Origin of the sequence: Bacillus sp. CFBP9009 (genome assembly GCF_036541465.1) — a bacterium.
Lineage (GTDB): Bacteria > Bacillota > Bacilli > Bacillales > DSM-1321 > Peribacillus.
Genome location: NZ_JAZHFU010000018.1, coordinates 1 through 56,740, shown reverse-complemented (window position 1 = coordinate 56,740; position 56,740 = coordinate 1). Strand labels below are relative to the sequence as shown.

Here is a 56,740-nt window from a genome sequence, read left to right as displayed (position 1 = left end):
ATAAAAGGACATCCATGGTAAACGGATGTCCTTTGATATAACTTTTAAACTGTCCGAAATTCAATCGGTGATGCCTACACAAAGTTTTGAAATGGTTTCCCATTTTTTACTTTATATCTGTCCAGCTCTTTTCTTTAATCGTCCAGCAAGCGGCACTACAATTATACCGGCTATTACGACCTGCATTACGTTTCCAGGGATGGAGCCAAATGGCTGTATCCAGTTACCATAAAGAATAACTTCGACAAAATAGTAGCCGACGATTTTTATAATCAATGCAACGGCAACGGCGATAGTGTATACAAGTTCTCTTTTGCCTGGTACCTTTTCGGATATAAGGCCGGCTAGAAAGCCCATTGCTCCTACGATGACGAATGTAAACGGTGCCCATGCTGCCCAACCAGAGAATAGATCGAAGAAGGCCATTCCGAAGGCGCCTGCTATAGCCCCTGTTTTTTTGCCATATACCAAGGCTGCTATAAAAAGGGGAACGTTACCCAGATGGATCAGGCCTCCGTTACCCATTATTGGGAGCTTGATGTTGATGAACATTGTCGCTACAAGGGTTAATGCAATGAATAGCGCATTGATGACCAAGGCTTTTGTTTTAGTTGTTTCAATCGGTGAGTATGTTGAATTCATATGAAGTCCTCTTTCTTTTTTAAGTATTATCATACTCCTAAACAGGAACTAAATAAATATGGATTTTACAAAAAATTCTGTATTACATAAATAAACTCATGTGTAAACAAATGGAACATACCGTCACCAACGTCGCCGCGGCGTTTCATTTGGATCCCATGCTGAAAATGTGGTCAAATCTTTTTCCGGACATAAAAAAACACACCCAACATCATTGCACCCTGTACATTAAATAAATTTGATTGGCAATATAATCTGAACTAAAATGAAGCCCCTTTCTTAACCACCATATTATAATGCCTACCAATGAGGCTGTTTTAATGTCAATGTCAACATAATCAGCAAGTAGATCCTTTTTGGTATTCTTCCTTCTAATTTCTACTAATTGCTTTAACAATGAAAATAACTGGTCCTCAAACTGATTTGTTTTAAATAAAATAAGTAAATAATTCTGATGAATATATAAATAATCAAGCAATTGTGTTAGCTGTTGTTTTTCTGATAAATCTTTTGCATGTATTAAAGCAAAAATTTTATCGGAAAGCTCATTTAAAATCTCATCGGTGATTTGCGTTAGTAAATCTTGTATATCCTGATAATGTAGGTAAAATGTTGTCCGATTTAATCCTGCTTTGGCTGCGATTTTCTGAACCGTTAAATTTGAAATAGCAGGGTCCTCGCATAACAGAGCAATGACAGCGTTCTTAAACATTTCTCTTGACCGAATTGACGAGGATCTTCTTTTTTAGGTATAGACATTTTTAACTCCTTTATAGATTTTCTTTGACTTTCTCAACAGCATATATTTCTATGTCGATTAGTGAACAGTTTCAAGAAAACTGTACATGGTAAGCAACATATTTTTTTGTTGCCATCGATTTTATCGACACGGTGTTGAGAATGCAAGTCAAAAATGAAGGGGTTTACGAATGATCATAACGGAAAGAAATAAAAAAGTTTTATTAATTGTACTGATTGCCGGCTGTTTTTTATCAACATTAAATGAGTGGGACGTATTTCATGTAACGGCTGCAACTGTACAATGGTTATCAACAGGATTTATGCTAGTGAACGGTGTTTTAGTGCCGATTACTGCCTTTTTAATGAAACGGTTTACAACAAGGCAGCTATTTATTAGCTCGATGTTCTTTTTGTTCATCGGATCTTTACTTTGTGCATGTGCAGGGAATTTTGGTGTGCTGTTAACGGGAAGAATGATTCAAGCAATTGGTGCCGGGATTATTATGCCTCTAATGATGACAGTTATTTTATATTTATATCCTAGCGAAAAGCGTGGAAGCATTATGGGGACAATTGGCTTTGCGATGATTTTCGCTCCAGCCATAGCCCCTACATTATCTGGTTTTATCATTGAATATGTTTCATGGAGATGGCTATTTATTGGGTTAATCCCATTTATATTAATCGTCATAGCTCTAGCTTTCAAATATTTAATGAATGTTGCCGAGACAACAAAAGCAAAATTGGATATCATAAGTGTCATTTTATCGACGTTTGGTTTTGGCTGTATATTATTTGGATTTAGTAGCGCAGGAAGCAAGGGATGGGATGATCCCGTTGTCATTACTGCAATACTCGTCGGAATGATCGTGTCGACTCTATTCTGTTTACGACAAATGAAATCCAGCGATCCATTATTAAATTTATCTGTATTCAATTATAAAATGTTCACTCTCACATCTTTCATCAATGTACTAATTACGATGATCATGTATGCGGATTTAATTCTTTTACCCATTTACTTGCAAAATGGAAGGGGTTTTACAGCATTTGAAGCAGGTTTACTGTTATTACCTGGAGCTGTGATTAATGCCTTCTTATCCCCTGTCACAGGTAAAATGTATGATAAACATGGTGCTAAACCACTCTTTATTACAGGTTTGGTATTTATCATTGTTTCGATGTGGGGAGTCATAGATATAAACGAATCCACAACCTATAGCTATTTAATGGTTCGTACCATTATATTACGAATTGGCTTGAGCTTTATTACCATGCCATTAAATACAGCAGGGTTGAATGCTTTACCAAGAGAATTGGGTTCCCATGGTTCAGCTGTAAATAATACCATTCGCCAATTGTCAGGTGCTATTGGAACAGCAGTTGTCATCACAGTGTATACAATGCAGGCAACTTCACATGCTTCTGAGCTATCAATGAAAATGAAAATATATCAGCTATTCAACTAAAGGCATTAGCTTCCATCTTTGGCTCAAGTGATGCCTATGTTTTCATGTTAATCTTATCTTTTGTGGCGTTAATTTTTACATGCTTCATGCCGGGAAAAGCCGTAATCAAAAAAAGCCAAGGTGAATCTCATAACTAAAATTATTAAATGGAGTATTTAAATAAAAGCATATCCGGGAGATCCCAGATATGCTTTTTAATATTTCAGTTACACACATTTTTCGGGCATAAAAAAGACCCCCAACCGAAATGGTTGAGAGTCTTTGAAACGGTAATAGAATTAACGTTTTGAGAACTGAGGTGCACGACGTGCGCCTTTAAGACCGTATTTTTTACGCTCTTTCATACGTGGGTCACGAGTTAGTAAACCAGCAGTTTTAAGAGATGGACGGTATTCTGGATCAACTTGAAGCAATGCACGAGCGATACCGTGACGGATTGCTCCAGCTTGACCAGTGTATCCACCACCGCTAACGTTTACTAGAACGTCGTAATTTCCAGTAGTTTCTGTTGCAACTAGTGGTTGGTTTACAACTTCACGTAATGCTGCGAAAGGAATATATTCATTGATGTCACGACCGTTAATAACGATGCGACCTTCGCCTGGTACTAAACGTACACGAGCTACTGAGCTCTTACGGCGACCAGTACCATAATATTGAACTTGTGCCAAGATAGTAACCTCCTTAGTAATTATCCGCGTAATTCGTATACTTCTGGTTGTTGAGCAGCGTGTGGGTGCTCAGCTCCAGCGTATACGTGTAATTTTTTGTAGATTTGACGACCAAGAGAATTCTTTGGAAGCATACCTTTGATAGCAAGTTCAAGCATTCTCTCAGGGTAGTTTGTACGCATTTCAAGAGCAGTTCTAGTTTTAAGACCGCCTGGATGCATAGTGTGACGGTAATAAATTTTGTCAGTCAATTTTTTACCAGTCAAGTGGATTTTTTCAACATTGATTAGAATTACATGATCACCAGTGTCAATGTTCGGTGTAAAAGTTGGTTTATGTTTACCACGTAAGATGGATGCTACTTCAGTAGAAAGGCGACCCAAAGTTTTGCCTTCAGCGTCAATCACATACCATTTACGTTCTACTTCATTAGCTTTCGCCATAAATGTCGTACGCATGGTTAACCTCCTAAAAAACTTTTTAATTTTTTATATTTATTTTCAATCACAATAAACTTCCGGGGCTTATCGTGGGATTAAAATACATACCATATTATATTAACTTCTCCCAGATTCATTGTCAAGGGAATGTTACACTAGGATAAGTTGTCTATAAAACACTCTCTGCAACTCCATGAAAAGGTCAGTGTAGCGTCAAACCGCTCCATTACTGAGTTCATCTCGTTTCCCAGTTGTAAAAAAACTGGTATCACTTCGAAAATAATTTTATTTGTAAAATACTTTCCATAAATATAAGCCTTGGGCTGGTGCTGTTTTCCCTGCAAAACTGCGGTCCTTTTTGGCCAAAATCCCGCTCATATCACGGGGTGACATCTTGCCGCTGCCGACATCCAGAAGCGTCCCAACCAAGATACGCACCATGTTATACAAAAAACCTTCGCCAACGAAGCGGAAAACCATGAAACCATCGCTCTCTTCAAAATCCATCACTTGTATCTTTCGAACTTTATCGACCACTTCCGTTTTAGCCGAACAAAAACTTGTAAAGTCATGTGTCCCGATCAAGTAGGAGATTGCTTCCCTCATCGCCTCCCCATCTAATGGGTAGGGATAATGATAAGCGTAATTTCGCTGGAACGGATCCCGCAGTTTCGAGCGGGCTATGATATAACGGTACTCTTTCCCAGTCGTATGGAACCTTGCATGAAAATCGTCAGGCACGATGTCAACTTCCATAACGATGATATCGTTCGGAAGAAGGGCGCTGAACGCCTTTACCCAATTTTCCGTAGGGAATGTAAGGGGCGATTCAAAGTGAAGTACCTGCCCCTTTGCATGGACCCCTGAATCTGTCCTGCCTGAAGCAGTCACTTTTATAATTGTGCCTTTATGCATTTGGGCCAAGACTGCCTCGAATTCACTTTGTATGGTGCGCTTCTCAGGCTGCACCTGATAACCAGCAAAATCCGTGCCGTCATAAGCGATCACACATTTATATTTTGGCATAGTTCTCTTCCTTATTATGAACGTAATAAAAATAACATGACCGTTAGAACACCGATTGAGACCATCAAAAGACTATCACTCATCTTCCAGTTCAATTGGCGATATTTCGTACGGCCTTCCCCGCCTCGGTATCCTCTTGATTCCATGGCAGTTGCCAATTCCTCAGCCCGTTTGAACGAACTAACAAATAAAGGAACAAGCAGCGGTACAATCGATTTAACCCTGTCCTTTATCGGGCCAGATGAAAAGTCAACGCCCCTTGCAGTTTGTGCCTTCATGATTTTTTCCGTTTCCTCCATTAGCGTTGGAATGAAACGAAGGGCAATGGACATCATCAATGCCAGTTCATGTACAGGCATCTTCCACTTTTTCAAGGGTCCCAACAGCTCTTCCATCCCATCTGTGATGGATATCGGGGATGTCGTCAAAGTTAAAAGTGACGTAACAAGGATTAATAAAGTAAATCTTACTGATATGAAAAAACCTTGAATCAGACCGCCTTCATAGATTTCAAACCAACCGTATTCAAAAAGCAAATCCCCTTCTTTCGTAAAAAATATATGGAGAAGGAATGTAAATACGATCAAGAAAAAGATTGGTTTTAACCCATTATAAAGATAACGAAGCGGTATTTTGGAAAGAATGATCAAAAGGATGGTGAATACAGCAAGCAAACCGTAAGAAACGACATTATTCGCCAAAAAGACGACACAAACAAACAGGAACACGAGGAGCAATTTAGCCCTTGGATCCATCTTGTGCATCAGTGAATTTGCAGGGACATAACGCCCGATAATCATTTTATCCAGCATTAGCGGTTCCCCCGTTTCATGGCTTTATCTATTTCTATCGCTAAATCACCGATATTAAGACATGGATGATCAAATCGAACACCAAGTTCCTTCTGGAGCTTTAGCTGAAAACGGACCGTATCAGGAACATCCAGGCCAAGCTCCATTAATTGTTCCGGCTCTGAGAAAATTTCCTGGGGGGTTCCCTTTTTGAACACCGTACCCTTATGCATGATAATGATGTCATCCGCGTACTTGGCTGCATCCTCCATGCTATGAGTCACCAGAATCGTTGAAATTCCTCTTGCTTTATGCAGATCATAAAACATATCCATGATTTCTTTGCGTCCTCGCGGATCCAGACCCGCTGTAGGCTCATCAAGCACCAATACTTCCGGCTCCATGGCAAGCACCCCAGCGATGGCCACCCGTCGCATTTGTCCGCCGGATAAGTCGAATGGAGATTTTTCAAGAACTTCTTCATTCAAACCGACTTGCGCGATGGCTTTCCTGGCCAGTTTCTTCGCATCGATTTCAGAAACGCCAAAATTCATCGGACCGAAACATATATCCTTTTCAACCGTTTCATCAAATAACTGATGTTCCGGAAACTGAAAAACAATTCCGACCTTTTGTCTTATTGGCCGCAAAGCCTTTTCTTTTCTTCCGGCTTCAATCGTCCGATCCCCAATGAAAACCCGACCCTTCGTCGGTTTTAAAAGAGCATTTAAATGCTGCAGTAGCGTGGATTTCCCGGACCCTGTATGCCCGATGATTGCGGTATAGGTTCCCGGCTCCATTGAAATATTGACATCATGAAGGGCTAGATGTTCAAAAGGAGTATTCACCTGATAGCGGTATTCTACATCATCGAGTGTAATTCGCATAAATCCTTCACCAACTCTTCCTCTGTCAAATGCCCATCAACTACACGAACACCATTTTTTTGTAACTCCTTGGTTAGTTTCACTGAAAAGGGAATATCCAGACCAAGAGCAATCAATTCTTCCTCTAACTCAAAAATATCCTGAGGCGATCCTTCACGATATAGCCGACCTTGGTTCATGACTATCATTCGATCAGCTTTCGCAGCTTCCTCAAGATCATGGGTGATTGATATGACAGTAATATCGTTTTCCTGCTTTAATTCCCTAACTGTTTCAAGCACTTCTTCACGGCCTCTTGGGTCAAGCATGGAGGTTGCTTCATCTAAGATGATTATGTCTGGCTGCAGGGCTATTACACCTGCTATGGCCACTCTTTGCTTTTGACCGCCGGATAGATGGTGCGGCTCTTGATTAAGAAAGGCATTCATTTTAACCTTATTTAACGCACCATGAACACGCTCCACCATAACCTGCTGAGAAACACCGGCGTTTTCTAAACCAAAAGCCACATCATCCTGAACTGTAGTGCCTACAAATTGATTATCTGGGTTTTGAAAAACCATGCCAATTTTCTGGCGTACATCCCAAACGGATTCTTCTGTCAAAAGTTGATCATTAATCGTAATGGTACCTGAGTTAGCGAACTGTAGACCATTCAGTAACTTCGCTAATGTCGACTTGCCAGAGCCATTATGTCCGACAATCGCAAGCCACTCCCCCTGATGAATATCAAAAGAAACATCATCCAAGGCGTTTCGAGACTGACCCTCATATTTAAAAACAATATTATTTAAAGAAACCAGCTTCTTCACCATGTGGCCCTCCTCATTCTCGACTGCACTCGTCTAAACTAAACTCTGCTCACTCAATATAAATTTAGTAGTTTTTCCTTCTGAAAATATAAAAAAACGCTGCACCCCTTCCACCGAAAGAATTTTCGGTAAATTAAGAGCAGCTAACAGCGGGCCTGTTACGAAAAACAGGTTATCTTATAATCGCTTATCAAAAGCGGGAAGGGATGCTTGAGCTAGACGTGAAGGCTCCCTGCATGATACAGGTTCCGCCAGCCATCGTAACACTCAATGCGAATTTCTAAATGACAGAATTTCTATTTTAAAAAAAAGAAAAAGGGCATAGAACAAGTGAGTATATTCATTTGTCCCGCCCTTTTTCATCGTTGTTATTAAACTAATTCAATAACCACGACTGGTGCACCGTCACCGCGGCGTGGACCAACTTTCATGATACGAGTGTATCCACCTTGACGTTCTTCATAACGTGGAGCCACGTCACTGAATAGTTTTTGAAGGGCATCTGTGCCATTCTCAGCGTCAGCGATTTCGTTACGGATGAAAGATGCAGCTTGACGGCGTGCATGCAAGTCACCACGTTTACCAAGAGTGATCATTTTATCTACTACAGAACGTAATTCCTTTGCACGTGCTTCAGTAGTTTCAATGCGCTCATGGATAATAAGATCCGTAGCTAAATCACGAAGTAATGCTTTACGTTGTGCGCTAGTGCGTCCTAACTTTCTGTAACCCATTAGAGATTCCCTCCTTTGTTGAAGTTCTATATTGTGTGTCTATAACAAGGCTCACAACATAATGGATTGATTCCGCCATGTTATCAGTCGTCTTTACGAAGACCTAAGCCTAATTCTTCTAGTTTCGCTTTCACTTCTTCAAGTGATTTACGTCCTAGATTACGTACTTTCATCATATCTTCTTCCGTTTTATGAGCTAGCTCTTGAACGGTATTGATTCCAGCACGCTTCAAGCAGTTGTAAGAACGAACAGAAAGGTCTAATTCTTCGATCGTCATCTCAAGAACTTTTTCTTTTTGATCTTCTTCTTTTTCAACCATGATTTCAGCATTTTGAGCTTCATCGGTTAAACCAACAAAGATATTTAAATGCTCTGTTAAAATCTTAGCTCCAAGTGCTACCGCTTCTTGCGGACCAGTACTGCCATCAGTCCAAACATCGAACGTTAACTTGTCAAAGTTAGACAACTGTCCAACACGTGTATTTTCAACTTGGAAAGATACGCGTGAAACTGGAGTGTAAAGAGCATCGATTGGAATTACACCAATTGGCTGGTCTTCTCTCTTGTTTTGAACAGCAGGAGTGTAGCCGCGGCCGCGACGTGCAGATAAACGCATACGCATATGACCGTTTTTACCAATTGTAGCAATATATAAATCCGGATTAAGAATTTCTACATCACTATCATGAGTGATATCAGCAGCCGTGATGACTCCGTCACCTTGAACGTCAATTTCCAGCGTCTTCTCTTCATCAGAGTAAATCTTAAGAGCTAGTTTTTTCACATTAAGAATGATAGATGTTACATCTTCCACGACGCCTTCAATTGTTGAGAACTCATGTAGCACTCCATCAATTTGTATAGCTGTGACAGCAGCACCTGGGAGTGAGGATAAAAGGATACGACGTAAGGAGTTACCCAATGTAGTACCATACCCACGCTCTAGTGGCTCTACGACGAATTTACCGTATTTGGTATCGTCGTTGATTTCAACCGTTTCGATTTTTGGTTTTTCTATTTCGATCATCAATAAACCCTCCTTCAAAACGTCAAAACCCCGGCAAGTAAACGAAGTCACTTAACCGAAATTCCCCATGTATACGTTCCCGCTGTGCGCAACAACTGAAAATTAATCCTCTGTAAGAACGCAAACTCAGTATTATATCCCATTATTGACAGGAATACAAAATCTATACAGAAAAATTAAACACGGCGACGTTTTGGTGGACGGCATCCGTTATGTGGAACTGGAGTTACATCTTTAATTGCAGTTACTTCTAGGCCAGCAGCTTGAAGTGCACGAATAGCAGCCTCACGTCCAGCACCAGGTCCTTTAACTGTAACTTCAAGAGTTTTCATACCATGTTCAATTGATGTTTTAGCAGCTGTTTCTGCAGCCATTTGTGCAGCGAACGGAGTGGATTTACGAGATCCACGGAATCCTAGAGCTCCAGCACTTGACCAAGAAATAGCATTACCATGAGAGTCAGTGATCGTAACGATAGTGTTATTGAATGTTGAACGAATATGTGCAATACCAGTTTCTATATTCTTTTTCACACGACGTTTACGTGTATTAGTTTTACGTGCCATGAAAAGTAACCTCCTTTACTAATTATTTTTTCTTGTTAGCTACAGTACGACGAGGTCCTTTACGCGTACGAGCATTGTTTTTTGTATTTTGACCGCGAACAGGAAGACCACGACGGTGACGTAAACCACGGTAAGAACCGATTTCCATTAAACGTTTGATGTTTAGGGAGATTTCACGACGAAGGTCGCCTTCTACTTTAAGCTTGTCAATGATATCACGAATTTTGTTCAATTCGTCTTCCGTTAAGTCACGAACGCGAGTTTCTTCAGAAACGCCTGCTTCTGCAAGAATCTTGATCGCTGTTTGTTTTCCAATACCATATATATATGTTAATGAGATAACAATACGTTTGTCACGGGGAATATCTACTCCAGCAATACGTGCCATGCTTGAGTGCACCTCCTTCTATTTAGCCTTGTTTTTGTTTATGTTTAGGGTTTTCGCAAATAACCATAACTTTACCTTTTCTGCGGATAACTTTACACTTTTCGCAGATTGGTTTGACTGATGGTCTGACTTTCATTGCTATCTAACCTCCTTATACAGATCGGAGCGAAACCGGATTATTTGAACCGGTATGTGATTCTGCCGCGAGTTAGATCATACGGGGAAAGCTCAACCGTAACTTTATCTCCAGGCAAAATGCGAATAAAGTGCATACGAATTTTACCGGATACATGAGCTAAAACAGTATGACCATTTTCTAATTCTACCTTAAACATTGCATTTGGCAAAGTCTCTTGTACTGTGCCTTCTACTTCAATTACATCATCTTTCGCCATTAAAGTGATTCTCCCTTCTCTATGCGTGAACCTATTAAAGGTACACATCTTTCCGTCAACATTACTACAGTCCAATCATCCTCATAAGTCTTACAATTCTGCATCAAGTATTCACCATTTTGTAGAACCAGGCTTTAACTGAGGACCTTTATCAGTTGGACCGAAATGAGGATTTTATGGGCCCTCATGTAAGTCTTGACCGATTCCGTGACCGACATACTCTCGAAATAGAGAAGCAATTAGTCTCGACATAGGTTTGAATAGCATGGGAGATGTTTGAAAGGCGCACGCCTGACATAGCTTCTTTCAACCCTCTATATCACGACTCTTTAGGAATCCCAATAGAGTCACTGCATTTCTTCATCAATTTTGCCGACCGGATATGTCCATGAAGATCACTTAAAAAGTAATCGCCCAATTCAGGGAATACCAAGTACAAGAACCTGATTAATAAATGTGCGAATGCTCTCGCGAAATCCATTATACCCTTTGTATTATAGGAATGCACCAAGTTTAACTAGTAAGTTATAAAAATGGTATGAATTTCATAAATCAATACGAATGATTAATTTTGTAAAGCACCAAGCAACACATCGATATTTTCAAATACCTTATTAATATCTTGCTGTCCGTTAATGTTGACCAAGTATCCTTTATCTCCGTAGAAATCAAGAAGTGGCTTGGTTTGTTTCAAATTCACATCTAAGCGATTTTGAACCGTTTCTGCATTATCGTCGGCACGTTGATATAATTCTCCGCCGCAGCGGTCGCATACATCATCTTTAGCAGGAGGATTGAAAACAAGATGGTATGTCGCACCACATGATTTGCAAATACGACGTCCTGTCAATCTTTCCATTAAGATGCTTTTATCAACATCGATATTAATGACAAAATTCATTTTGCGATCTAAATCAGTAAGAATGCCTTCAAGTGCTTCCGCCTGTGCCACAGTACGTGGAAATCCATCAAGCAAAAATCCTTTGAGGCAGTCTTCCTTGCTTAACCGTTCACGTACGATGCCAATGGTAACTTCATCAGGTACCAATTCGCCTTTGTCCATGAATGATTTCGCCTTTAGACCTAATTCTGTTCCATCTTTGATAGCTGTTCGGAACATATCTCCAGTAGAGATATGAGGGATATTATATTTTTCTACGATTTGTTCAGCTTGAGTGCCCTTACCAGCACCCGGCAGACCCATTAACACTAGATTCAATTTTCTTCCCCCTCAAACTCTATAATGGGTAAAGGGAACAAGCCGTTCCCAAAACTCATTACTTTATAAAGCCTTTATAGTGTCTCTTCACAAGTTGTGATTCCAGCTGCTTCATCGTATCAAGGGCAACCCCCACTACGATCAGCAAACTGGTTCCACCAATCTGTGCAGATTGAGGCAGATCAGCAAGCTTAATGAAAAATACCGGTAAAACGGCAATGATGGCTAAAAATATAGAGCCTACAAACGTCAGACGGTATAAAACACGTGTTAAATATTCTTGTGTACTCTTACCTGGACGAATCCCCGGCACATAGCCACCTTGCTTTTTCAAATTCTCAGCCATTTGTTCAGGGTTAACCTGAATGAATGCATAAAAATACGCAAAAGCAATGATAAGAGCAACATATATGATCATACCAATTGGCTTGGTATAATCAAGATTTGTTGATATCCAACTAGTCACGCTGTTCTTTCCAAAGAAAGAAGCGATTGTAGTGGGAGTAATGATAAATGCCATTGCAAAGATTACCGGAATAACCCCCGCAGCATTTACTTTCAATGGTAAATGAGTAGACTGGCCACCCATTTGTGTACGACCTACCGCAGCACGTTTCGCATACTGAATAGGAATTTTACGTAATGCCTGCTGAATGAAGATAACAGCAACCACGATTGCTAATACTGCTAAAACAATGAGGATAATCGTTATGATTCGTAAGAATAATTGATCACCGGCATTTTCAAATTGTTGGGCGTAAATCTGATTTGCCGTAGTTGGCAAACTAGCTACGATACCAGCAAAGATAATGATGGAGATCCCATTACCCACACCCTTAGCAGTGATCAGCTCCCCTAACCACAAAAGAAAAGCTGTTCCTGCCGTTAAGACAGTCGCAATAAGCAAGTATGTTGCAATTCCAGGATTTTCAATCAACTGTCCACCTGACATATTATTGAACCCATAAGACATTCCAACAGCTTGGATAAATCCTAGGATAATAGTGAAGTAACGAGTGAATTGAGCTAATTTACGGCGCCCTGCTTCCCCTTGTTTAGACCATTCAGTGAACTTAGGAACAACATCCATCTGTAACAGCTGAACGATGATGGATGCCGTGATGTAAGGCATGATACCCATCGCTAATATCGAAAAGTTTTGCAGTGCTCCGCCGCCAAAGGTATTTAAAAGACCGATGACGCTCAGCTGGTCCTGTTCAGCGAGAAAATCGGCATTCACATGCGGTACAGGTATAAATGTACCGATGCGATAGACGATTAACATTAGAAGGGTAAAAATAATCTTATTCCTTATTTCACCCACGCGCATAAAATTGGAGATCGTGCGAAACATTAGATCACCTCTGTATTACCGCCAGCAGCTTCGATAGCTTCTTTAGCAGTAGACGAGAATTTGTGAGCTTTAACAGTAAGCTTTTTCTCAATGCTTCCTTTGGCAAGAATTTTGATTCCTGCTTTTTCTTTACTTACAACCCCAGTCTCAAGTAAAAGAGCTGGTGTTACTTCAGTACCGTCTTCGAAAAGATTTAACGTATCAAGATTCACGATAGCATAGTCTTTACGGTTGATGTTGGTAAATCCACGTTTAGGTAAACGTCTGAATAGAGGAGTTTGACCCCCTTCAAATCCAAGACGCACACCGCCGCCGGAGCGAGCGTTTTGTCCTTTGTGTCCTTTACCTGCTGTTTTACCGTTACCAGATCCAATACCGCGACCTTTACGTTTACGTTCTTTACGAGAACCTTCTGCAGCTTTTAACTCATGAAGTTTCATGTTGGCACCTCCTTGTTAAGTTAAAAATTATTTTATTGTTCTTTTACAGTAACAAGATGAGCAACTTTGGTAATCATACCGCGAATCGCAGGGTTATCTTCTTGAACAACCGTTTGATGCATTTTGCGTAAACCCAAAGTGTTAACTGTAACACGTTGATCTTCAGGACGACCAATCAAGCTGCGAGTGAGGGTGATTTCTAATTTATTAGCCATAATTCGATTTCCCTCCTTATCCTAACAGTTCTTGTACTGATTTTCCACGTAACTTAGCTACGTCTTCAGCACGTTTCAATTGCTTCAATCCTTCAATTGTTGCGCGAACCATATTAATAGGTGTATTAGTACCTAGTGATTTAGACAAGATATCACTAACTCCGCCTAATTCAAGTACCGCACGAACAGGACCACCAGCAATTACTCCTGTACCTTCAGAAGCTGGTTTCAATAGAATGTGACCTGCGCCATAGCGACCGTTCACAAGGTGAGGAATAGTAGTACCAACCATCGGTACAGTAATTAGATTTTTCTTAGCATCCTCAATAGCTTTACGGATAGCATCCGGAACTTCTTGAGCTTTACCAGTACCAAATCCAACATGACCATTTTTATCACCAACAACAACTAGTGCAGTGAAACGGAAACGACGTCCGCCTTTAACAACTTTAGCTACACGATTTACTGTAACTACGCGTTCTTCAAGTTCTAATTTATTAGGATCAATGCTACGCATCTGTTATGTCCCTCCTTATCCATTAAAATTCTAAGCCGTTTTCACGAGCAGCGTCAGCCAATGCTTTAACACGACCATGGAAGAGGTAACCACCGCGGTCAAATACCACAGCTTTGAAACCTTTTTCAACAGCACGTTTCGCAATAAGTTCGCCAACTTTTTGAGCTGCTTCAGCATTGCTACCTGCTTCGATACTGATCTCTTTATCAAGAGTTGAAGCACTTGCCAATGTTACGCCTTTTGCATCGTCAATTAATTGTGCGTAAATGTGTTTGTTTGAACGAAACACATTTAAACGAGGACGAGCTTCTGTTCCAGAAAGCTTAGCACGTACACGCGCATGTCTTTTCTGACGAGTAGCATTTTTATCAAGCTTCGTAATCATTTACGTCACTCCTTTCGTTTACTTATGCGGCATTACTTACCAGTTTTACCTTCTTTACGACGAACGAATTCGCCTTCGTAACGGATACCTTTACCTTTATACGGTTCAGGCGGGCGAACATCACGGATATTAGCTGCTAGAGCTCCTACACGTTCTTTGCTTGCACCTTTGACGATTACTTTTGTATTAGAAGGAACTTCGACTTCAACGCCAGCTTCTGGCTCTATTTCTACAGGGTGGGAATATCCTACGTTAAGGACAAGCTTGTTACCTTGCTTTTGTGCACGGTACCCAACCCCAATAAGTTCAAGTGATTTTACGAAACCTGTTGATACACCTTCAACCATGTTAGAGATAAGTGCGCGAGTAGTACCGTGTAAAGAACGGTGAGTCTTCTCGTCAGACGGACGTGTAACAGTTAACACGTTCTCTTCAACAACGATTGAAAGGTCAGGACTGAATGATCTAGTTAATTCACCTTTAGGTCCTTTAACAGTTACTTCACTTCCAGTAACAGTAACTGTTACGCCTGCAGGGATTTCAATAGGTTTTTTACCTATACGAGACATAATGTGCACCTCCATTCTTGTGAAAATGTATTACCAAACGTATGCTAAAACTTCTCCGCCAACTTGTTTAGAGCGAGCTTCCTTGTCTGTTAAAACTCCGTGAGAAGTAGAAACAATTGCGATACCTAAACCGTTAAGAACGCGTGGTACCTCTCCAGTTTTTGCATATACACGCAAACCAGGTTTGCTGATACGTTTTAGACCAGTGATAACACGTTCGTTGTTTGCACCGTATTTTAAGAAGATACGGATGATACCTTGTTTGTTGTCTTCGATTAATTCAAAGTCACGTACGAAGCCTTCACTTTTTAAGATCTCAGCAATTTCCTTTTTGATCTTTGAAGCAGGAACTTCCAGTTTTTCGTGACGAACCATATTCGCATTACGGATGCGAGTAAGCATATCTGCAATAGGATCTGTCATGACCATTATATTTTACCTCCTTCCCAAACTCGGGTTTTACCAGCTAGCTTTTTTAACGCCAGGAATTTGTCCTTTATATGCAAGTTCGCGGAAACAAATACGACAAAGTTTAAATTTACGTAATACTGAATGTGGACGTCCGCAACGTTCGCAACGTGTATATTCTTGTACTTTAAACTTCTGTTCGCGTTTTTGCTTTACGATCATAGACTTTTTAGCCACGATTTCGCCTCCCTTTATTTAGAGATTACTTTTGGAACGGCATTCCAACTTGAGTAAGTAGTTCACGAGCTTCTTCGTCAGTGTTGGCAGTCGTTACGATAACGATGTCCATACCACGAACTTTGCTCACTTTATCGTAATCAATCTCAGGGAAGATAAGTTGTTCTTTAACGCCTAATGTATAGTTCCCACGTCCGTCAAAGGATTTCTTTGAAACGCCGCGGAAATCACGTACACGCGGTAAAGATACAGATACTAGCTTATCAAGGAATTGATACATACGCTCTCCACGTAATGTAACTTTCGCTCCGATAGGCATACCTTCACGCAAACGGAAGCCTGCGATTGATTTTTTTGCTTTTGTTATAACTGGTTTTTGACCAGTGATCAATGTAAGTTCTTCAACAGCTGTATCTAAAGCTTTCGAGTTAGATACTGCGTCACCCACACCCATGTTAATAACGATTTTCTCAATGTTTGGTACTTGCATTACTGATTGATAGTTGAATTTACCCATCAATGACGGTGTAATTTCACTTTTGAATTTTTCTTTAAGGCGGCTCATTGCTTAGTGTACCTCCCTTCATTTATGACTTATTTATCTAAAGATTCACCTGAAATTTTAGCTACGCGTACTTTTTTACCATTTTCGATCTTATATCCAACACGAGTCGGTTTACCTGATTTAGGATCAAGTGGCATTACATTGGATACGTGAATAGCAGCTTCTTTGCTGATAATTCCACCTTGTGGATTAAGTTGAGATGGCTTGGAATGCTTTTTCACGATGTTAATTCCTTCAACAAGCACACGATTTTGTTTCGGATATGCAGAAAGAATTGTTCCTTGTTTGCCTTTGTCCTTACCAGAGATGACTACGACTTTGTCACCTTTTTTAACATGCATTAGCTTGGCACCTCCTTGAAAGGCTTTATACAAATTTTACATATTATAGAACTTCTGGAGCAAGAGAAACGATCTTCATGAAACTATTGTCACGTAATTCACGAGCAACAGGTCCAAAAATACGTGTTCCACGTGGGCTCTTATCGTCACGGATAATTACACATGCGTTTTCATCGAAACGAATGTAAGAACCGTCAGGACGACGCATACCACGTTTTGTACGGACAACAACAGCCTTAACGACTTCACCTTTTTTAACAACGCCTCCTGGTGTTGCTTGTTTGACTGTACAAACGATGATATCACCGATGTTTGCAGTTTTACGGCCAGAACCACCTAGGACTTTAATTGTTAGCACTTCACGAGCACCAGAATTGTCAGCGACTTTTAAACGAGATTCTTGTTGAATCATGTACGGTACCTCCCTTCGGAATTAGCTTAATCCGAACTATATTAAATGATTACTGCTTTTTCTACTACTTCTACAAGACGGAAGCGTTTTGTAGCTGAAAGTGGACGAGTTTCCATGATACGTACTACGTCGCCTGCTTTAGCTTCGTTTAGCTCGTCATGAGCTTTAAACTTTTTAGAGTATTTCACGCGTTTACCGTATAAAGAATGCTTTTTATAGGTTTCTACAACAACTGTAACTGTTTTATCCATTTTGTCGGATACTACGCGTCCAGTGTAGATTTTGCGTTGGTTGCGTTCGCTCATTCTGCAAACCTCCATTCATTATCGATTAGTGACACCGATCTCTCTTTGACGAACAACTGTTTTCATACGAGCAATCGATTTGCGAACTTCACGGATGCGAGCTGTATTTTCAAGTTGTCCAGTAGCTAACTGGAAACGAAGATTAAATAGTTCTTCTTTAAGAGATTTTAGTTTTTGTTCAATTTCAGCAGTGGTTAGATCTTTGATTTCATTAGCTTTCATTTGTTTCACCACCAATTTCCTCTCTTTTTACAAACTTGCATTTGATTGGAAGTTTGTGTGCTGCAAGGCGCAATGCTTCTCTTGCCACCTCTTCAGATACACCAGAGATTTCAAACATAACTTTGCCGGGTTTAACTACTGCTACCCAACCTTCAGGAGCACCTTTACCGGAACCCATCCGTACTTCAAGCGGCTTAGCTGTGTAAGGTTTGCTTGGGAAGATTTTGATCCAAACTTTCCCTCCACGTTTCATATAACGAGTCATCGCAATACGAGCTGCTTCGATTTGGCGGTTCGTGATCCAGGAAGCTTCTTGAGCTTGAAGTCCAAATTCTCCAAAATGAACTTCAGTGCCGCCTTTAGCCATCCCTCTCATCTTACCGCGGTGTTCACGACGGTATTTTACGCGTTTTGGCAATAACATATTATTTTCCTCCTTCCTCAGATTTCTTCTTAGTAGGAAGAACTTCTCCACGGTAGATCCAAACTTTCACGCCTAGCTTACCGTAAGTAGTATCTGCTTCAGCATGAGCATAGTCTATGTCTGCACGAAGTGTGTGAAGTGGAACTGTTCCTTCGCTGTAATGTTCAGCACGAGCAATATCAGCACCGCCAAGACGACCAGAAACTTGAGTTTTGATTCCTTTTGCTCCAGAACGCATAGTACGTTGGATAGCTTGCTTTTGAGCGCGACGGAATGAAACACGGTTTTCTAATTGACGAGCGATGTTTTCTGCAACCAATTTTGCATCAAGATCTGCTCTTTTAATTTCGATGATATTGATATGAACTCTTTTGCCAGTCAACTGGTTCAAAGCTTTACGAAGTGCTTCGACTTCAGTACCGCCTTTACCGATAACCATTCCTGGTTTAGCAGTGTGGACAGATACATTGATACGGTTAGCTGCACGTTCGATTTCAACTTTTGAAACAGAAGCATCATTTAGACGTTTCGCGATATATTCACGAACTTTGATGTCTTCATGCAAAAGAACTGCGTAGTCTTTATCAGCGTACCATTTGGATTCCCAGTCACGGATTATCCCGATACGCATACCGATTGGATTTACCTTTTGACCCACAGATTACCCCTCCTTCTTTTCTGATACAACGATTGTAATATGACTAGTACGTTTGTTAATTGCACTCGCACGACCTTGAGCGCGAGGACGGAAACGTTTTAATGTTGGTCCTTCGTTAACGTATGCCTCTGAAACGACTAGGTTATTAATATCCATTTCGTAGTTGTGTTCTGCATTTGCGATAGCAGATTTCAGAATTTTTTCTACGACTGGAGAAGCAGATTTTGGTGTTAAGCGAAGAATCGCTACTGCTTCACCTACTTGTTTTCCTCGAATTAAATCTGCGACTAAACGCACTTTACGAGGAGCAATACGAACTGTTTTAGCGACAGCTTTAGCTTGCATGAGATGCCCTCCTCTCATTAACGTCTTGTTTTCTTGTCATCACTTGCGTGACCTTTATAAGTGCGTGTAGGCGCGAATTCGCCTAGTTTGTGACCTACCATATCTTCTGTTACATAAACCGGCACATGCTTACGACCGTCATAAACGGCGATTGTGTGTCCGATGAATTGCGGGAAGATTGTTGAGCGACGAGACCAAGTTTTTACTACCTGTTTCTTGTCAGCTTCATTTAATTTTTCAACTTTTACCAATAAATGATCATCAACAAAAGGCCCTTTTTTTAAGCTACGACCCATGCGAGTACCTCCCTTCGTGACTGTTCTACGGTTCTATATATGAACCGTAGGTCAATCCCGTTATTTTTTACGACGACGTACGATAAATTTATCGGATTTATTTTTCTTCTTACGAGTTTTGAATCCAAGAGTAGGTTTACCCCATGGAGACATTGGTGATTTACGTCCGATTGGCGCTTTACCTTCACCACCACCGTGTGGGTGATCATTCGGGTTCATTACAGATCCACGAACTGTTGGGCGTTTACCTAACCAACGGTTACGGCCAGCTTTACCAATGTTGATAAGTTCATGTTGTTCATTACCAACTTGACCGATTGAAGCACGGCAAGTAGCAAGAATCATACGAACCTCACCTGAGTTTAAACGTACAAGTACATAACGACCTTCTTTACCAAGTACTTGAGCAGATGTTCCTGCTGAACGGACTAATTGTCCACCTTTTCCTGGTTTAAGTTCGATGTTATGAATTACTGTACCAACTGGGATGTTAATAAGAGGAAGTGCGTTACCCACTTTGATGTCAGCTTCTGGACCTGACATAACTTCCAAACCTACTTCTAGGTTTTTCGGAGCTAGGATATAACGTTTTTCTCCATCAACGTAATTAATTAATGCAATGTTTGCAGAACGATTTGGATCGTACTCAATAGTAGCAACGCGTCCTGGTATACCATCTTTATTCCGTTTGAAATCGATGATACGGTATTGACGCTTGTGGCCGCCACCTTGATGACGAACTGTTAACTTACCTTGGTTATTACGGCCGCCTTTGCTGTGTAAAGGAGCAAGTAATGATTTTTCCGGTTTGTCTGTAGTGATCTCAGCAAAATCGGAAGTTGTCATATTACGTCGACCGTTAGAGGTAGGTTTATACTTCTTAATCGCCATTTGTATTTCCCTCCTTCTCTAATGAATTAAGCCTCGAATAGCTCGATTTCTTTGCTGTCAGCAGTTAATTTAACAATAGCTTTACGGCGCTTGTTAGTATAGCCTGCATGTTTGCCCATGCGTTTGAATTTACCTTTGTAGTTCATGATGTTTACTTTCTCAACTTTAACGCCGAAAATTTCTTGAACAGCATCTTTAACTTGAGTTTTATTAGCTCTAACATCAACTTCAAAAGTATATTTCTTTTCAGCCATTATGTCTGAAGAGCGTTCAGTGATTACGGGGCGCTTAATGATATCGCGTGCATCCATTATGCAAGCACCTCCTCTACTTTTTCGACAGCTGATTTAGTCAAGATCAATTTGTTGTGTGAAACAACATCAAGAACATTAAGACCATCAGCTTCAACTACAGTAACACCAGGGATGTTACGTGCAGAAAGAGCAACTTTCTCATCTAAACCGTCAGTAACTACTAACGTTTTAGTATCAACAGAAAGGTTTTTAAGTACAGCTACAAACTCTTTTGTTTTTGGAGCTTCGAAAGACAAGCTTTCAAGTACCAAAATGTTCTCTTCCAATGCCTTTGCAGACAATGCAGATTTAATAGCTAAACGACGTACCTTTTTAGGTAGCTTGTAAGCGTAAGATCTTGGAGTTGGTCCAAAAACAACGCCACCGCCACGCCATTGTGGAGAACGGATAGAACCTTGACGCGCACGTCCAGTTCCTTTTTGTTTCCAAGGTTTACGTCCACCGCCTGCAACTTCAGAACGGTTTTTAACTTTATGAGTTCCTTGACGTAAGGAAGCTCGTTGCATGATGATTGCTTCAAATAATACGTGATTATTAGGTTCGATACCAAAGATGGATTCATTTAGTTCGATGTCGCCAACTTGTGAACCTGTTTGGTTGAACAATGTAACTTTTGGCATTCTATTGCTCCTCCTTTCTCAGAAATTACTTTGCTTTAACAGCAGTTTTAACTTTGATCAATGCTTTTCTAGCACCAGGTACATTACCTTTGATCAATAGTAGGTTACGTTCAACATCAACTTTAACGATAGCTAAGTTTTGAACAGTGATTTGCTCTCCACCCATACGTCCTGGTAAAAGTTTACCTTTGAATACGCGGTTTGGAGCTACAGGACCCATTGAACCTGGGCGACGGTGGTAACGAGAACCATGAGACATAGGTCCGCGAGATTGTCCATGACGCTTGATAGAGCCTTGGAATCCTTTACCTTTTGAAATTCCTGATACATCTACTAAATCGCCTTCAGCGAAAATACTTACATTGACTTCTTGACCGATCTCATATTCAGTAAGATCCGTTCCGCGGAATTCGCGAATGAAGCGCTTAGGAGTAGTATTTGCTTTTTCAACATGGCCCTTTTCAGGTTTGTTAGAAAGCTTTTCACGTTTGTTTTCAAAACCAACTTGAACTGCTTCATAGCCATCAGTTTCAACAGTTTTCTTTTGAAGAACCACGTTATTAGCAGCTTCGATAACTGTTACCGGAATAAGTTCACCGTTTTCAGCAAAAACTTGAGTCATACCGATTTTTCTTCCTAAGATTCCTTTGGTCATAAGTCACACCTCCTAGAGTAATTGTTCATATTTATATGAATTATAATTTGATTTCAATGTCAACGCCTGATGGTAAATCTAAACGCATCAATGAATCAACTGTTTGTGGAGTTGGATTAACGATGTCGATTAGACGTTTATGCGTACGCATTTCGAATTGTTCACGAGAATCTTTGTATTTATGAACCGCACGTAGGATCGTATATACCGATCTTTCAGTAGGTAATGGAATTGGACCAGATACAGCCGCACCAGAACGTTTTGCAGTTTCAACAATTTTCTCAGCAGATTGATCAAGAATTCTGTGATCATATGCTTTTAAACGGATACGAATTTTTTGTTTTGCCATAATTTTCCCTCCTTTTCGCCTATTTTGAAATAGACCTTCTCAATGGAAATTTCCCACACACTCGCCATGGCAAAGCGGCCGGGTGTGTCAGCAACCTTCCATATCATCGCAGTCAAAGACCAACATTGTCTATTATACATAAAACACAAGCAGAATGCAAGTTAAACTTGAATTTTTCTTGTGCAGCACACTTTTATTATTATACATACTATCACAAGTATTTACAAGTACATTCTATATGGTCTTTGATATCCATTTTCTTCAATTCGGAAATTCTCGTGATATCCATAAAATACACTTCATTATTTACAGGTATTATAGAAGAAAAAATTCTTTAAAAATAAAAAAGAAGCAGATGGCGTCCCATCTGCTTCTCCCGGAAGGCGTCCCTTCCAATATTGTTTTATGAATCAATTATTCTTGGATTGTAGCAACTACGCCAGCGCCCACAGTACGTCCACCCTCACGGATAGAGAATTTAGTACCTTCTTCGATAGCGATTGGAGCGATAAGTTCTACAGTCATTTCGATGTTGTCTCCAGGCATAACCATTTCTACGCCTTCAGGAAGGTTACAAATACCAGTTACGTCAGTTGTACGGAAGTAGAACTGAGGACGGTAGTTTGTAAAGAATGGAGTGTGACGTCCACCTTCTTCTTTAGAAAGAACATAAACTTCAGCTTTGAACTTTGTGTGTGGAGTGATTGTACCTGGTTTAGCAAGTACTTGTCCACGTTGGATATCTTCACGGGATACACCACGAAGTAGTGCACCGATGTTGTCACCAGCTTCAGCATAGTCAAGAAGTTTACGGAACATTTCAACACCAGTTACTGTTGTTGGTTTAGACTCTTCGTTGAAACCGATGATGTCAACAACGTCACCGACTTTAACTTGTCCACGCTCAACACGTCCAGTAGCAACAGTTCCACGACCAGTGATTGAGAATACATCCTCAACTGGCATCATGAATGGTTTTTCAGTGTCACGAGTAGGTTCTGGGATATACTCGTCAACAGCTGTCATTAATTCATGGATTTTCTCTTCCCATTCAGCGTCTCCTTGAAGAGCTTTTAGAGCAGATCCTTTGATAACTGGAATGTCATCGCCAGGGAATTCGTATTCAGATAGAAGATCACGGATTTCCATTTCTACTAATTCAAGAAGTTCTTCATCATCAACCATGTCGCATTTGTTCATGAATACTACTAGGTATGGTACACCTACTTGACGAGAAAGAAGGATGTGCTCACGAGTTTGTGGCATTGGGCCATCAGCAGCAGATACTACTAAGATACCGCCGTCCATTTGTGCAGCACCAGTGATCATGTTTTTAACATAGTCAGCATGTCCTGGGCAGTCAACGTGTGCATAGTGACGAGTAGCTGTTTCGTACTCAACGTGCGCAGTAGAGATTGTGATACCACGTTCTCTTTCTTCTGGAGCACCATCGATTTGGTCATAAGCGCGAGCTTCTGCGCCACCAGATTTAGCAAGTACAGTTGTGATTGCAGCAGTTAGAGTTGTTTTACCATGGTCAACGTGACCAATTGTTCCAACGTTAACGTGCGGTTTTGAACGATCAAATTTAGCTTTTCCCATTAGGAATTCCTCCTTAAAATTATAAATAAAAGATTAAGTATATAGGGCTGTGAAAGAAGACTAATTCTTCCATCACAGCTTACATAAGATAGTTATACTTTAATAAGAGATGAAAATCAATTATTCACCTTTATTTTTTTTGATGATTTCTTCAGAAATGCTCTTAGGTACTTCTTCATAATGATCGAAGTGCATAGAGAATGTTCCGCGTCCTTGAGTGTTAGAACGTAAAGATGTAGCATATCCGAACATTTCAGATAGAGGAACCATCGCTTTAACCATTTGCGTGTTACCGCGAGCTTCCATACCTTCTACACGACCACGACGAGATGTGATATCTCCCATGATGTCGCCTAGGTAATCTTCTGGAATAACTACTTCTACTTTCATGATTGGTTCAAGGATGACAGGACTACATTTAGATGCTGCATTTTTAAGTGCCATTGATGCAGCGATTTTAAATGCCATTTCGTTGGAGTCAACGTCATGGTAAGACCCGTCAAATAATTTTGCTTTAATGTCGACTAGCGGGTAACCAGCAAGTACACCACGGTCAAGTGAATCAACTAATCCAGCTTGTACAGCAGGGATATATTCACGTGGTACTACACCACCGACGATAGCATTTTCAAATTCGAATCCTTTACCTTCTTCGTTTGGACCAAATTCGATCCATACGTGTCCGAATTGTCCACGACCACCAGATTGGCGAACGAATTTACCTTCAACTTTAGCTGAACCACGGAAAGTTTCACGGTATGCTACTTGAGGAGCACCAACGTTTGCTTCCACTTTGAATTCGCGACGCATACGGTCAACAAGGATGTCCAAGTGAAGTTCACCCATACCAGCGATGATTGTTTGACCAGTTTCTTGGTCAGTATGCGCACGGAATGTTGGATCTTCATCTTGAAGCTTTTGTAAAGCTTGAGACATTTTGTCTTGGTCTGCTTTTGATTTCGGTTCAACAGATAGAGAGATAACTGGCTCTGGGAATACCATGGACTCAAGAATTACTTGGTTCTTGTCATCACAAAGAGTATCTCCAGTTGTAGTATCTTTCAATCCAACTGCAGCTGCGATATCTCCTGCATATACAGTAGAAATTTCTTCACGGCTGTTTGCGTGCATTTGAAGGATACGTCCAATACGCTCACGTTTTCCTTTAGTTGAGTTGATTACATAAGATCCTGATTCTAATGTACCAGAATACACACGGAAGAATGTAAGTTTACCAACGTAAGGGTCAGTCATAACTTTAAACGCTAAAGCAGAGAACGGTTCAGAATCATCTGAATGACGTTCTACTTCATCTTCTGAATCCGGTAATGTACCTTTGATAGCTGGTACATCCAATGGAGATGGAAGGAAGTCGATAACGTTATCAAGCATTAATTGAACACCTTTGTTTTTGAATGCTGATCCGCAAATAACAGGGAAGAATTCAACATTAACGGTTGCTGTACGAATAGCTGCTTTCAATTCAGCAATGCTGATTTCTTCGCCGCCAAGGTATTTTTCCATTAAGTCTTCATTAACTTCTGCTACTGCTTCAATTAACTTCTCACGGTATTCTTCAGCTAATTCCCGGTGTTCTTCAGGAATTTCACCGACAGTGATATCAGTTCCTAGGTCATTACCGTAGAAATGAGTTTTCATTTCAATAAGGTCGATGATTGCAGAGAATTGATCTTCTGCTCCGATTGGCAACTGAACTGGGTGAGCGTTAGCTTGTAAACGGTCGTGGATTGTTCCAACTGAATACAAGAAATCTGCACCGATTTTGTCCATTTTGTTTACGAATACGACACGTGGTACACCGTATGTTGTAGCTTGGCGCCAAACTGTTTCAGTTTGAGGCTCAACACCTGATTGGGCATCAAGTACAGCTACAGCTCCATCAAGTACGCGCAAAGAACGTTCAACTTCAACTGTGAAGTCTACGTGTCCCGGTGTATCGATGATGTTTACACGGTGACCTTTCCACTGTGCAGTTGTTGCAGCGGAAGTGATCGTGATTCCGCGTTCTTGTTCCTGTTCCATCCAGTCCATTTGTGAAGCACCTTCGTGCGTTTCACCAATTTTATGGATTTTACCAGTGTAATATAGAACACGTTCTGTTGTTGTCGTTTTACCAGCATCGATGTGAGCCATGATACCGATATTACGAGTGTTTGCTAAGGAGAACTCTCTTGCCATTTGTCTTTCTCCTTCCTTCTATAAGGATTTTATAGTGTTTGATCTTACCAGCGATAATGTGCGAAAGCTTTGTTGGCTTCAGCCATTTTGTGAGTATCTTCACGTTTCTTAACTGCTGCTCCAGTATTGTTGGCAGCATCCATGATTTCATAAGCTAAACGCTCTTCCATCGTTTTTTCTCCACGAAGGCGAGAGTAGTTTACTAACCAACGAAGTCCTAGAGTCGATTTACGGTCTGGACGCACCTCAACTGGTACTTGGTAGTTAGCTCCACCCACACGGCGTGCTTTTACTTCTAGTACAGGCATGATGTTTTTAAGTGCTTGATCGAAAACTTCGATCGGCTCATTGCCAGTACGTTCTTTGATTAAATCAAATGCAGAGTAAAGAATTTTTTGTGATTTACCTCTTTGTCCATCAACCATTAATTTGTTGATTAAGCGAGTCACAAGTTTTGAATTATATATTGGATCTGGTAATACGTCTCTTTTCGTTACAGGTCCTTTACGAGGCATTATATTTCCTCCTTTCAAGAAAGTTCAATTTTTGTTTAAGATTATTTTTTTGCTGCTTTCGGACGCTTAGTACCGTATTTAGAACGGCCTTGCATACGATTGTTAACTCCAGCTGTATCAAGAGCACCACGTACGATATGGTAACGTACCCCTGGTAAATCTTTTACACGACCGCCACGGATAAGAACCACGCTGTGTTCTTGTAGGTTGTGACCGATACCTGGGATATAAGCTGTTACCTCGATACCGTTTGTTAAACGTACACGCGCATATTTACGTAACGCGGAGTTTGGTTTTTTCGGTGTCATAGTACCCACACGAGTGCAAACACCACGTTTTTGCGGAGATGATACGTTAGTTTGTGCTTTTTTAAAGCTGTTGTAGCCTTTGTTAAGTGCTGGAGATTTTGAATTAACCTCTTTAGACTCGCGTCCTTTACGCACTAATTGATTAATAGTAGGCATTACATTTTTCCTCCCTTCACGTTTTCATTTCTAGTACCACACATCCAGGTGGTTCATAAATGGGTAAAAACAAAGTCTTTGCAAATATTATTGCAAAAACATTTTTACTTTTTAATGGCAACAGTTGCTGCTCCGACATCAATACCACATGCTTTGCCAAGCATTCTCATCGAATCAACATATGTGATAGGAACATCCAATTCTTTGGCGGTCTCAACGACACGCCCAGTCAAGTATATATCTGCATCATCAGCGATGATAACTTCTTGAATTAAATTGTTTTTAAGAGCTCTAACTGCTTGCTTCGTCCCTATAATCACTGACTTTGCCTGTATTACTTTTTCATAAGACATGGTCCATATCCTCCAAAGTTACAGGGTAACATAGGAGCACCTTTGCTATAGTATCATTATTAGTCGGATACTGTCAACTTCTTTCAAAAAAATAATTCAAGCAAAAGGTTTTCCTTACATAATTCTATTAAGATTATCAATTTGCCTAAACGGAATTTATCAAATTCTCATAGGCTTTTCAGCCTGCCATGAGTAATAAGAGAGACCAGCTCAATAAATTCTGATCCTTCATCTCCTCCAATAGGAAACAGGAGTGTGGTTTTCAGTTTACATTATTGAGCTGGTCCTTTTTCCATTAATCCACTGTTACTGTATCGGCACTTTCATCTACAACGACAGGGTTTGCTTTTCTGTATCTAAGCATTCCTGTTCCTGCAGGGACAAGTTTACCGATGATAACATTTTCTTTAAGCCCAAGCAATTCATCACGTTTTCCTTTTATTGCTGCATCAGTCAAGACTCTAGTTGTTTCTTGGAATGACGCTGCGGACAAGAAGGAATCCGTTTCAAGAGATGCTTTTGTGATACCTAGCAATACAGGACGGCCTGTAGCCGGTAATTTGTTGGTCAGCAATGCATCAGTGTTTGCAGTAGTGAACTGGTTGACATCCAATAATGTTCCTGGAAGCACTTCAGTTTCACCTGCATCAAGCACACGGACTTTACGCATCATTTGTCTAACCATTACCTCGATGTGCTTATCACCGATTTCAACACCTTGCATCCGGTATACTTTTTGAACTTCATGAAGCAGGTATTCCTGAACAGTAAGCACGTCTGTAACCTTCAGCAATTCTTTCGGATCGATGGAACCCTCTGTCAACTCTTCACCACGACGGACAGGTGTATCAACAGTTACTCTTAAACGCGCTGTGTACGGCGCAGTATATGTGCGTGATTCAACAGCACCTTGAACAACGATTTCCTGTTGTTTATCCCGAATTTCATTGATCGAAACAATCGTTCCTTCAATTTCAGAAATGACAGCTTGACCTTTAGGGTTTCTCGCTTCAAATATTTCTTGGATACGAGGAAGACCTTGAGTGATATCGTCCCCAGCAACCCCACCTGTATGGAATGTACGCATCGTCAACTGTGTACCAGGCTCTCCGATTGATTGAGCGGCAATGATACCGACTGCTTCGCCCACTTCAACTTCTTGACCGGTAGCCAAGTTGCGTCCATAACATTTTTTACATACACCATGGCTGGTATTACATGTAAAGGCAGAACGGATCCATGCTGTTTCAATTCCAAGTGATTCAATATAGTTAGCAAGATCTTCAGTAATAAGATCGTTTTCAGCCACGATTACTTCATTTGTTTCTGGATGTCTGATCGCTTTTCTTGCATAACGGCCAACTAGGCGCTCTTCAAGATGCTCAATTATTTCAGTACCCTCTCTCAAGGCTGAGATTTTCAAGCCGCGATCCGTTCCACAATCGTCATCACGGATGATGACATCTTGGGCAACGTCAACAAGTCGACGGGTAAGGTAACCGGAATCGGCCGTTTTAAGCGCTGTATCGGCAAGACCTTTACGCGCACCATGTGTAGAGATGAAGTACTCCAACACCGTTAAACCTTCACGGAAACTTGATTTGATCGGTAATTCAATGATACGTCCAGCCGGGTTGGCCATCAAACCACGCATACCAGCAAGCTGCGTAAAGTTGGAAGCATTACCACGGGCACCGGAATCACTCATCATGAAGATCGGGTTGCGTCGGTCCAGTGAGTCCATAAGTTTGGACTGGATTGTATCCTTGGCAGCACTCCAGATCGAAATGACGCGATCATAACGCTCATCCTCTGTAATTAGACCACGTCTGAACTGTTTCAAGACGTTATCCACTTTGGTTTGAGCCTCAGTAATGATTTCTTGTTTTTCTTTTAAAACGACAATATCAGCCACACCAACGGTAATACCGGCTTTTGTCGAATATTTGAACCCAAGATCTTTCATCCGGTCAAGCATTTTGGATGTTTCGGTAATTTTAAAGCGTTTAAAGACTTCCGCGATGATATTTCCAAGAATTTTTTTCTTGAAAGGATCGATAGCAGGTTGAGCCTTAATCAATTCAGGGATATTAGCGCCTTTTTCCACAAAATATTTCTCTGGAGTTTTGGTTTCCAAATTATATCGTGTCGGCTCGTTAATATACGGGAATGATTTTGGTAAAATTTCATTGAAGATCAGTTTACCGACAGTGGTAATAAGCAGTTGGCGGTTTTGTTCTTCAGTGAATGTTTCATTATTCAGTGATGATGCATGTACGGCACAACGGGAATGTAAGTGTACATATCCGTTTTGGTATGCAAGCAATGCTTCACTTGTATCTTTAAAGATCATACCTTCGCCGATAGCGCCTTCTCTTTCCAATGTTAAGTAATAGTTACCTAATACCATATCTTGAGAAGGTGTAACGACAGGTTTACCATCTTTAGGGTTCAAAATGTTCTGTGCTGCAAGCATAAGCATGCGTGCTTCGGCTTGGGCTTCAGAAGATAGAGGAACGTGGACCGCCATTTGGTCACCGTCAAAGTCAGCGTTGTAAGCTGTACATACGAGCGGATGCAAACGAATTGCGCGACCTTCAACCAACGTTGGTTCAAACGCTTGGATACCAAGTCTATGAAGAGTCGGTGCACGGTTCAATAGTACTGGGTGTTCTCTAATAACTTCTTCAAGCACATCCCATATTTCAGGAGATAAACGTTCAATTTTGCGCTTAGCGGATTTGATGTTATGCGCTAGGCCTCTTTGAACAAGCTCCTTCATAACGAATGGTTTGAATAATTCAATCGCCATTTCTTTAGGAAGACCACATTGGTACATCTTTAAGTTTGGTCCTACTACGATAACGGAACGGCCAGAGTAATCAACACGTTTACCAAGAAGGTTTTGACGGAAACGACCTTGTTTACCTTTTAACATGTGAGATAAAGATTTTAACGGACGGTTACCAGGTCCAGTTACCGGACGGCCGCGACGGCCATTATCGATAAGAGCATCGACAGCTTCTTGCAGCATACGCTTCTCATTTTGAACGATAATGCTTGGTGCTCCAAGATCCAGTAATCTTTTCAAACGATTATTACGGTTGATAACACGGCGATATAAATCATTTAGATCAGATGTGGCAAAACGTCCTCCATCAAGTTGAACCATAGGACGAAGCTCCGGTGGAATGACCGGAAGCACGTCAAGGATCATCCATGAAGGCTCATTTCCGGAGTTACGGAATGCCTCAAGCACTTCCAAGCGTTTGATTGCACGGGTTCTGCGTTGTCCTTGAGCTGTTTTAAGCTCCTCTTTCAACGACTCTACTTCCTTTTCCGTATCAATATCTTGTAAAAGTTTTTTAATAGCTTCCGCACCCATGGCAGCTTGGAATTTCTTACCGTATTTTTCACGGTATGTACGATATTCTTTTTCAGAAAGAAGCTGTTTCTTTTCTAAAGTTGTATCGCCCGTTTCAGTTACGACGTAAGATGCAAAGTAAATAACTTCTTCCAAAGCACGTGGAGACATGTCAAGTACAAGTCCCATACGGCTAGGAATTCCTTTAAAATACCATATGTGTGAAACTGGAGCTGCCAGCTCAATATGACCCATACGCTCACGACGCACCTTAGCACGAGTGACTTCAACGCCACAACGGTCACAGACTACGCCTTTATAACGAACACGTTTATATTTTCCGCAATGACATTCCCAGTCCTTTTGAGGTCCAAAAATTCTCTCACAGAATAAACCGTCTTTTTCTGGCTTTAGCGTACGATAGTTGATTGTTTCTGGTTTTTTAACTTCTCCATGGGACCAAGAACGAATCTTGTCTGGTGAAGCAAGACCAATTTTCATATACTCAAAATTATTAACGTCTAACAAGGGGCCTACCTCCCTTTTAATCTCCAGGTTTAACCCTTGATTGCCGTCAAATATCAGGCAATCTTACACCGGATGATGGTTGATTGAATCAATAAGGCTCTAACAAGGCAGCATGATCTTCAAATGAACATCTCGCTGCCAGTCAGAGCGGGTAATATATAACTAGATATGTTTATATTTAATTTTATTCTTTGACAGGTGCCCCTACTTCGGAAGCAACCATATCTTTAGTTTCTGAATCAAGGCTTAATTTGTCTGCTTGGTTGGCTTCATCTTCATCTTCCAAATCACGCATTTCGATTTCACGATCTTCGGCATTGAGGATTTTAACATCCAATCCTAAACTTTGAAGTTCCTTAATCAATACTTTGAAGGACTCAGGTACGCCTGGTTCAGGGACATTTTCACCTTTGACAATCGCTTCGTACGTTTTCACACGACCCACGACATCATCTGATTTAACGGTTAGGATTTCTTGTAATGTATAAGCAGCACCATAAGCTTCAAGTGCCCATACTTCCATCTCACCGAAACGCTGTCCACCAAATTGCGCTTTACCACCAAGTGGTTGCTGCGTAACAAGGGAGTAAGGACCAGTTGAACGTGCATGAAGTTTATCATCGACCATATGTGCCAGTTTGATCATATACATGACACCAACTGATACACGGTTATCGAATGCTTCACCTGAACGGCCATCATAAAGGACAGTTTTTGCATCACGGGACATCCCGGCTTCTTCAATCGTACCCCAAACATCTTCCTCTGTGGCACCATCGAATACAGGAGATGCTACATGGATGCCCAGTGCGCGTGCAGCCATACCTAAGTGAAGCTCAAGCACCTGACCGATGTTCATACGTGAAGGTACACCCAATGGGTTTAACATGATGTCGACTGGAGTGCCATCCGGTAAATAAGGCATATCTTCTTCAGGAAGAATCCTGGAGATTACCCCTTTGTTACCATGTCGTCCAGCCATTTTATCGCCTTCATGGATTTTACGTTTTTGAACGATATATACACGTGCGAGTTGGTTTACACCAGGAGGCAGTTCATCGCCGTCTTCTCTGTTGAATACTTTAACATCAAGAACGATTCCGCCGCCGCCGTGAGGTACACGAAGTGATGTATCCCTTACTTCACGTGCTTTTTCACCGAAGATTGCATGTAATAGACGTTCCTCGGCAGTCAGTTCCGTTACACCTTTAGGCGTTACTTTACCAACGAGAAGGTCTCCGTCTTTCACTTCAGCACCCACACGGATAATTCCGCGCTCATCAAGATTACGAAGCGCATCTTCCCCTACGTTAGGGATATCGCGGGTGATTTCTTCAGGCCCTAATTTTGTATCGCGTGATTCAGATTCATATTCTTCAATATGAATAGAAGTGTACACATCATCTTTAACCAATCGTTCACTCATGATGATGGCATCTTCATAGTTATATCCATCCCATGTCATGAAGGCAACCAATACGTTACGTCCAAGTGCCAACTCACCTTTTTCCATTGAAGGACCATCAGCAAGAATTTCACCTTTTACGACGTTGTCGCCAACACTGACGATAGGGCGTTGATTATAGCACGTTCCTTGGTTGGAACGAATGAATTTTAATAGACGATATTTATCAAGATTTCCTTTTACTTGCTGTCCGTCTACTTCACTTACCCTACGTACCCATACTTCACGTGATTCAACGTGCTCTACGATACCGGGGTGTTTACAGATTACAGCAGCACCGGAGTCTTTCGCTGAAACATACTCCATACCCGTTCCGACTCGAGGGGCTTCCGGTTGAAGCAAAGGAACTGCTTGACGTTGCATGTTCGCTCCCATAAGGGCACGGTTGGAGTCATCGTTTTCCAAGAAAGGAATACATGCAGTCGCAGCAGATACAACTTGTTTAGGAGATACATCCATGTAATCTACGCGGTCACGCGGAACAACGGTATTTTCACCGCGGAAACGTGCAACAACATCATTATCAAGGAATGAGCCGTCATCTGACAGTCGTACATTCGCTTGGGCAACTACATAATTATCTTCCTCATCAGCTGTTAAGTAATCGATTTGGCTTGTAATTTTACCTGTTTCAGGGTCCACACGACGATATGGTGTTTCAATGAAGCCATATGGGTTAACCTTTGCAAAACTGGATAACGAGTTAATCAAACCAATATTCGGTCCCTCAGGCGTTTCAATCGGACACATGCGGCCATAGTGGGAATAATGAACGTCACGTACTTCAAAGCCAGCACGCTCACGTGTCAGACCACCAGGTCCCAATGCAGATAGACGACGTTTATGCGTCAATTCAGCAAGCGGATTCGTTTGATCCATGAATTGGGAAAGCTGCGAGCTTCCAAAGAACTCTTTAATTGATGCAATGACCGGGCGAATGTTGATTAGTTGCTGCGGAGTGATTGTATTCGTATCCTGAATGGACATTCTTTCACGAACAACACGCTCCATACGGGATAAACCAATTCTAAATTGGTTTTGCAGCAATTCACCAACGGAACGCAGACGACGGTTACCTAAATGGTCAATGTCATCCGTGATTCCCACACCATGCAATAAGTTAAAGAAATAACTGATGGAAGAAATGATATCAGCCGGTGTAATGTTTTTGACCTGGTCGGTCACATATGCATTACCGATGATATTGATCACTTTTTCGCCTTCAGCATCGTTTGGTGCAAACACTTTAATAGGTTGTAGAAGAGTTTCTTCTTCCACTACACCACCTGATGGATGGAATGTTTTGAATCCGATTCCACCTTCGATATGAGGCAGGATCCTATCAAGAGTCCGACGATCAAGCATTGTACCTTTTTCAACGATGATTTCACCTGTTTCAGGATCAATCAAAGTCTCTGCAATACGTTGTCCGAATAAACGGTTCTTGATATGCAGTTTTTTGTTTATTTTATAACGGCCTACATTAGCTAAATCATAACGTTTTGGATCAAAAAAGCGTGATACTAAAAGACTTTTCGCGTTTTCGACAGTAGGCGGTTCACCTGGGCGTAGACGCTCATAGATTTCCAGTAATGCTTTTTCCACACTCTCGGTGTTATCCTTTTCAAGAGTGTTGCGAAGGTATTCGTTGTCTCCGATCAAATCGATGATTTCTTGATCTGTTCCGAATCCAAGGGCACGCATCAATACCGTGATCGGTAATTTCCTGGTGCGGTCGATTCGAACATACACAACATCCTTGGCGTCTGTTTCATATTCGAGCCATGCGCCACGGTTAGGAATAACGGTCGCAGAAAACCCAAGCTTACCGTTTTTATCCATTTTCCCATTGTAGTAAACACTCGGTGAGCGCACTAATTGGGATACAATTACCCGTTCAGCACCATTGATGACAAATGTACCTGTTTCAGTCATCAGCGGGAAGTCACCCATAAATACATCCTGGTCTTTCACTTCCCCTGTTTCTTTATTAACAAGGCGCACTTTCACACGAAGTGGTGCAGAATACGTAACATCGCGTTCTTTTGTTTCTTCCACAGAATACTTCGGCTCAGCTAAGCTGTAATCGATGAATTCTAACGATAAATTACCTGTAAAATCCTCAATAGGAGAAATATCCTGGAACATTTCCTTTAAACCTACATCTAGAAACCATTGATAAGAAGCTGTTTGAATTTCAATCAGATTCGGAAGGTCCAAAACCTCACTGATTCTTGCATAACTTCTACGTTGGCGGTGTCGTCCATACTGAACAAGTTGACCTGTCAACTGATTCACCCCTTAAATCAAGCGTTATAAGGATCCATTTGCCTCGGAAAAGGAACATTTCCATAGACAAAAAGAAAATGGTTTTTATTTTAAAAACCACTATTTCTCATAAAACGAACTATTATTTATATATTTTTCCCATATTATCCATTGATTATACACCAATGGTATAAAAATTGCATAGTTACGGAATTATATATATGCATTTTATAATACTAACATAGCGAAAATTTAGAGTCAAACCTTTTTGGATAATAGTATATAGTAACCCTTTTTCTTAACGGGCACTTCAATATTTCCAAATAATTGCTCCATTTTATCCATTGCGGATGGAGCTCCTTGTTTTTTTTGAATGACAACCCATAATTCTCCACCAGCTACCAAACTGCGATAGCTTTCTTCTAAAATTTCGTGGACTACACTTTTACCTGCGCGAATGGGAGGGTTCGTAAGAATCGCTGCGAATTGATTGGAGGCAACTTTGTCAAAACGATCACTTTCGTAAATCTTCACGTTTGCGATCCCATTAGATGCAGCATTCTCTTTTGACAATTCAACTGCCCGGCTATTTATATCAATCATTTCTATCGTTCTATCGGGATAAGCTGCCGCAATCGATATTCCAATTGGTCCATAACCGCAACCAACATCGAGGATATTTCCTTCCACAGCCTCATTAAGGTTAAAACTCTCAACCAAAAGACGCGATCCGAAATCAACTTCCTTTTTCGAAAAAACACCATTATCACTTTTGAAGCGAAATGTACGTCCCTTTAATGTGAAATCCCAAAATTTCGGATTGCTTACGACATCCGGTTTTTGTGAGTAGTAATGCTCTGTCAGAGTCATCTCCCCCTATCAGAAAGGAATATTGAAGATTTAATGAGAGAAGAGAATTGAAGAATGGATGCTTGCATGCCGGAATGTCGGAATAACGAAATCCTCGTTATCAAACCATTAACGGCTAATTTCCGTCATTTCTTTAAAAATGAAGAAAAAAAGCCCGCCAGTGATAGCGAGCTTTTTGTTTATGCAAGATTACTTAACTTCAACGCCAGCTCCAACTTCTTCAAGTTTAGCTTTGATTTCTTCAGCTTCTTCTTTAGAAGCAGCTTCTTTGATTGCTTTTGGAGTGTTGTCAACAAGTTCTTTTGCTTCTTTAAGTCCAAGACCTGTAACTTCACGTACAGCTTTGATAACTTTGATTTTTTGATCTCCAGCAGATGTAAGGATTACATCAAACTCAGTTTTTTCTTCAGCAGCAGCGCCACCAGCAGCAGCTACAGCTACAGGTGCAGCAGCAGTTACGCCGAATTCTTCTTCGATTGCTTTTACAAGGTCGTTTAATTCTAAAACAGTCATATTTTTAACTGCTTCAATGATTTGATCTTTAGTCATTTTTATTTCCTCCTCGAAATGGTTGGTTTTTTTTGAATCAGCAGGCTAAATAAGCGGTCAGCTTACGCGCCTTGTTCTTCTTTTTGCTCTGCAACAGCTTTTGTAGCAAGAGCCAGTCCGCGCATAGGTGCTTGTAGCACGCTGAGTAGCATTGAAAGTAGGCCTTCGCGTGAAGGTAGTTCTGCAAGAGCTTTAATTTCTTCAGCAGTTGCAACATTTCCTTCGATAACTCCAGCTTTGATTTCTAAAGCTTCATGTTTTTTCGCAAAATCGTTAAGGATTTTTGCTGGCGCAATAACATCTTCAGTTGAGAATGCAATTGCGTTTGGACCTGTTAATGATTCGTTCAAAGCGCTAAGTTCAGCACTTTCAGCAGCACGGCGAGTCATAGAGTTTTTGTAAACTTTAAACTCAACGCCAGCTTCACGAAGTTGCTTACGAAGTTCTGTTAATTCAGCAACAGTCAATCCACGGTAGTCAACAACTACTGTTGATTGGCTTGAAGTTAACTTATCAGAAATCTCAGCAACGATTTTTTGCTTTTGTTCAATAATTGCGTTCATCCTTACACCTCCTGTAGATTTGCTTGAAAACATTTATACCGTTTCAAAGAAAAAGCCTTCATCTCTATTGCAGACATGAAGGCAGTAATTTCAAAAGTCATAGTCCAGGACTATTATTATCGAATTACCTCGGCAGGGAATTAAGCTCGTAATGAGCACCTACTGTCTACGGTACAAATAGTATTCATTTATTCACAACAAAACTTATTATAACAATAATAGTTTTGGTATGTCAATTATTTATTTGAAAGAAGAAGGATCAACTTTCACACCAGGGCCCATTGTAGTTGTTACAGAAACGTTTTTCATGTAAGTTCCTTTAGCAGCCGCAGGTTTAACTTTCAATAATGTATCATAGATAGTAGTGAAGTTTTCCACTAGTTTAGCATCTTCGAAAGATACTTTACCGATTGGAGCGTGGATGTTACCAGCTTTATCTACGCGGTATTCAACTTTACCAGCTTTGATTTCATTAACAGCTTTCGTTACATCGAAAGTTACTGTGCCAGTTTTAGGGTTAGGCATTAAACCTTTAGGTCCTAATACACGGCCAAGTTTACCAACTTCACCCATCATGTCTGGAGTCGCAACGATTACATCGAATTCGAACCATCCTTGTTGGATTTTGTTGATGTAGTCAGATTCGCCAACGTAGTCAGCACCAGCAGCTTCCGCTTCTTTTGCTTTTTCGCCTTTTGCGAATACTAATACGCGTTGAGTTTTACCAGTACCATTCGGAAGAACAACAGCTCCACGAATTTGTTGGTCGGCTTTCTTAGGATCTACGCCTAAACGGAAAGCAACTTCAACAGTCGCATCGAATTTTGCGAAGTTTGCTTTTTTAGCAACTTCGATTGCTTCAGTTACAGCATAAGCCTTAGATACTTCTACAAGCTTAGCTGCTTCAAGATACTTTTTACCTTTTTTAGCCATGATATAAATCCTCCTAAATTGTGGTTTTAACGGAATGACCTCCCACGAATAAAGGTTGCGAGTATCAATCGCAACCCCGTAGAAACAAATAGCAATTACATGGATTAGTCTTCGATGACAATACCCATGCTGCGAGCAGTACCTTCAACCATACGCATTGCAGCTTCAACGCTTGCAGCGTTTAGGTCAGGCATTTTAGTTTCAGCAATCTCGCGCACTTGATCACGCTTGACTGTAGCAACTTTATTACGGTTAGGTTCACCAGAACCAGACTCGATACCAGCTACTTTCTTAAGCAATACTGCAGCCGGTGGAGTTTTTGTAATGAATGTAAATGAACGGTCTTCAAATACCGTGATTTCAACAGGAATAATTAGACCAGCTTGATCTGCTGTACGAGCGTTGAACTCCTTACAGAATCCCATGATGTTTACACCAGCTTGACCTAATGCAGGACCGACTGGCGGTGCCGGATTCGCTTTACCAGCAGGAATTTGCAATTTAACCATTTTAATTACTTTTTTAGCCACGAGACACACCTCCTTATAAGTCCGTGATGTGGTAATAGGGTAATACCCTCCCACTCATCTTGAATTCTTTATATATTAATAAAGAATGCTTGTATCGTTGAGGCCTAAAAATTGAAACATACTGACCTTTGAAATTTTACCACTTTCAAAAGGCAATTTCAAGTTTTTTTCCGTTTATAATTTTTCCACTTGATTAAAATCAAGTTCAACCGGTGTATCACGGCCGAACATATTGACTAGAACCCTTACTTTACCTTTATCTTTATCAAGTTCTTCAATAGGGCCTGCAAATGTTGCAAATGGTCCTTCCTTAACTTGAACCGTATCACCGATTTCAAAATCAACTTCGATTTTGCTTTCATCTACGCCCATTCGCTTAAGAACGACTTCAATTTCTTCCGGCAGCAATGCTGTCGGTTTTGACCCAGCTCCAGATGAACCTACGAAACCTGTTACTCCAGGCGTATTCCGGACAACATACCATGAATCATCAGTCATGATGATCTCAACCAACACATATCCTGGAAATACTTTCTTTTTGGTCACTTTCTTTTTGCCATCTTTCACTTCTGTTTCTTCTTCTTCTGGAACTACAACGCGAAAGATCTTGTCTTCCATCCCCATAGTTTCAACACGTTTTTCCAAGTTAGCCTTAACTTTGTTCTCATAACCTGAATAGGTGTGAACTACATACCAATTCTTTTCCATGTGTTAGGACTTTAACGTCCTTCCCTCCCTGCAATCAATCATTTTCTTTATTAATCTTTATCTTTGAACGTTTTAGCCAAAAAACCATACGGCGTCATCCCGACTTAACTAGAATATATTGTGATGAACATATTACAGCATTGCTCGATTTTGTACTTCTTCACTTATTAAAAAAGACAAATTAAAAAACCCGTTTCCGGGCTTTTCTGCTGACACATATTATTCTATCACTATTATACCTTATTTTCGAATCTCTTATTCAATAACTAAGCGAATTAATTCGGAAATGCCCAAATCCACCACTGTAAAGAATAAAGCCATAAATACTACAGTCGTTACCACCACGATTGTATATTTGGTAAGCTCCTTGCGTTTCGGCCAGCTTACTTTTTGCATTTCGCGAGCGACTCCGCTGAAAAATTCGGTAAAACGTTTCATGAATGTACCTCCAAGCATTAGAAGCTTCTGTCAATCTATTTATAGAACGGTTATTTCGTTTCTTTATGAATCGAGTGTGAGTTGCACGTACTGCAAAATTTCTTGATTTCCAGTCGTTCGCCGCTTGTCGATTGTTTGCTCTCATAACTATAATTCCTTGTACCGCAATCAGTGCAGGCAAGAACTATTTTTTTTCGCATTAGATACACCTATCCTATCTACTATATCCATAAAACCTTATCACGGCTGTTTTTTATTGTCAATATCAAAGCGGGTTTCGACGATTATGGACACCGGAAATCAGAATATCGGTTTACTTGACATCCATTAAAAATCTTTGTGAATAATAAACTTCCATGTGGAGAAGGGACAGATGAAATTAAGCGGAAAAAGCGGAGGGATTATAAACTGATTTCCCTTACTTCCAGATAGCGCTCGAGCTTTCTTTTCACCCGTTGAAGGGCGTTGTCGATTGACTTAACATGCCGGTTCAACTCTTCCGAAATTTCTTGGTAGGTTTGTCCATCCAGGTAAAGAGCTAACACTTTTCTCTCAAGATCACTCAGGAGCTCGGCCATCTTTAATTCGATATCGTCAAACTCTTCTTGGTTGATGATCAGTTCTTCCGGGTCCAAAACTTTCGTACCCGATATAATATCCATTAGAGTTCGATCCGATTCCTCATCGTAAATGGGCTTGTCCAGGGAAACATAGGAATTGAGCGGAATATGTTTTTGACGTGTTGCTGTTTTGATAGCTGTAATGATCTGCCTCGTAATGCATAGTTCTGCAAATGCTTTAAAAGAAGATAACTTATCCCCTTTAAAATCACGGACGGCTTTATATAAACCAATCATACCTTCTTGCACGATGTCTTCCTTATCGGCACCAATCAAGAAATAAGTCCTTGCCTTAGCTCTTACAAAATTACGATACTTTTGGATCAAATAATCCAGCGCTTCACTGTCTCCAGTGTGCACCAACCCTATCAATTCATCATCCTCAAACTGCAGATACTTTTCGTTCAGCTTCATTCCGAATTTGAGACCCACATTATATCCCCCTGACCTGACTCAGATAGAAATATTATACAGCAGGTAAAATTTACCCGTCAATGGTTCAAATTTTACCCCGGCGCCATTTTTCGAAAATTTCTGCCACTTCTTCACTTAAAGGAATTTTAGCCACGGGTCTTATCGTCGTTGTTTTTCTTACATCTTTCTTGATTTCGCCTTGAATTTCTTCCATTTCAATAAGCAGTTCACGAGCGGATTTCCTTAGGGCCCCTTGGCCGAAGATCACCCACTGTTCCGTGAAGTCAGAGGTTGCCACTTGAATTTGCGTTTTGACATTATTCAGTTCAATGGCCATCTTTTCAATTCTTTCATCCGCAGTTTCATTTTCTTTTGTAAAAATTACGTCAACTTTGTGATTTTTGAATATGCGGGCAATTCCCTGAACATATTGAGCGTCAAATACGACAATTACACGGTATCCGGTAAATGCTTGATATTCCGCCATCATTTCTATCAACCGGTCCCTTGCAGCAGCAAGATCCCGTTCCTTTAATTCTCTCAGTTCCGGCCAAGCTCCAATAATGTTATAACCGTCCACCAACAGAATATTCATTTCATCATTGCCCTAGAGGATTTCTTTTTCTATAAACCTCATACATCAATAAACCGGCTGCTACCGATGCATTTAACGAAGTTACTTGACCTGCCATAGGGAGACGGACGAGAAAATCACATTTATCCTTCATTAATCGTGCCATGCCTTTTCCTTCGCTGCCGATAACAAGTCCGATAGGCATCTTTCCATCCATGTTACGGTAATCATCACTGCCTTTCGCATCGGTACCGACTATCCATACCCCGCGCTCTTTCAACTCTTCCACCGCTCTTGCCAAATTTGTAACGCGAGCTACCGGAATATATTCAATTGCACCCGTCGAGGCTTTTGCCACTGTTGCCGTCAAGCCCACAGCTCTCCTTTTTGGAATGATGATTCCATGGGCACCGACAGCATCAGCCGTCCTCATGATCGACCCTAAATTATGCGGATCTTCAACTTCATCAAGAATCATGAAAAAAGGTGCTTCGTCCCGTTCAGCCGCTTTTGCGAATAAATCATCCAGCTCCACATATTCATATGCAGCCACTTGTGCGATAACGCCTTGATGGATGCCTTCAGCCATTTGATCAATTTTTTTCTTCGGTACGATTTGCACGAATACCTTCTTTTCCTTCGCCAGACCGATGAGTGGTTGCATCGAGCCTTTTTGCGAGCCTTCGGCTATCCAAATTTTATTAATATCCCGTTCGGAGCGAAGAGCTTCCAATACGGGGTTTCTGCCAATGATATATTCTTCGCTCATGGGTTACTCCCCTTTTCTTCTTCAATGTATTCAATGGATTTTTTGATGAGTTCTTCCATTCTTTCTATTCGGCCGGATAAATACAAAAATCCCATAAGTGCCTCGAAGGCTGTACTGTAGCGATACGTTTGCACATCTGTATTCTTCGGTACCGTACCGGATTTTGCATTTCGGCCGCGCCTAACGACTGCGGATTCCTCTTCCGATAACCAACCTGACTCCAGGAAAAAGTGGATGACTTTATTTTGCGCTTTAGCCGCTACAAAAGATGTAGCTTTTTTGTGAAGTAGATTGGGCTTGACCGATCCTTTTTGAATGAGGTGATGCCGTATATACGTTTCGTATACGGCATCACCTATATATGCTAAAGCAAGACTGTTCAGCATTTTTGCATCTACCTTACTATCGTAATGAAGCATTAATTACCCTCTTTTCCATCTTGTACCTTGAGGGGTATCCTCTAATATGATATTCATGTTTTTCAAGCGATCACGAATTTCATCAGATAACCCAAAATTGCGGTCTTTCCGCGCTTGAATTCTCTGCTGTATCAACCCTTCAATTTCTTCATCCAAAAGCCCCTCTTCTTCAAGGGATAAACCGAGGACAGAAAATAAGATGTTGAATTTATCAAGGAAAGCATTAATCACTTCCTTGTCTGTGTTTTTCTCCATCAAGTAATAATTCGCCTGTTTGGAAAGTTCAAAGAGCATGGATATTGCATTAGCTGTGTTGAAATCATCGTCCATTTCCTTAATGAATTGTTCATGTAATTCATTAAGCTTCTCCAACCAAACATCATTATTCTCAGTCAATCCATCACTTACTTGAAGGCGATGCTTTAAGTTTTGATAAGATGTCCTTAAGCGTTCTAGGGACGCTTTTACATTTTCAAGCACTTCTTCGCTATAATTGATTGGATGACGGTAATGTACAGATAACATGAAGAATCGTAACACTTGTGGATCATGCTTCTGTATGATGTCATGCACAAGGACGAAATTGCCTAAGGACTTAGACATTTTTTCATTCTCAATATTTATATACCCATTATGCATCCAATAATTCGCAAAGGTCTTACCCGTCAATGCTTCGGATTGTGCAATTTCATTTTCATGATGCGGAAAAGCCAGATCTTGACCCCCTGCATGAATATCGATCGTATCGCCCAAATACTTTTTGACCATTGCGGAGCATTCAATATGCCAGCCTGGACGCCCCTTACCCCATGGGCTCTCCCAAGATATTTCATCATCCTTGGCCGTTTTCCAAAGGGCAAAATCAAGGGCATCTTGTTTTTTCTCCCCTATTTCAATACGGGCCCCCACTCGCAGCTCATCGATGGACTGATGTGAAAGCTTTCCATATCCCTCAAACTTACGAGTGCGGTAATACACATCCCCTTCAGATTCATAAGCGAATCCTTTCTCAATTAATGCCGAAATGAATTCAATGATTGCATCCATGTTCTCCATTACGGTTGGGTGAGCATCCGCTTTTTTGCAGCCCAATGCCGACACGTCTTCAAAATAAGCCTTGATGAAACGCTCTGAGATGGTCGGGACATCTTCACCCAATTCTTTTGCCGCGCGAATCAGCTTATCATCCACATCCGTAAAGTTTGAAACGAATTGCACATCATATCCACGGTAATCCAAATACCTACGAACGGTATCGAATACGATTGCCGGTCTTGCATTACCTATATGAATGTAATTATAGACAGTGGGCCCGCATACATACATCTTCACCTTTCCCTCTTCGATCGGGACGAAGGTTTCCTTTTTTCTTGTTGCTGTGTTATATATTTTAATCGCCATTTTATAGACTCCTTTCTTCCTGCTTCTGTTCAGCCAGCTTCTCTCTTAAGGCCCTGAGTTCACTATCCAATTCCTTAAAGCGATCAGCGATTGGATCAGGAAGATCACAATGATTTAGGTCTTTGTTGATTTTGATACCATCTTGAATGACCACTTTACCTGGAATGCCCACCACTGTAGAATTAGGTGGCACTTCCTTTAAAACAACCGATCCTGCACCGATTTTTGAGTTTTCCCCAACAGTGATGGAACCAAGCACTTTTGCTCCTGTAGCAATCAGGACATTATCCTTTATCGTAGGATGACGTTTTCCCTTTTCCTTTCCTGTTCCCCCAAGGGTTACACCTTGAAAGACAGATACATTGTCGCCAATTTCACAAGTTTCGCCAATGACGATCCCCATTCCATGGTCAATGAAGAAACGACGGCCAATCGTAGCCCCTGGATGAATTTCAATTCCGGTAAAAAACCGACTGATTTGAGATATACTTCTTGCCAGGAAAAAGAATTTCTTCTTGAATAGTGCGTGAGCCATCCTATGACTCCAAATTGCATGTAAACCCGCATACGTCAATATGACTTCCAAATAGCTACGCGCAGCAGGATCTTGATCAAAAACCACTTCGATATCCTCTTTAAACATCTTTAACAAAATGATTCCCCCCTATGTTCCGTCCTTTTCCAAAATCCCCTTTTGAAGCTTTTAAAGCATATAAAAAAGCGTCTCTGTCCAAATAGACAGAGACGCTTGAAGCGCGGTTCCACTCTGTTTGGAATGTAAAAACCAGATAAAGCTTTTTCCTGTTTTTTCATCCCCAACTTTAATCCCTGTAACGGAGGAAATTCCGCCTGTGCCTACTATAAGTTAGTTCAGCAAAGGACTCAAGGGTGCATTTCAGAAAACGAGAGGCTTGAACCACTTTCAGCAGGTTATGGTTCTCTCTAAAAAGCTTCGTTTACTTACTTCTCCCCATCTACGCGTTCTTTTGTAAGATTATTAAATACTATATTACATTTTCGACAAATTGTTAATATAAAATACTCTGAATACGCTGTTTAATTTTTTCCTTGCCCAGCAATGAAATCGCCTTAGGCAAGTCAGGACCATGTGTTTGACCCGTGACGGCAGCCCTTATCGGCATGAATAATTTTTTTCCTTTATGACCTGTGCCTTTTTGTACGGCTTTAATCGACTTCTTGATTTCATCCGCGTTAAATTCTTCAAGTCCTTCAATCTCCTGAAGGAAAGCTTTCATGACTTCCGGTACCTGTTCTTCAGCCAGCACTTCCTTAGCTTCTTCCTCGAACACGACCTCATCCTTGAAAAACAGTTCAGATAGCTCGACTATTTCCGCTCCATAGCTCATCTGCTCTTGAAAAAGGGAAACTAGCCCATGTACCCACTCTTCTTCTTCGGCGGTCAGTGTCTCTGAAACCTTCCCGGCTTTAATTAAGTGAGGCATTGACAATTCCACTGCACGATTGACGTCCAATTGCTTCACATATTGGTTATTCATCCATGTAAGCTTTTGTTTATCGAAAAGTGCAGGTGATTTAGACAGCCGGTCAGCATCAAAAATATTAATGAATTCTTCCTTCGTGAAAATCTCTTCCTCCCCGACCGGAGACCATCCTAGTAATGTAATGAAATTGAATAACGCTTCAGGTACATAACCAAGCTCTTCATATTGCTCAATGAATTGAATGATCGACTCATCACGTTTACTCAGTTTCTTCCTGCTTTCGTTTACTATCAGCGTCATATGTCCGAATACCGGCGGTTCCCAACCGAAAGCTTCATAAATCATCAATTGTTTTGGAGTATTGGAGATATGATCATCACCGCGAAGGACATGGGAAATCTTCATCAAATGATCATCGACGGCCACTGCAAAGTTATAGGTTGGAATGCCATCTTTTTTAACGATAACAAAATCACCAAAGCCATCTGTTTCAAACGAAACCTTATCCTTGACCATATCTTTGAAAGTAAGGACCTTCCCAGCCGGAACGGCAAAGCGAATGCTCGGTTTTCTTCCTTGAGCCAATAGTTCCGCTTGCTCTTCCTCAGTTAAATGCTTGCACTTCCCTGAATATTTTGGTGTTTCATTGCGTTCGACCTGTCCTTCACGCTCTGCTTCAAGCTCTTCTTCCGTACAATAGCATTTATATGCCAAACCCTTATCTAAAAGCTCTTGATACAATTCCTGATAAAGGTCGTTCCTTTCGGATTGACGATATGGCCCGTATTCACCGCCAACATCAACACCTTCATCCCAATCCATACCAAGCCATTTCAAATATTTAAGCTGACTATCCTCTCCGCCTTCAATATTTCTCTTTTGGTCGGTATCTTCAATACGAATGATGAATTTCCCGCCTTTATTTCGTGCGTATAAATAATTAAATAAAGCAGTCCGTGCATTACCAATATGTAAATGTCCAGTCGGACTCGGTGCATAGCGAACTCGAATATCACTGCTCATGATATATATAGACCTCCCAGTCGTTCTATTCTATTGTATATATTATCATTTAAATACATTGGGATAAAGGCATCCACCCTAAAAACGAATTTAGTTTGATTTAACCAATAAGACTACTGCCTGTGCCGCGATTCCTTCGCTCCTGCCTGTAAATCCAAGTTTCTCGGTAGTGGTCGCCTTTACATTAATTCTGTCTATCGACGCATCTAAAAGTTCAGCAATCCTGCCTCGCATCTCCTCAATATACGGTGCCATTTTTGGGCTTTGTGCAATGATTGTACAGTCCGCATTGCCTAGGGAATATCCTTCTTTTTTTACAATTGCCCAAATATACTGCAGCAGTTTTGCCGAATCGGCATCTTTAAATTCAGGATCGGTATCCGGAAAATGCTTACCGATATCCCCTGCACCAATTGCACCCAAGCAGGCATCAGCAACAGTATGCAGAAGGACATCCGCATCAGAATGCCCTAGCAAACCTTTCTCATACGGAATCGTAATCCCGCCAATAATCAAAGGTCTACCCTCTACAAGCTGATGAACGTCATATCCTTGTCCTATTCTAAACATATCATTCTCCCCAATCATCTTTTTCCATGTTGTTGTTTATGTAAAATCGCTTCTGCAAAATAAAGGTCTTCCTGAGTCGTAATTTTAATATTATCATAATTGCCCTCAATAATAACTACCTGTTCATTGATCCGCTCTAGCAAACTTGCATCATCCGTCCCTAAAAATGCTTCAGCTTCTGCCTGTTCATACGCACTTTTTAATATGGATACACGAAAAGCTTGTGGAGTTTGCACCGCCCACAAGCTTGATCGTTCCACTGTTTCCACTACCTCTTTGTTTGCCGCTTTTTTAATCGTATCCTTAACGGGCACTGCAATTACGGCACCTCCATGCAGGGAGGCGGCAGTAGTCAATTCACTGATTTGCCCAAGATTGATAAAAGGGCGGGCACCGTCATGGACCAGGATGATGTCTTCTTCTGCATGTTGCAGTCCATTATACACGCTTTGTTGGCGCTCCTTGCCACCCATGACCAGTTTCTTGACCTTTTTAAGCCCATACGCTGCTATCAATTGATTGAAATAATCCTTTTCTGCCGGGTTTATCGAAAGGATAATCCCCCGACAGTCAGGATCTTCTTCGAAGACACGCAGTGTATAAACAATGATCGGGATACCCGATAGTTCAATAAAAAGTTTATTCTTGCCCGCCTTCATTCTTTTGCCTTGTCCAGCTGCAGGTATCACTACTTCATAAAACATAACGGTTTCTCCTACTCTTCTTTATAATGCTTTTTCTAATAGTTTCGGCTTAGCGAATATCATCCGGCCTGCAGAGGTTTGCAATACACTTGTGACAAGTACATCGATCCGTTTCCCGATATGGTCACGGCCACCCTCGACTACGATCATGGTGCCATCGTCCAAATAAGCGATGCCTTGGTTCTGCTCTTTCCCGTCCTTGATGACTTGAACATTCATCTCTTCCCCGGGAAGTACAACAGGTTTAACGGCATTGGCCAGGTCATTGATATTAAGGACCGCCACATTTTGAAACTCGCATACTTTGTTTAAATTGAAATCATTGGTAACGACCATTCCGCCCGATATTTTGGCAAGCTTCACTAGTTTACTGTCCACTTCCTGGATGTCTTCAAAATCCCCCTCGTACATCTCCACTTTAATCGGTAGGTCTTTTTGAATCCGATTCAAGATATCCAAACCGCGTCTTCCGCGATTCCTTTTCAATGCATCAGAAGAATCGGCAATGTGCTGCAGTTCGTTTAATACGAATTGAGGAATGACTATGGTACCCTCCAGAAAGCCCGTCTGACAGATATCCGCAATTCTACCATCAATGATGACACTAGTATCGAGAATCTTCAGCCGCTTGCTATACCCCTCTTCATCCTCTTCGCTTGCTTCACCATCAGTATTCTTTTTCTTATTGCTTTTCATGAATAAACTCAATAGCTCATCACGTTTTTTAAAGCCCACCTGAAAACCAAGATAACCAAATAAAAGCGTAAGGATGATAGGTACCACTGTATTTAAAATAGGAACCTTGATGGCACTGAAGGCGGAGCCAACCAAGAACGCCGCAAGCAGTCCCACTAAAAGGCCGACGCTGCCAAAGATTATATCCGTAATCGGTATCTTAACAAGCTGTTCCTCCAGCCACTTCATAAAATAGATCACATGATCTACTGCCCAAAAAGTTATAAGATAAAAGATAATGGCACCCAACAGTACACTTACATAAGGATTGTTTAATAAAGCAATATCGTCTGCATGTAAAACAATTAATAATTCAGGAATTAGTAACATACCAAGTGTTCCGCCGACTATTAAGAAGCATGCTTGTATAATGCGTTTTAACATCCCTTTCACCTCCCTCTACTCATTATTGACCAATAAAATAAAATGAAACCTTCGAAAATTCGTTTTCATTATATACGTTAAATTCACTTAAGGAATTAGTGGATTTACAAATACGACTTCTTCTCTTTTTCGTAATATTAGCCTAGCACCCTGAGTTTTGAGTGTCAAAAATAAACACCAATCAATTTCAAGCTGGTTCAGGTGAATGTTAAAAGGCCAGCTGCTCCTTACATCCTTCTATTTGTGACCAGCTGATTTTTTAAAATGCGGAGTCCTTCTTTGATTTTATTGGCGCGGACTTCGCCTATACCCTCCACATCGTCAAGGTTTTCAACCGTAGCTTTATTGACTTCACTAAAGCTTCCGAACTGTTTCACTAAATTTTCGATGATCAAACCCGGCAGGCGTGGGATTTTATGAAGAATACGGTAACCACGGGGATGTACTGACTCATCAAGATGTATGTATCCATGATAGCCCAGCACCTTCAGAAGAATGCTTTCATCCAGTTTTTCCTGCATGGCCAACTCTTGAAGCCTAAAAATGATTTCCTCGGGATTTTCATCATTACTGGAGGTATAATCCTTGATAAGCCATTTTCCTTCCGTTTCAATATCCGCCAGGATTTCATTCATTTGCAAACGGATCAATCTTCCTTCCGTACCAAGCTCATTAAGGTACGTTAGTAGCTCGGCCTTGATTCTGAGCACCATTACATAACGGTGAAATACCTGCAAAAGGTCGGCATAGGTCACGATTTCCTCAAACTCGAGCGCTCCTAAAACCGATATGCTCTGCTGCAGGACCACCTTGTATTTTTCCAGGGTCTGGATGGCCAAATTAGCCTTAGCGAGTATGACACCTATATCTTTAAGGGCATACCGGAAATTGCCCTGATATAAAGTGATGACATTCCGGCGTTGTGAGATTGCGATGACCAACGACTTGGTCTCCCTTGCCACACGTTCCGCTGTCCTATGCCGCATTCCCGTTTCAGTGGAAGGTGTGCTATTATCCGGCACTAATTGGGCATTTGCAAAAATGATCTTATCGGCCGTTTCATTTAAAATGATGGCCCCGTCCATCTTCGCCAACTCATATAATGTGCTGGGGGTACAGTTGCAGTTGATTTCGAAGCCGCCATCCACGATCGTTCGCACCTTCTCGTTATATCCGACCACTATCAAACCACCTGTATTTGCCCTCAGGACATTTTCAATGCCCTCCCGAAGCGGGGTACCCGGTGCTACAATTTGCAGAATTTCCAATTTTGTTTTCTCATACCCTTTTTTATCTGTCATACTTAACCCCCTAACGTTTGTTTAAGAGCCTCCGAAACCGATGAAACACCAACGATCTTAATACCTTTCGGGGCGGTCCATCCCCCTATATTATTAGCCGGTATGATAACCCGCTCAAACCCTAACTTCGCTGCTTCCTGCACCCTTTGTTCTATCCGTGACACCCTTCTAACTTCCCCAGTCAGCCCCACTTCACCAATGATGCAATCGGCAGGGTTTGTTGGTTTATCACGGAAGCTTGATGCAATGCTTATTGCGACAGCGAGGTCAATTGCCGGTTCATCAAGCTTGACCCCACCAGCAACCTTTAAATACGCATCCTGGTTTTGGAGCAGCAAGCCCACTCTCTTTTCCAGAACAGCCATTAAAAGCGAAACTCGATTGTGGTCAATTCCCGTGGCCATTCGCCTTGGGTTTCCAAAACTCGTAGGTGAAATCAATGCTTGAATTTCGACAAGCACCGGCCTTGTGCCCTCCATGGATGCGACGACCGTGGAACCCGAAGCTCCTTGCGACCGTTCTTCAAGGAAAATTTCCGATGGATTCGCAACCTCTTCCAATCCATGTTCTTTCATTTCAAAAATACCCATCTCATTCGTCGAACCAAAGCGATTTTTGACCGCGCGTATAATTCGATATGTATGGTGTCTTTCTCCTTCAAAATATAAAACGGTGTCAACCATGTGCTCAAGCAGCCGCGGCCCCGCAATGGCCCCTTCCTTTGTAACGTGACCGACGATAAAAATCGCGATCCCGTTCGTTTTAGCTATGCGCATGAGTGAGGCTGTGCATTCCCTCACTTGTGAAACGCTTCCCGGGGCAGATGTAACCTCCGAATGATATACCGTTTGAATGGAGTCAATAATGACCAAATCCGGTTTTACCTCTGTAATGGCCTGTTGGATATAGTCCATATCGGTTTCAGCATAAACGAATAGATGTTCCGACATGGTCCCAAGCCGGTCCGCTCTCAATTTGGTCTGCTTGACTGATTCTTCACCTGATATATATAGCACTTTTTTCTGTTTATGCGCCAATTGTGATGATACCTGTAAAAGCAGGGTGGACTTACCGATACCCGGGTCCCCTCCGATCAATACAAGTGACCCCTGTACGATCCCGCCCCCAAGAGCACGATTCAATTCCATTAAATCCGTCTTAATCCGTGGTTCTTTTTCTGATTGAATGGTCGTTATGGGTGCTGCCTTCTCCCGTTCCCCGGAACCTCTAACCTCTGAATGGGTAAAAGCGCCCTTTCTAGCAGGTTTAACGATTTCGGTTTCCTCGACCATTTTGTTCCATTCACCGCAGCCTGGGCATTTCCCCATCCATTTCGCGGACTCATATCCACAAGACTGACACATAAATTTTGTTTTCTTTTTTACAGCCATAAATTACTCCTCTTCCTTTGGAAAAAATATCTATATTAAGGATATTATATCTCTGTTTTATTTAAAACTTCTTAAGGCTAAGTTTTTTTAAAAAAATATTCACTTTGCTTGTCCCGTTTATACTCATATCTGCCTATAGATAAAAAACAGAGGTACACTGCAAAAGAATCTGCGTGTACCTCGAAGTTTAGGATCAGGTTATTCACTTACATTAACAGGCTCGCCTTGCCGGATTGCAAACTCATTATTCACGACATCCATTACGACCGTTTGCCCTTTTTTCACGTTGCCCTTAAGCAACTCTTCGGATAGATAATCTTCTACATGCTTCTGAAGCGCCCTGCGGATTGGCCTTGCCCCATATTCCGGATCAAAACCTTCCGTAGCAATTTTTTCTCTAGCCGCATCTGTCAGCTCCAAGTATATCTCCTGTTCTTTCAAACGGGTAGTAAGCTGATTTGACATTAATGTAACGATTTGTTTCAAATGATCCTTCTCTAATGAGTGGAACACGATGGTTTCATCAATACGATTCAGGAATTCCGGACGGAATGCACGTTTGAGTTCTTCCATCACTTTCCCTTTCATATTTTTATAGTCCTGGCCAGTATCCTGGATGTTAAAGCCGACATACTTATCGATTTTCAAGGCCGACGCACCTACATTCGATGTCATGATCAGAATGGTATTCCTGAAATCGACAGTACGCCCCTTGGAATCTGTCAGTCTTCCGTCTTCCAATACTTGAAGAAGGATATTGAAGACATCCGGATGCGCCTTTTCTATTTCATCAAGCAGAACGACGGAGTATGGTTTCCTCCGCACTTTTTCCGTTAACTGACCGCCTTCTTCGTATCCAACATATCCTGGAGGGGATCCAACAAGACGTGAAGTCGAATGTTTCTCCATATATTCGGACATATCGATGCGAATCATGGCATCTTCATCACCAAAAATGGATTCAGCCAAAGCACGGGCTAGTTCGGTTTTACCGACCCCTGTAGGTCCCAAGAAAATGAATGAACCAATTGGACGTTTAGGATCTTTCAAACCTGCCCTGGCACGTCGTACTGCTTTAGAAACCGCAATCACGGCCTCTTCCTGCCCAATTACACGATCATGGAGGATTGACTCCATATTAAGCAATTTATCTGACTCTGTTTGCGCCAATTTAGTGACCGGCACTCCCGTCCAGCTGGATACGACATGTGCAATGTCATCCACAGTGACTTCACTGTTCTCCTGCCCTTGTTTTTCTTTCCAAGTTTTTTTCGTTTCTTCCAATTGTTCTCTTAAGCGTTGTTCCGTATCGCGAAGCGAAGCAGCTTTTTCAAATTCCTGACTCTGAACGGAAGCATCCTTTTCCTTGCGAACATCATCTAGCTTCACTTCAAGTTCCTTTAAGTTAGGTGGCGTTGTGTATGAGCGCAGTCTAACCTTGGAGCCAGCTTCATCAATCAAGTCAATTGCTTTATCCGGTAAAAAACGATCGGAAATATAACGGTCGGATAATTTGACTGCGGCATCAATCGCTTCGTCAGTAATCGATACGCGGTGATGTGCCTCATAACGGTCACGCAGCCCCTTGAGAATTTGGATGGATTCCAAAATAGTCGGCTCATCGACTTGGATTGGCTGGAAACGACGTTCAAGCGCAGCATCCTTTTCAATATACTTACGGTATTCATCCAATGTTGTAGCACCGATACATTGTAATTCACCACGGGCCAATGATGGTTTTAGGATATTGGAGGCATCAATGGCACCTTCTGCACCACCTGCACCAATCAAAGTATGCAATTCATCGATGAATAGGATGATATTACCCGCCTGACGTATTTCATCCATAACTTTCTTCAACCGGTCCTCAAATTCACCACGGTATTTAGTACCAGCCACAACAGTACCCATATCAAGTGTCATTACGCGTTTATCGCGTAAAATTTCAGGTACCTCATTATTGATGATCTGTTGGGCAAGCCCTTCAGCAATGGCTGTTTTACCTACCCCAGGTTCACCGATCAATACTGGGTTATTTTTTGTACGGCGGCTTAATACCTCAATGACACGCTGTATTTCCTTACTTCTTCCGATAACGGGATCCAAGCTTCCTTCCCTGGCAATCGCCGTTAAATCACGGGCTAGGCCATCCAGTGTCGGTGTGCTCGCATTTGAAGCGGCAGAACCTTGATGACCACCTGATTCATTGCTGCCCAAAAGCTGTAATACTTGTTGTCTGGCTTTATTTAAACTTACACCAAGATTATTCAATACGCGGGCAGCTACACCTTCCCCTTCTCGTATAAGACCTAGAAGAACATGCTCTGTCCCAACATATGAGTGACCTAATTTTCTTGCCTCATCCATGGAAAGTTCAATGACTTTCTTGGCTCTCGGAGTATAATGTATCGTTTGAGCCGTATCCTGTCCACGGCCAATTAAATTTTCCACTTCTTTCTGAATCTTATCCGGACCCAACCCAAGAGCATATAACGCTTTGGCTGCAATACCATCACCTTCTCGGACAAGACCCAGTAAAATATGTTCCGTGCCAATATTATTATGACCTAAACGGATTGCCTCTTCTTGGGCTAATGCTAATACTTTCTGGGCTCTTTCAGTAAAACGACCAAACATCATAGGGAATTCCTCCTTAAGAATTTTCGTTTTGAATAAAGTTGCTGGCAATTCTCTAAGTAATGGCAGAAGCTTATTCTTGCTCCATATCTATTACATGAAATTTGATACTCCCTAAAGAGGTCAATGACCTCTATGAGGAGGAAGATTCCGTGAAATTCAAGCGTTCCCGGATAAGTGCTGCTCTACGAATATCCCTTTCATGGGGTCTTAAAGGGCCGCCTGCGTACTTTTGTAAAAATCCTGACTGCGTCAAAATCATCAACTCATTTAGAATGCTTTTGGAAATATTTTTTATATACCCAAGATCTATCCCTAACCTAACATCGGAGATACAGGTAGCTGCTTCCTTGGTCTCGATGATTCGAGCATTGGACAAAATCCCATATGAACGGAAAATTCTATCTTCTAATTGTATGTGGGAAGTCCTCGCTAATGCATCCCTCGCTGACCGTTCCTGGGCTATGATTTGTTGCACTACACTTGTTAGATCTTCAACGATATCCCTTTCCGACTTTCCAAGAGTAATTTGATTGGAGATTTGAAAAATATTCCCTAACGCTTGACTGCCCTCTCCATAAATCCCTCGAACCACCAACCCCAATTGGTTGATAGCCGGTATGATATTATTCATCTGCTGTGTAAGGACCAGGCCGGGAAGATGCATCATGACTGAAGCCCTTAATCCTGTTCCCACATTAGTCGGACAACTAGTTAGGTATCCTCTTTCTTCATCATATGCATAGTCTATGGATTCTTCAATCCAATCGTCAAGAACATTTGCAATCTTTAAGGTTTCCTTCAGCTGCAATCCCGACATTAAACATTGAATACGGAGATGATCCTCTTCATTTATCATGATACTTATTTCTTCATTTTCCGAAAGGAGACATGCGCTTTTCGCTGAATCTTCAACTAAATGAGGACTGATTAAATGTTTTTCAACGAGAACGCGCTTTTCCAGTGGCTGCAATTGGTCAATCTCTAAAAGTTCCAGTTTCCCAATCTCTGGAGTCACTTCCTCTTCAATTCTTTTTTTGACCAATTCAATGATTTTTTTAGCTTCTTCGTTAGAAAAGGAGGTTGGGAAGGTAAAGTCTTTGAAATTCCTGGCCAGCCGAATCCGCGAACTCAATACAATATCGATTTCCGGCCCTTCGGCACTCATCCAGGAACTCAAAGCATTTTCTACAAACTTTTCCAAGCTCATAATTCCTCGCCCCCCTCTTGGGCTTCAAACCTTTTTTCAAGGGAACGTACCTTATCTCTTACCTCTGCCGCTTTCTCGAATTCCTCTTGATCAATGTGGGCCTTTAAAACTTCTTTCAAATCTGAAATTTGCTTTCGAAGATAGATGGTGCCACCGATCCTTTTTGGAATTTTCCCTATATGTGCTGTATTGCCGCTATGAACCCTCTTTAAAATGGGATTTAACTGTTCATTGAACGTTTTATAACATTCGGCACAGCCAAACTTACCAATATGGACAAATTCTTTATAAGAACGATGACAATGCGGGCAACGCCTCTCTTCCGTTTTAGGAAATGCATTTGCCTTCGTCTGTTGAATATTCGACTCCATATTCAACAATCCTGCTAATAAATTATTTATTGAAAAACCAGGTCCACCTGCATCCATGAATATTTCGCCTTTTTCCTGAGCACATTTCTCACAAATCATGACTTCAGTCTTTTTTCCATTGATGATTTTGGTGAAGTGCAGGGTAGCAGGCCTTTGATGACATTCTTGGCAAATCAACGTTCATCACCTCTGCCAGTTTCATTTATATTTTAAAGTCGTAAGCATCGCAGTTAAAATTCTTGCCCTAAGTTCATCGCGGTCAGGTAGGTCGATATAAATCACCGATCTATCTATGACGCTCATCATAATCTTTGCTTCTCTTTCATTAATGACGTCTTCATTCATCAGCCGTGAAATTACTCCTTCAGCCATCGATTGAGTTACCCTGGAACCAATAAGCGATAATAATTGGTTGATAAGTTGCACGGAATCCTGTGATTCCACCTTCATGATGCGTATATAACCGCCGCCTCCACGCTTACTCTCTACAACATAACCTCTCTCGATGGTAAACCTGGTATTGATTACGTAATTGATTTGAGAAGGAACACACTGAAATTTATCTGCTATTTCACTTCTTTTAATCTCCAAGATATCTTTTTGACTTATTTCAAGTACTTGCTTCAAATAAGTTTCGATAACATCAGATATGTTTCTCACTCAGCCTCCTCCATTCTGACTTTGACTATATTTGACTATTATTATACAAGGAATAATGCATTTTGCAACTTAAACGCACTTTCTTTCTGTAATATCCATTTTCTCCAAATTATATGTAGTTACATACCCCATTGAACATTAAAGTTGAAATATCTTACATTAATACCCTAAAAAGATAAATGCAAAACCTGCTATTTTATCTTCTCCTTAAGGTTTCACAACTTAAATTCTGCCTAAACCCCAGCCACCAAAAATAAGGCCAGCCCATGCTGTCCCTGAAATAAAAAACTTTTTAATTACGAACATCAAAAAAGACCAGCCGGATGGCTGATCTTTTTAAATGGCTTGGCGGCGTCCTACTCTCACAGGGGGAAACCCCCAACTACCATCGGCGCTGAAGAGCTTAACTGCCGT

Annotated in this window: 67 protein-coding genes, 1 rRNA gene, 2 pseudogenes and 2 other annotated features; of the genes and pseudogenes, 1 reads left to right on the top strand and 69 read right to left on the bottom strand. The window is 41.2% G+C overall.

The window, feature by feature from the left end; all coding sequences use genetic code 11:
- Positions 1 to 111: 111 nt before the first annotated feature.
- A complete protein-coding gene (locus tag V3595_RS24995) occupies positions 112 to 642 on the bottom strand; it encodes an ECF transporter S component (protein ID WP_063235811.1) in 531 nt (176 codons plus the stop codon).
- A 211-nt stretch (positions 643 to 853) separates the two neighbouring features.
- A pseudogene (locus V3595_RS24990) lies at positions 854 to 1,401 on the bottom strand (TetR/AcrR family transcriptional regulator).
- 170 nt (positions 1,402 to 1,571) lie between these two features.
- Here V3595_RS24990 and V3595_RS24985 point away from each other — a divergent pair.
- Positions 1,572 to 2,989: pseudogene (locus V3595_RS24985) on the top strand (DHA2 family efflux MFS transporter permease subunit).
- A 141-nt stretch (positions 2,990 to 3,130) separates the two neighbouring features.
- Here the strand turns inward: V3595_RS24985 and rpsI are convergent.
- From rpsI to rrf, 67 genes are all read right to left on the bottom strand, one after another.
- Positions 3,131 to 3,523, bottom strand: a complete 393-nt coding sequence (gene rpsI / locus V3595_RS24980; RefSeq protein ID WP_034304957.1) for a 30S ribosomal protein S9 — start codon at positions 3,521 to 3,523, stop codon at positions 3,131 to 3,133.
- Between the two features lie 20 nt (positions 3,524 to 3,543).
- Positions 3,544 to 3,981 carry a 50S ribosomal protein L13 gene (gene rplM / locus V3595_RS24975; RefSeq protein WP_034304960.1) on the bottom strand — a complete coding sequence of 146 codons (438 nt, stop codon included), beginning with the start codon at positions 3,979 to 3,981 and terminating at the stop codon, positions 3,544 to 3,546.
- A gap of 267 nt (positions 3,982 to 4,248) precedes the next feature.
- Positions 4,249 to 4,989, bottom strand: a complete 741-nt coding sequence (gene truA, locus V3595_RS24970) for a tRNA pseudouridine(38-40) synthase TruA (protein ID WP_485910350.1) — start codon at positions 4,987 to 4,989, stop codon at positions 4,249 to 4,251.
- Between the two features lie 14 nt (positions 4,990 to 5,003).
- The gene (locus tag V3595_RS24965) at positions 5,004 to 5,801 is read right to left on the bottom strand and encodes an energy-coupling factor transporter transmembrane component T family protein (protein WP_137024085.1); all 798 of its coding nucleotides are present in this window, start codon (positions 5,799 to 5,801) and stop codon (positions 5,004 to 5,006) included.
- Positions 5,801 to 6,667 carry an energy-coupling factor ABC transporter ATP-binding protein gene (locus tag V3595_RS24960; protein WP_053537046.1) on the bottom strand — a complete coding sequence of 289 codons (867 nt, stop codon included), beginning with the start codon at positions 6,665 to 6,667 and terminating at the stop codon, positions 5,801 to 5,803. The genes V3595_RS24965 and V3595_RS24960 overlap by 1 nt, the downstream gene beginning before the upstream one ends.
- On the bottom strand, positions 6,643 to 7,482 hold the full coding sequence (locus V3595_RS24955) for an energy-coupling factor ABC transporter ATP-binding protein (protein ID WP_101225875.1): 840 nt from the start codon (positions 7,480 to 7,482) through the stop codon (positions 6,643 to 6,645). Before V3595_RS24955 ends, V3595_RS24960 begins: the two co-directional genes overlap by 25 nt.
- A 368-nt stretch (positions 7,483 to 7,850) precedes the next feature.
- Entirely contained in the window at positions 7,851 to 8,213 is a 363-nt protein-coding gene (gene rplQ / locus V3595_RS24950; protein WP_034304973.1) for a 50S ribosomal protein L17, read from the bottom strand.
- 83 nt (positions 8,214 to 8,296) lie between these two features.
- Positions 8,297 to 9,241, bottom strand: coding sequence for a DNA-directed RNA polymerase subunit alpha (locus V3595_RS24945; protein ID WP_034304976.1), 945 nt, complete (start codon positions 9,239 to 9,241; stop codon positions 8,297 to 8,299).
- A gap of 176 nt (positions 9,242 to 9,417) precedes the next feature.
- A complete protein-coding gene (gene rpsK, locus V3595_RS24940) occupies positions 9,418 to 9,807 on the bottom strand; it encodes a 30S ribosomal protein S11 (protein WP_028390438.1) in 390 nt (129 codons plus the stop codon).
- 22 nt (positions 9,808 to 9,829) lie between these two features.
- Positions 9,830 to 10,195, bottom strand: coding sequence for a 30S ribosomal protein S13 (rpsM, locus tag V3595_RS24935; RefSeq protein ID WP_034304978.1), 366 nt, complete (start codon positions 10,193 to 10,195; stop codon positions 9,830 to 9,832).
- 22 nt (positions 10,196 to 10,217) lie between these two features.
- On the bottom strand, positions 10,218 to 10,331 hold the full coding sequence (gene rpmJ, locus V3595_RS24930; protein WP_003156543.1) for a 50S ribosomal protein L36: 114 nt from the start codon (positions 10,329 to 10,331) through the stop codon (positions 10,218 to 10,220).
- A gap of 40 nt (positions 10,332 to 10,371) precedes the next feature.
- The gene (gene infA / locus V3595_RS24925; RefSeq protein ID WP_028390440.1) at positions 10,372 to 10,590 is read right to left on the bottom strand and encodes a translation initiation factor IF-1; all 219 of its coding nucleotides are present in this window, start codon (positions 10,588 to 10,590) and stop codon (positions 10,372 to 10,374) included.
- Positions 10,591 to 11,155: 565 nt separating this feature from the next.
- On the bottom strand, positions 11,156 to 11,809 hold the full coding sequence (locus tag V3595_RS24920) for an adenylate kinase (RefSeq protein WP_402907258.1): 654 nt from the start codon (positions 11,807 to 11,809) through the stop codon (positions 11,156 to 11,158).
- A gap of 58 nt (positions 11,810 to 11,867) precedes the next feature.
- Positions 11,868 to 13,163 (bottom strand): preprotein translocase subunit SecY, encoded by a 1,296-nt coding sequence (gene secY, locus V3595_RS24915; protein ID WP_034304981.1) that lies wholly within the window; start codon positions 13,161 to 13,163, stop codon positions 11,868 to 11,870.
- Complete coding sequence (rplO, locus tag V3595_RS24910) at positions 13,163 to 13,603, bottom strand: 50S ribosomal protein L15 (RefSeq protein ID WP_034304982.1); 441 nt, start codon at positions 13,601 to 13,603, stop codon at positions 13,163 to 13,165. The genes secY and rplO overlap by 1 nt, the downstream gene beginning before the upstream one ends.
- Before the next feature lie 32 nt (positions 13,604 to 13,635).
- Positions 13,636 to 13,818, bottom strand: a complete 183-nt coding sequence (gene rpmD / locus V3595_RS24905) for a 50S ribosomal protein L30 (protein ID WP_034304984.1) — start codon at positions 13,816 to 13,818, stop codon at positions 13,636 to 13,638.
- 16 nt (positions 13,819 to 13,834) lie between these two features.
- Positions 13,835 to 14,335 carry a 30S ribosomal protein S5 gene (gene rpsE, locus V3595_RS24900; protein WP_034304987.1) on the bottom strand — a complete coding sequence of 167 codons (501 nt, stop codon included), beginning with the start codon at positions 14,333 to 14,335 and terminating at the stop codon, positions 13,835 to 13,837.
- Positions 14,336 to 14,357: 22 nt separating this feature from the next.
- Complete coding sequence (gene rplR / locus V3595_RS24895; protein ID WP_076372859.1) at positions 14,358 to 14,720, bottom strand: 50S ribosomal protein L18; 363 nt, start codon at positions 14,718 to 14,720, stop codon at positions 14,358 to 14,360.
- A gap of 32 nt (positions 14,721 to 14,752) precedes the next feature.
- Entirely contained in the window at positions 14,753 to 15,289 is a 537-nt protein-coding gene (rplF, locus tag V3595_RS24890) for a 50S ribosomal protein L6 (RefSeq protein ID WP_137016892.1), read from the bottom strand.
- Positions 15,290 to 15,319: 30 nt separating this feature from the next.
- Positions 15,320 to 15,718, bottom strand: coding sequence for a 30S ribosomal protein S8 (gene rpsH, locus V3595_RS24885; RefSeq protein WP_034304995.1), 399 nt, complete (start codon positions 15,716 to 15,718; stop codon positions 15,320 to 15,322).
- 30 nt (positions 15,719 to 15,748) lie between these two features.
- Positions 15,749 to 15,934 (bottom strand): type Z 30S ribosomal protein S14, encoded by a 186-nt coding sequence (locus V3595_RS24880; RefSeq protein ID WP_034304998.1) that lies wholly within the window; start codon positions 15,932 to 15,934, stop codon positions 15,749 to 15,751.
- Positions 15,935 to 15,959: 25 nt separating this feature from the next.
- Positions 15,960 to 16,499 (bottom strand): 50S ribosomal protein L5, encoded by a 540-nt coding sequence (gene rplE, locus V3595_RS24875; protein ID WP_048677889.1) that lies wholly within the window; start codon positions 16,497 to 16,499, stop codon positions 15,960 to 15,962.
- Between the two features lie 29 nt (positions 16,500 to 16,528).
- Positions 16,529 to 16,840, bottom strand: coding sequence for a 50S ribosomal protein L24 (rplX, locus tag V3595_RS24870; protein WP_034305002.1), 312 nt, complete (start codon positions 16,838 to 16,840; stop codon positions 16,529 to 16,531).
- Between the two features lie 43 nt (positions 16,841 to 16,883).
- The gene (rplN, locus tag V3595_RS24865; RefSeq protein ID WP_034305005.1) at positions 16,884 to 17,252 is read right to left on the bottom strand and encodes a 50S ribosomal protein L14; all 369 of its coding nucleotides are present in this window, start codon (positions 17,250 to 17,252) and stop codon (positions 16,884 to 16,886) included.
- 41 nt (positions 17,253 to 17,293) lie between these two features.
- Positions 17,294 to 17,557, bottom strand: coding sequence for a 30S ribosomal protein S17 (rpsQ, locus tag V3595_RS24860; RefSeq protein ID WP_048677887.1), 264 nt, complete (start codon positions 17,555 to 17,557; stop codon positions 17,294 to 17,296).
- An 18-nt stretch (positions 17,558 to 17,575) separates the two neighbouring features.
- Positions 17,576 to 17,779 carry a 50S ribosomal protein L29 gene (gene rpmC / locus V3595_RS24855; RefSeq protein WP_034305010.1) on the bottom strand — a complete coding sequence of 68 codons (204 nt, stop codon included), beginning with the start codon at positions 17,777 to 17,779 and terminating at the stop codon, positions 17,576 to 17,578.
- Positions 17,769 to 18,203 (bottom strand): 50S ribosomal protein L16, encoded by a 435-nt coding sequence (rplP, locus tag V3595_RS24850; RefSeq protein WP_034305012.1) that lies wholly within the window; start codon positions 18,201 to 18,203, stop codon positions 17,769 to 17,771. The genes rpmC and rplP overlap by 11 nt, the downstream gene beginning before the upstream one ends.
- A 1-nt stretch (position 18,204) precedes the next feature.
- The gene (gene rpsC, locus V3595_RS24845) at positions 18,205 to 18,861 is read right to left on the bottom strand and encodes a 30S ribosomal protein S3 (protein ID WP_034305014.1); all 657 of its coding nucleotides are present in this window, start codon (positions 18,859 to 18,861) and stop codon (positions 18,205 to 18,207) included.
- Between the two features lie 3 nt (positions 18,862 to 18,864).
- Positions 18,865 to 19,206: a 50S ribosomal protein L22 gene (gene rplV, locus V3595_RS24840; RefSeq protein ID WP_034305017.1), complete on the bottom strand. Its 342-nt coding sequence runs from the start codon at positions 19,204 to 19,206 to the stop codon at positions 18,865 to 18,867.
- Positions 19,207 to 19,223: 17 nt separating this feature from the next.
- Positions 19,224 to 19,502, bottom strand: a complete 279-nt coding sequence (gene rpsS, locus V3595_RS24835; protein WP_034305018.1) for a 30S ribosomal protein S19 — start codon at positions 19,500 to 19,502, stop codon at positions 19,224 to 19,226.
- Between the two features lie 60 nt (positions 19,503 to 19,562).
- Positions 19,563 to 20,393 (bottom strand): 50S ribosomal protein L2, encoded by an 831-nt coding sequence (gene rplB / locus V3595_RS24830; RefSeq protein ID WP_034305021.1) that lies wholly within the window; start codon positions 20,391 to 20,393, stop codon positions 19,563 to 19,565.
- A 26-nt stretch (positions 20,394 to 20,419) separates the two neighbouring features.
- Complete coding sequence (gene rplW / locus V3595_RS24825; RefSeq protein ID WP_170946989.1) at positions 20,420 to 20,707, bottom strand: 50S ribosomal protein L23; 288 nt, start codon at positions 20,705 to 20,707, stop codon at positions 20,420 to 20,422.
- Complete coding sequence (gene rplD / locus V3595_RS24820; protein ID WP_034305025.1) at positions 20,704 to 21,327, bottom strand: 50S ribosomal protein L4; 624 nt, start codon at positions 21,325 to 21,327, stop codon at positions 20,704 to 20,706. The genes rplW and rplD overlap by 4 nt, the downstream gene beginning before the upstream one ends.
- A 25-nt stretch (positions 21,328 to 21,352) precedes the next feature.
- Positions 21,353 to 21,982: a 50S ribosomal protein L3 gene (gene rplC, locus V3595_RS24815; RefSeq protein WP_034305028.1), complete on the bottom strand. Its 630-nt coding sequence runs from the start codon at positions 21,980 to 21,982 to the stop codon at positions 21,353 to 21,355.
- A gap of 40 nt (positions 21,983 to 22,022) precedes the next feature.
- Positions 22,023 to 22,331 carry a 30S ribosomal protein S10 gene (gene rpsJ / locus V3595_RS24810; protein WP_019244375.1) on the bottom strand — a complete coding sequence of 103 codons (309 nt, stop codon included), beginning with the start codon at positions 22,329 to 22,331 and terminating at the stop codon, positions 22,023 to 22,025.
- A 414-nt stretch (positions 22,332 to 22,745) separates the two neighbouring features.
- Positions 22,746 to 23,933 carry an elongation factor Tu gene (gene tuf, locus V3595_RS24805; protein ID WP_144529705.1) on the bottom strand — a complete coding sequence of 396 codons (1,188 nt, stop codon included), beginning with the start codon at positions 23,931 to 23,933 and terminating at the stop codon, positions 22,746 to 22,748.
- 120 nt (positions 23,934 to 24,053) lie between these two features.
- A complete protein-coding gene (gene fusA, locus V3595_RS24800; protein ID WP_095394237.1) occupies positions 24,054 to 26,132 on the bottom strand; it encodes an elongation factor G in 2,079 nt (692 codons plus the stop codon).
- Positions 26,133 to 26,176: 44 nt separating this feature from the next.
- Positions 26,177 to 26,647 (bottom strand): 30S ribosomal protein S7, encoded by a 471-nt coding sequence (rpsG, locus tag V3595_RS24795; protein ID WP_048677878.1) that lies wholly within the window; start codon positions 26,645 to 26,647, stop codon positions 26,177 to 26,179.
- Positions 26,648 to 26,688: 41 nt separating this feature from the next.
- Positions 26,689 to 27,111, bottom strand: a complete 423-nt coding sequence (gene rpsL, locus V3595_RS24790) for a 30S ribosomal protein S12 (RefSeq protein WP_034305038.1) — start codon at positions 27,109 to 27,111, stop codon at positions 26,689 to 26,691.
- A 104-nt stretch (positions 27,112 to 27,215) separates the two neighbouring features.
- A complete protein-coding gene (locus V3595_RS24785; RefSeq protein ID WP_034305040.1) occupies positions 27,216 to 27,464 on the bottom strand; it encodes a 50S ribosomal protein L7ae-like protein in 249 nt (82 codons plus the stop codon).
- A 295-nt stretch (positions 27,465 to 27,759) separates the two neighbouring features.
- Entirely contained in the window at positions 27,760 to 31,356 is a 3,597-nt protein-coding gene (gene rpoC / locus V3595_RS24780) for a DNA-directed RNA polymerase subunit beta' (RefSeq protein ID WP_485910345.1), read from the bottom strand.
- Between the two features lie 184 nt (positions 31,357 to 31,540).
- Complete coding sequence (rpoB, locus tag V3595_RS24775) at positions 31,541 to 35,110, bottom strand: DNA-directed RNA polymerase subunit beta (protein ID WP_048677874.1); 3,570 nt, start codon at positions 35,108 to 35,110, stop codon at positions 31,541 to 31,543.
- 237 nt (positions 35,111 to 35,347) lie between these two features.
- Complete coding sequence (locus V3595_RS24770) at positions 35,348 to 35,953, bottom strand: class I SAM-dependent methyltransferase (protein WP_485910358.1); 606 nt, start codon at positions 35,951 to 35,953, stop codon at positions 35,348 to 35,350.
- A 195-nt stretch (positions 35,954 to 36,148) separates the two neighbouring features.
- The gene (gene rplL, locus V3595_RS24765) at positions 36,149 to 36,508 is read right to left on the bottom strand and encodes a 50S ribosomal protein L7/L12 (RefSeq protein WP_034305050.1); all 360 of its coding nucleotides are present in this window, start codon (positions 36,506 to 36,508) and stop codon (positions 36,149 to 36,151) included.
- A gap of 62 nt (positions 36,509 to 36,570) precedes the next feature.
- The gene (gene rplJ / locus V3595_RS24760; protein ID WP_137016894.1) at positions 36,571 to 37,071 is read right to left on the bottom strand and encodes a 50S ribosomal protein L10; all 501 of its coding nucleotides are present in this window, start codon (positions 37,069 to 37,071) and stop codon (positions 36,571 to 36,573) included.
- A gap of 39 nt (positions 37,072 to 37,110) precedes the next feature.
- Positions 37,111 to 37,261 (bottom strand) — a sequence feature (ribosomal protein L10 leader region).
- 50 nt (positions 37,262 to 37,311) lie between these two features.
- Positions 37,312 to 38,004 carry a 50S ribosomal protein L1 gene (gene rplA, locus V3595_RS24755; protein ID WP_048677868.1) on the bottom strand — a complete coding sequence of 231 codons (693 nt, stop codon included), beginning with the start codon at positions 38,002 to 38,004 and terminating at the stop codon, positions 37,312 to 37,314.
- 104 nt (positions 38,005 to 38,108) lie between these two features.
- Positions 38,109 to 38,534, bottom strand: a complete 426-nt coding sequence (gene rplK / locus V3595_RS24750) for a 50S ribosomal protein L11 (protein ID WP_034305057.1) — start codon at positions 38,532 to 38,534, stop codon at positions 38,109 to 38,111.
- Positions 38,535 to 38,708: 174 nt separating this feature from the next.
- A complete protein-coding gene (nusG, locus tag V3595_RS24745) occupies positions 38,709 to 39,242 on the bottom strand; it encodes a transcription termination/antitermination protein NusG (protein WP_048677866.1) in 534 nt (177 codons plus the stop codon).
- Positions 39,243 to 39,497: 255 nt separating this feature from the next.
- Positions 39,498 to 39,680, bottom strand: a complete 183-nt coding sequence (gene secE, locus V3595_RS24740; RefSeq protein ID WP_034305062.1) for a preprotein translocase subunit SecE — start codon at positions 39,678 to 39,680, stop codon at positions 39,498 to 39,500.
- 50 nt (positions 39,681 to 39,730) lie between these two features.
- The gene (gene rpmG / locus V3595_RS24735) at positions 39,731 to 39,880 is read right to left on the bottom strand and encodes a 50S ribosomal protein L33 (protein ID WP_101225867.1); all 150 of its coding nucleotides are present in this window, start codon (positions 39,878 to 39,880) and stop codon (positions 39,731 to 39,733) included.
- Positions 39,881 to 40,081: 201 nt separating this feature from the next.
- The gene (gene sigH / locus V3595_RS24730; RefSeq protein WP_094246690.1) at positions 40,082 to 40,714 is read right to left on the bottom strand and encodes an RNA polymerase sporulation sigma factor SigH; all 633 of its coding nucleotides are present in this window, start codon (positions 40,712 to 40,714) and stop codon (positions 40,082 to 40,084) included.
- 85 nt (positions 40,715 to 40,799) lie between these two features.
- Positions 40,800 to 41,309 (bottom strand): NYN domain-containing protein, encoded by a 510-nt coding sequence (locus V3595_RS24725; RefSeq protein WP_034305067.1) that lies wholly within the window; start codon positions 41,307 to 41,309, stop codon positions 40,800 to 40,802.
- Between the two features lie 4 nt (positions 41,310 to 41,313).
- On the bottom strand, positions 41,314 to 42,057 hold the full coding sequence (gene rlmB, locus V3595_RS24720; RefSeq protein WP_137016895.1) for a 23S rRNA (guanosine(2251)-2'-O)-methyltransferase RlmB: 744 nt from the start codon (positions 42,055 to 42,057) through the stop codon (positions 41,314 to 41,316).
- Positions 42,054 to 42,476: a Mini-ribonuclease 3 gene (locus V3595_RS24715; protein ID WP_101225866.1), complete on the bottom strand. Its 423-nt coding sequence runs from the start codon at positions 42,474 to 42,476 to the stop codon at positions 42,054 to 42,056. Before V3595_RS24715 ends, rlmB begins: the two co-directional genes overlap by 4 nt.
- Before the next feature lie 3 nt (positions 42,477 to 42,479).
- Positions 42,480 to 43,877 (bottom strand): cysteine--tRNA ligase, encoded by a 1,398-nt coding sequence (cysS, locus tag V3595_RS24710; protein ID WP_101225865.1) that lies wholly within the window; start codon positions 43,875 to 43,877, stop codon positions 42,480 to 42,482.
- A gap of 1 nt (position 43,878) precedes the next feature.
- Positions 43,879 to 44,520 carry a serine O-acetyltransferase gene (gene cysE, locus V3595_RS24705; RefSeq protein WP_286198069.1) on the bottom strand — a complete coding sequence of 214 codons (642 nt, stop codon included), beginning with the start codon at positions 44,518 to 44,520 and terminating at the stop codon, positions 43,879 to 43,881.
- A gap of 94 nt (positions 44,521 to 44,614) precedes the next feature.
- Positions 44,615 to 44,863 (bottom strand) — a binding site (T-box leader).
- Positions 44,864 to 44,905: 42 nt separating this feature from the next.
- Positions 44,906 to 46,363, bottom strand: coding sequence for a glutamate--tRNA ligase (gltX, locus tag V3595_RS24700; RefSeq protein WP_485910342.1), 1,458 nt, complete (start codon positions 46,361 to 46,363; stop codon positions 44,906 to 44,908).
- Between the two features lie 90 nt (positions 46,364 to 46,453).
- The gene (gene ispF / locus V3595_RS24695; protein WP_134784433.1) at positions 46,454 to 46,933 is read right to left on the bottom strand and encodes a 2-C-methyl-D-erythritol 2,4-cyclodiphosphate synthase; all 480 of its coding nucleotides are present in this window, start codon (positions 46,931 to 46,933) and stop codon (positions 46,454 to 46,456) included.
- Between the two features lie 14 nt (positions 46,934 to 46,947).
- Positions 46,948 to 47,637 carry a 2-C-methyl-D-erythritol 4-phosphate cytidylyltransferase gene (ispD, locus tag V3595_RS24690; RefSeq protein ID WP_241593925.1) on the bottom strand — a complete coding sequence of 230 codons (690 nt, stop codon included), beginning with the start codon at positions 47,635 to 47,637 and terminating at the stop codon, positions 46,948 to 46,950.
- 21 nt (positions 47,638 to 47,658) lie between these two features.
- Positions 47,659 to 48,756: a PIN/TRAM domain-containing protein gene (locus tag V3595_RS24685; protein WP_137016904.1), complete on the bottom strand. Its 1,098-nt coding sequence runs from the start codon at positions 48,754 to 48,756 to the stop codon at positions 47,659 to 47,661.
- A 227-nt stretch (positions 48,757 to 48,983) separates the two neighbouring features.
- The gene (gene disA / locus V3595_RS24680) at positions 48,984 to 50,057 is read right to left on the bottom strand and encodes a DNA integrity scanning diadenylate cyclase DisA (protein ID WP_402907282.1); all 1,074 of its coding nucleotides are present in this window, start codon (positions 50,055 to 50,057) and stop codon (positions 48,984 to 48,986) included.
- 2 nt (positions 50,058 to 50,059) lie between these two features.
- Positions 50,060 to 51,448, bottom strand: coding sequence for a DNA repair protein RadA (gene radA, locus V3595_RS24675; protein ID WP_350300866.1), 1,389 nt, complete (start codon positions 51,446 to 51,448; stop codon positions 50,060 to 50,062).
- Between the two features lie 198 nt (positions 51,449 to 51,646).
- On the bottom strand, positions 51,647 to 54,088 hold the full coding sequence (clpC, locus tag V3595_RS24670; protein ID WP_141994057.1) for an ATP-dependent protease ATP-binding subunit ClpC: 2,442 nt from the start codon (positions 54,086 to 54,088) through the stop codon (positions 51,647 to 51,649).
- Between the two features lie 130 nt (positions 54,089 to 54,218).
- Positions 54,219 to 55,295, bottom strand: a complete 1,077-nt coding sequence (gene mcsB / locus V3595_RS24665; RefSeq protein WP_101225857.1) for a protein-arginine kinase McsB — start codon at positions 55,293 to 55,295, stop codon at positions 54,219 to 54,221.
- On the bottom strand, positions 55,292 to 55,843 hold the full coding sequence (mcsA, locus tag V3595_RS24660; RefSeq protein WP_402907289.1) for a protein-arginine kinase activator protein McsA: 552 nt from the start codon (positions 55,841 to 55,843) through the stop codon (positions 55,292 to 55,294). Before mcsA ends, mcsB begins: the two co-directional genes overlap by 4 nt.
- Before the next feature lie 21 nt (positions 55,844 to 55,864).
- Entirely contained in the window at positions 55,865 to 56,326 is a 462-nt protein-coding gene (locus V3595_RS24655) for a CtsR family transcriptional regulator (protein WP_048677843.1), read from the bottom strand.
- A gap of 343 nt (positions 56,327 to 56,669) precedes the next feature.
- A 5S ribosomal RNA gene (rrf, locus tag V3595_RS24650) occupies positions 56,670 to 56,740 on the bottom strand; the annotation flags it as partial.

Excerpts from the sequence above, each read along its gene's own strand:
- V3595_RS24995 (WP_063235811.1), bottom strand. The coding sequence starts at position 642 with ATGAATTCAACATACTCACCGATTGAAACAACTAAAACAAAAGCCTTG.
- rplM (WP_034304960.1), bottom strand. The coding sequence starts at position 3,981 with ATGCGTACGACATTTATGGCGAAAGCTAATGAAGTAGAACGTAAATGG.
- truA (WP_485910350.1), bottom strand. The coding sequence starts at position 4,989 with ATGCCAAAATATAAATGTGTGATCGCTTATGACGGCACGGATTTTGCT.
- V3595_RS24965 (WP_137024085.1), bottom strand. The coding sequence starts at position 5,801 with ATGCTGGATAAAATGATTATCGGGCGTTATGTCCCTGCAAATTCACTG.
- V3595_RS24960 (WP_053537046.1), bottom strand. The coding sequence starts at position 6,667 with ATGCGAATTACACTCGATGATGTAGAATACCGCTATCAGGTGAATACT.
- V3595_RS24955 (WP_101225875.1), bottom strand. The coding sequence starts at position 7,482 with ATGGTGAAGAAGCTGGTTTCTTTAAATAATATTGTTTTTAAATATGAG.
- rplQ (WP_034304973.1), bottom strand. The coding sequence starts at position 8,213 with ATGGGTTACAGAAAGTTAGGACGCACTAGCGCACAACGTAAAGCATTA.
- V3595_RS24945 (WP_034304976.1), bottom strand. The coding sequence starts at position 9,241 with ATGATCGAAATAGAAAAACCAAAAATCGAAACGGTTGAAATCAACGAC.
- rpsK (WP_028390438.1), bottom strand. The coding sequence starts at position 9,807 with ATGGCACGTAAAACTAATACACGTAAACGTCGTGTGAAAAAGAATATA.
- rpsM (WP_034304978.1), bottom strand. The coding sequence starts at position 10,195 with ATGGCACGTATTGCTGGAGTAGATATTCCCCGTGACAAACGTATTGTT.
- rpmJ (WP_003156543.1), bottom strand. The coding sequence starts at position 10,331 with ATGAAAGTCAGACCATCAGTCAAACCAATCTGCGAAAAGTGTAAAGTT.
- infA (WP_028390440.1), bottom strand. The coding sequence starts at position 10,590 with ATGGCGAAAGATGATGTAATTGAAGTAGAAGGCACAGTACAAGAGACT.
- secY (WP_034304981.1), bottom strand. The coding sequence starts at position 13,163 with ATGTTTCGCACGATCTCCAATTTTATGCGCGTGGGTGAAATAAGGAAT.
- rplO (WP_034304982.1), bottom strand. The coding sequence starts at position 13,603 with ATGAAACTTCATGAGTTAAAAGCTGCAGAAGGTTCTCGTAAAGAACGT.
- rpmD (WP_034304984.1), bottom strand. The coding sequence starts at position 13,818 with ATGGCTAATAAATTAGAAATCACCCTCACTCGCAGCTTGATTGGTCGT.
- rpsE (WP_034304987.1), bottom strand. The coding sequence starts at position 14,335 with ATGCGTAGCATTGATCCTAATAAATTAGAACTTGAAGAACGCGTAGTT.
- rplR (WP_076372859.1), bottom strand. The coding sequence starts at position 14,720 with ATGATTACGAAGCTTGATAAAAATGCTACTCGTCAGAAAAGACATGCG.
- rplF (WP_137016892.1), bottom strand. The coding sequence starts at position 15,289 with ATGTCTCGTATAGGTAAAAAACCTATTGAAATCCCTGCAGGCGTAACA.
- rpsH (WP_034304995.1), bottom strand. The coding sequence starts at position 15,718 with ATGGTCATGACAGATCCTATTGCAGATATGCTTACTCGCATCCGTAAT.
- rplE (WP_048677889.1), bottom strand. The coding sequence starts at position 16,499 with ATGAGCCGCCTTAAAGAAAAATTCAAAAGTGAAATTACACCGTCATTG.
- rplX (WP_034305002.1), bottom strand. The coding sequence starts at position 16,840 with ATGCATGTTAAAAAAGGTGACAAAGTCGTAGTCATCTCTGGTAAGGAC.
- rplN (WP_034305005.1), bottom strand. The coding sequence starts at position 17,252 with ATGATTCAACAAGAATCTCGTTTAAAAGTCGCTGACAATTCTGGTGCT.
- rpsQ (WP_048677887.1), bottom strand. The coding sequence starts at position 17,557 with ATGAGCGAACGCAACCAACGCAAAATCTACACTGGACGCGTAGTATCC.
- rpmC (WP_034305010.1), bottom strand. The coding sequence starts at position 17,779 with ATGAAAGCTAATGAAATCAAAGATCTAACCACTGCTGAAATTGAACAA.
- rplP (WP_034305012.1), bottom strand. The coding sequence starts at position 18,203 with ATGTTATTGCCAAAACGCGTAAAATACCGTCGTGAACACCGCGGTAAG.
- rplV (WP_034305017.1), bottom strand. The coding sequence starts at position 19,206 with ATGCAAGCTAAAGCTGTCGCTAAAACAGTTCGTATTGCTCCTCGTAAA.
- rpsS (WP_034305018.1), bottom strand. The coding sequence starts at position 19,502 with ATGGGTCGTAGCTTAAAAAAAGGGCCTTTTGTTGATGATCATTTATTG.
- rplB (WP_034305021.1), bottom strand. The coding sequence starts at position 20,393 with ATGGCGATTAAGAAGTATAAACCTACCTCTAACGGTCGACGTAATATG.
- rplD (WP_034305025.1), bottom strand. The coding sequence starts at position 21,327 with ATGCCAAAAGTTACATTGTTCAACCAAACAGGTTCACAAGTTGGCGAC.
- rplC (WP_034305028.1), bottom strand. The coding sequence starts at position 21,982 with ATGACCAAAGGAATCTTAGGAAGAAAAATCGGTATGACTCAAGTTTTT.
- rpsJ (WP_019244375.1), bottom strand. The coding sequence starts at position 22,331 with ATGGCAAAACAAAAAATTCGTATCCGTTTAAAAGCATATGATCACAGA.
- tuf (WP_144529705.1), bottom strand. The coding sequence starts at position 23,933 with ATGGGAAAAGCTAAATTTGATCGTTCAAAACCGCACGTTAACGTTGGA.
- fusA (WP_095394237.1), bottom strand. The coding sequence starts at position 26,132 with ATGGCAAGAGAGTTCTCCTTAGCAAACACTCGTAATATCGGTATCATG.
- rpsG (WP_048677878.1), bottom strand. The coding sequence starts at position 26,647 with ATGCCTCGTAAAGGACCTGTAACGAAAAGAGACGTATTACCAGATCCA.
- rpsL (WP_034305038.1), bottom strand. The coding sequence starts at position 27,111 with ATGCCTACTATTAATCAATTAGTGCGTAAAGGACGCGAGTCTAAAGAG.
- V3595_RS24785 (WP_034305040.1), bottom strand. The coding sequence starts at position 27,464 with ATGTCTTATGAAAAAGTAATACAGGCAAAGTCAGTGATTATAGGGACG.
- rplL (WP_034305050.1), bottom strand. The coding sequence starts at position 36,508 with ATGACTAAAGATCAAATCATTGAAGCAGTTAAAAATATGACTGTTTTA.
- rplJ (WP_137016894.1), bottom strand. The coding sequence starts at position 37,071 with ATGAACGCAATTATTGAACAAAAGCAAAAAATCGTTGCTGAGATTTCT.
- rplA (WP_048677868.1), bottom strand. The coding sequence starts at position 38,004 with ATGGCTAAAAAAGGTAAAAAGTATCTTGAAGCAGCTAAGCTTGTAGAA.
- nusG (WP_048677866.1), bottom strand. The coding sequence starts at position 39,242 with ATGGAAAAGAATTGGTATGTAGTTCACACCTATTCAGGTTATGAGAAC.
- secE (WP_034305062.1), bottom strand. The coding sequence starts at position 39,680 with ATGAAACGTTTTACCGAATTTTTCAGCGGAGTCGCTCGCGAAATGCAA.
- rpmG (WP_101225867.1), bottom strand. The coding sequence starts at position 39,880 with ATGCGAAAAAAAATAGTTCTTGCCTGCACTGATTGCGGTACAAGGAAT.
- sigH (WP_094246690.1), bottom strand. The coding sequence starts at position 40,714 with ATGAAGCTGAACGAAAAGTATCTGCAGTTTGAGGATGATGAATTGATA.
- V3595_RS24725 (WP_034305067.1), bottom strand. The coding sequence starts at position 41,309 with ATGAATATTCTGTTGGTGGACGGTTATAACATTATTGGAGCTTGGCCG.
- rlmB (WP_137016895.1), bottom strand. The coding sequence starts at position 42,057 with ATGAGCGAAGAATATATCATTGGCAGAAACCCCGTATTGGAAGCTCTT.
- V3595_RS24715 (WP_101225866.1), bottom strand. The coding sequence starts at position 42,476 with ATGCTTCATTACGATAGTAAGGTAGATGCAAAAATGCTGAACAGTCTT.
- cysS (WP_101225865.1), bottom strand. The coding sequence starts at position 43,877 with ATGGCGATTAAAATATATAACACAGCAACAAGAAAAAAGGAAACCTTC.
- cysE (WP_286198069.1), bottom strand. The coding sequence starts at position 44,520 with ATGTTTAAAGAGGATATCGAAGTGGTTTTTGATCAAGATCCTGCTGCG.
- gltX (WP_485910342.1), bottom strand. The coding sequence starts at position 46,363 with ATGAGCAGTGATATTCGAGTTCGCTATGCACCGAGTCCGACTGGACAT.
- ispF (WP_134784433.1), bottom strand. The coding sequence starts at position 46,933 with ATGTTTAGAATAGGACAAGGATATGACGTTCATCAGCTTGTAGAGGGT.
- ispD (WP_241593925.1), bottom strand. The coding sequence starts at position 47,637 with ATGTTTTATGAAGTAGTGATACCTGCAGCTGGACAAGGCAAAAGAATG.
- V3595_RS24685 (WP_137016904.1), bottom strand. The coding sequence starts at position 48,756 with ATGTTAAAACGCATTATACAAGCATGCTTCTTAATAGTCGGCGGAACA.
- disA (WP_402907282.1), bottom strand. The coding sequence starts at position 50,057 with ATGACAGATAAAAAAGGGTATGAGAAAACAAAATTGGAAATTCTGCAA.
- radA (WP_350300866.1), bottom strand. The coding sequence starts at position 51,448 with ATGGCTGTAAAAAAGAAAACAAAATTTATGTGTCAGTCTTGTGGATAT.
- clpC (WP_141994057.1), bottom strand. The coding sequence starts at position 54,088 with ATGATGTTTGGTCGTTTTACTGAAAGAGCCCAGAAAGTATTAGCATTA.
- mcsB (WP_101225857.1), bottom strand. The coding sequence starts at position 55,295 with ATGAGCTTGGAAAAGTTTGTAGAAAATGCTTTGAGTTCCTGGATGAGT.